The sequence below is a fragment of the Streptomyces sp. NPDC058579 genome (genome assembly GCF_042718575.1).
In the GTDB taxonomy this organism is placed as follows: domain Bacteria; phylum Actinomycetota; class Actinomycetes; order Streptomycetales; family Streptomycetaceae; genus Streptomyces.
In genome coordinates, this window is the sequence record NZ_JBHXPI010000033.1 from 1 (window position 1) to 56,561 (window position 56,561).

Consider the following 56,561-nt stretch of genomic DNA (forward strand, 5'->3'; position numbering starts at 1 on the left):
GGGGCGGCGGGGCGGGGGGCCGGGGGGGCGCCCGGCGCGCGGGGGGGGTGGCGGGGGGTTCACCCCCCCCCCCCCCCCGCCACCCCCTTCTGCAACCCCTCAGGGGTAAGATTCTCAGCACCGTGAGAACCCGCACGAGGGGTTGAGGGGTTGGGGATGGCTGCATCGAAGTCGGCGGACCAGGACGCCGTGGCGAAGGTGATCGAGGACTGGGCGCGCGAACGCCCGGACCTGGACACGAGCCCGCTCGAGGTACTGGCCCGGCTCCACCGCTCCTTCCTGCGCTACAGCACCCGGCTCACCACCTCCATCGAGCGGCACGGCCTGTCCGTGGCCGGCTTCGACGTGCTGACCGCCCTGCGACGGGCGGGCGAGCCCTACCGGCTCACCGCGGGCCAGCTCGCCGACTCCGGCCTCGTCTCCTCGGCCGGTGTGACCCTGCGGATCGACCGCCTGGAGAAGGACGGCCTGATCGTCCGCGAACGCGATGCCGACGACCGCAGAATCGTCTACTCCCGTCTCACCGACAAGGGCCTGGCGACGGTGGACTCCGTCTTCGCCGAGCACCTCGACAACGAGCGCCGGATGCTCGCGGGCCTGTCACCGGCCGAGTGCCGCCAGATCGCCCGCCTCCTGGGCAAGCTGGAGACGTCCATCCTGGCCTCGGACGAGCCCCGAGCCGAGTGACGCCGGGGCGCTCACCCCTGCCGACGTGGCGGTCCGCCCTGACCGTGCCGCCCCCGAAGCGGCGGTGCGCCACGCGGTGGTCACCGCGGTGTGGGCCTGCTCCGTGCGGGCCGCCGCCTCGCCGGTCAGGACGATCGGAGTCCCGACGTGAACCCGCAGCCCCGGCCGCCGCAGGGGCGCGGTGGCGAGGCCGGCGAGCTGTTTGGCCGTACCGCCCGAGACCACCCGGCGCGCGCCTGCCTGGCCGACCGGTACGACGGGCGCACCGGTACGGAGCGACAGCCGGGCGATGCCGCTGCGGAAGGCTTCCGGCGGCTCTTCGCCGGCGTCCCTGCGCGTGGGGAGGCCGCCCTCGCCGTAGATGAGGACGAGTCGCCCGGCGCACAGGGCCTCGGCGGCGAGGTCGAGAGCGTCGGCGGCGCGGGCGCTCTTGCGGTACACCGGGATGTGTCCCTCGCGGGCGAGCGCCCGGCCCAGCCAGGGGACGCGCCACAGGCCGGCCGTGGCGGCGACGACCGGCTCGATGCCGAGGCGGTGCAGCGCGGCGAGGACGATCGCCGGGTCGGCGAGCGAGGTGTGGTTCGCGACGACGATGCTGCCGGGGGCGAACTCCGCCTGGGGATCGGTGGTCACGGTGAGTCGGCCCACGGCGGGCACCAGGGTTCTGGCGAGGCGGCTGAGCACGGGTTCTCTCCCCGAGGTCGGAGGGCTGCGTCTGCCGCCATGCTCCCCGGCGGCCCGCGCGGCGGCCTGAGCCTCCGTACCCAGGTCCCGCCCCACGCCGTACTCAAGGGCCTCGGGTACGCCGACGGACACGCACCGGAATCCCGGTGCGCACCCGCCTCCTTCCCCCCGACCCGGGCCCCGGGCCCCGAGCCCCGTGTCCCGGGGCCCGGGTGCGTACCGAGGGTGCTGTCAGCACACCACGGTGCGCACGTACCTGCCGCCGGTCCCGTAGGAGTACCAGGCAGTGGTGTCGCCCGAGCCCATGGTCATGCACGAGCTGCTGGGGTTGCCGGTCGCGATGGCCTGTACGCGCATGGTCCTGCCGCAGGTGTTCTCGAGGAACACCCAGAAGCCCTGCTCGGTGTAGTTCACGGTGCGCTCGATGCAGGCGGGCGCCGTTCCGCCGGCGGTTGCCTCCAGGGTGCCGCCGGGGGTGCCGCCCGCGGAGGCGGCCTGGGCGGGGACGGCCGCGGAGCCGAGCACGACGACGGCGGCGGCGGTGGCGAGGGTGGCGATGAAGGTCTTACGCATGTGCGGTTTCACTCCGTCCTGTCGAGAAGCGTGAACTGGGTCAGCACCACGCGTAGTTGGACTCGTACACGCCGCCGAGGTTGCCGGAGTACATCCAGCCCGCGACGGTACGGCCGGAGACGTACACATCGCCGTGGTACCAGAGGTTCCCCGCGCTGTTCTCGTACTGGCAGTCGATGCTGAACTCGGTGTTGGCGGGCACGGTCAGGCGAGTGCCGCAGTCCGCGTTCGGACCCGGGCGCAGTGGCGAGGTCTTGCCGCCGACCGTGAACGAGTAGCCGGGGTCGTACGGGCCCCAGCTCGGCGACGTACAGGCGGCGGGCGCGGCGCCGGCCGTCGTGGGGGCCGCGACGGCCAGTGGTGCGGCGAGCAGGGCGGCGGCCAGAGCCGCGCCCGCGAGACGCTTCTTCACGAGGTTTCCCTTCTGGTGGAGGTGCCCGGATCTCCCGGGTGCGGGTCAGCTGTTGATGCGGTCGGTCACCGCGACGCTGCACTCGTCGGAGCCGATCCCCGGCCCCGTCGTGCAGATCCAGAGCGTGATCGTGCCTTCCTCACGCATGTCGTAATTGCAGGTCTTGCTCACCGCCGGCACGGTCACGCTGCAGGAACCCGACCGGCCGTAGTCCGTGTACCACTCGACCGAACTGGTGCGGCCCTCGTAGTGCTCGACCCAGATCTTGTCGCCGTAGCCGATGAATCCGCCCGTCGCGTAGCCATTGCTCACGACGGCGTCGGCGTGCGCCGAGGTCGAGGACCAGAGGACGGTCGCGGCGGCCCCGATCGCGGCCACGGCGAACCTGGAAGCTCTTCGCATCGAATCACCAACCTGGTTGAGATCGCTGGAGTGCTGTGCTGACTGTCGAGGTCGCCCTCGTTCCGGGCGGTCACCCCTTGTCCCGAGGGCCGCCCTGATCCCAGGGTGCGAGGGAGGCCGTCGGTAAACCTTCGGAAATGCTGGAATCCGCCTTGGCCCGCCGATCGGCGGCCCCCAGAGTGGCCGCAAGGGGGCAATCGGTGGAACACGAGGGGGAGTTGATGGCCACGTGCTTCGGGGTCCTCGGGCCGATCGAGGTACGGCGGAACGGCGTCCCCGTCGACGCGGGGCACGCGATGCAGCGGCGCGTCCTCGCGGCGCTCCTGGTCGACGCGGACCGGGTGGTGTCGTCCGACGCGCTCGTCGACCGGGTCTGGGGAGAGGCCGACGGGCCCCACGGCCGAACGAAACTGTACGGATACGTCTCCCGCCTGCGACACGTGCTGGCGGGCGACCCCGGCGGCCCGGGCGACCCGGGCGGCGGCCCCGCCGCCGGGGCCACGCCCCTCACCCGGGAGAGGGGCGGCGGCTACCGGCTGGCCGTCGAGCCCGCGTCGGTGGACGTCCACCGCTTCCGGGAGCTGTCCGGCCTGGCCCGGCAGGCGGGCACCGACGAACAGGCCGAGGCGGTGTGGCGCGAAGCCCTTGGCCTGTGGCGGGGCAGCGCGTTCGCCGGCGTCGACACCCCCTGGTTCAACGCGCAGCGCGACCGCCTCGACGGTGAACGGCTGACCGCCCAACTCGAGCTGGTCGACGTCCGATTACGCCTCGCCCAGCACAGTCGCCTGGTGAGCGAGCTGCTCGACCGCGCGACCGCGCACCCCCTCGACGCGCGTGTCGTCGGGCAGCTGATGCTCGCCCTGTATCGATGCGGACGGCAGGCGGAGGCACTGGACGGCTACGAACGCGCCCGCCGGCGACTCGCCGAAGAGCTGGGGATCGACCCGGGCGCCGAGCTGCGACGGCTGCACGCGCGAATCCTCGCGGCGGACCCCGAACTGGCACTGGCCCGCCCCGCCGCACCACTCACCGCTCCACCCCTCACGGCCCCGCCCTTCGCGACCGCGCAGCCGGCCGGCGCCGCGGCGGACGAGGCAGTGGTCTCCCCGCCCCACGCCACGGGACGGCAGCTCGTCCCCCGTCTCCTGCCCCCGGACCTGGCGCTCTTCGTCGGGCGGGAGCATGAACTGACCGATGCGCACCGGGCGTTCGACGCTGACACGGCAGGTCCGGCGACGCTGCTCGTCACCGGACCCGCCGGAGTCGGCAAGACGGCCTTCGCCGTCCGCACGGCACACGGACTCGCGTCGCGCTTTCCCGACGGTCAACTCCACGCCGATCTACGGGGCTTCGGCGACGAGCCGGCCGAGCCGTACACGGTCCTCGGCACCTTCCTGCGCGCCCTCGGCACGAGTGGCGGGAGCGTTCCCGGCGAACTCGCCGACCGCGTCCACCTCTACCGGACCCTGCTGGCCCAGCGCCGCGTACTCGTCGTCCTGGACAACGCGGCCGACGCGCAACAGCTGCGGGACCTCATGCCGAGCGGCGGGCAGTGCGCCGCCCTCATCACCAGCCGGACGACGCTGGCTGAGATGAGCGGCCGCCGCATCACCCTCGGCGTACTGAGCTCCACGACGGCACTCGCCCTGCTGCGCGAGATGCTGGGACCCGGGCGGACCGACGCGGAACCCGACGCGGCCCGCTCCATCGTCGAGACCTGCGGCGGGCTGCCCCTTGCCGTGTGGGTGGCCGGAGCCCGGCTGGCCGCGCGACCCCACTGGCCCCTGAGCAAGGTGGCGCGAGCCCTCGCCGACGAGCAGCGCAAGCTGGACGAGCTGGCCGTCGGCCACATCGCCGTACGGGCCAGTCTCGGACTCACGTACCAGGGGATGTCCGCGGCGGCCCAACGTGCGCTGCGGACCTTGGCACTGCTCCCCGGACCGGCCTTCGCCGCCTGGGCGCTCGCCGCACTCCTCGACATCCACCTGGACGAGGCGGAGGCCGTTCTCGACGACCTGGTCGAGGTGCACCTCGTCCAGACCGGAACGGTCGGCGCGACCGGAATCCGGTACCAACTCCACGACCTGATACGCCTGTTCGCCAGGGAGCAGGCCGAACGAGGTCTCCCGCCCCTCGACCGCACGGCCGCGTGCGGTCGGCTGCTCGGGGCGAGTCTGCACCTCACCGACCGCGCGGCGGACACCCTCAGCGTCGACTTCCAGGGCATTCCGCAGAAGGACCTGGTCTCCTGGCGGCTCTCCGACGTCGACGCCGATCCTCTGCTCGCCGACCCGCTGGCCTGGTTCGACGACGAACGTCAGTTTCTCGTCGGGGTCGTGGAACAGGCCCTGGACCGCGGTGAAACCGCACCCGCCGCCGGGCTCGCCACCGCCCTCACGGCGTTCTTCCAGGTCGGCAGCCACTTCGACGACTGGGGACGGCTCCAGAGCCGGGCGCTAAAGGTCTCGGAGAGCAACGGCGACGACCACAGCGCCTCGAAACTCCACCGGTGCCTCGGCGAGCTCACCACCATCCTGGACCGGTACCCGGAAGCCCTGCACCACTTCGAGCAGGCCCTGCTGCTCGCCGAGGGGCAGGCACCGGCCTATCGCGCCGGCGCGACGGCCGGCCTTGCGTACGTGCACCGGTTGCTCGGCGAGTACGCCTCCGCCGTCCACCACTTCGAAGCGGCCGTCCGGCTGGCCGAATCGGCGGGGAACGTCAACTGCCTGGTGTACGCGACCAACGGCCTCGGCGTGATCGACCTGGAGCAGGGGCGGGTGGACGCCGCCGTAGCCCGGTTCACGGAGTGCTTGCTGGTCAGCCGGCGCGCCGGCTACCTGCCGGGGGAGGCTCAGGCCTTGCGCTGCCTGGGCCAGAGCCACCGGGCGCGCGGCGCCTATCGGGACGCCGCCGACGCCTACCGGAAGGCGGCCGCGATCAGCGAGGAACTCGGCGACCGCCTCACCGCGACCCACGCCACCTGCTGGCTCGGCGACGTCCTCACCCGGCTCGGCGAACACGGCGAGGGCCGCCGGCTGCTCGCCAAGAGCCTGTGGACCTACCGCGAGTTCGGCAACCTCTGGGGCGAGGCCGCGACCCTGTACGCCCTCGCCGAGGCCCACCTCGCAGTCGGCCGCCCGAAGCACGCCCGCCGACGAGCCGAAGCCGCCATCAGGCTGTGGCGGGCCATCGGCTCAACCAACTGGCTCGCCACCGCCCTGGACACCCTGGCAAAGGCACAAAGCCTGTCAGGCGACCACACCGCCGCGCTCCGGGCTCGCGAGGAGGCCAGGGCGGTACGAGCGTGAACGCGGCCCGGCCACGGCCGCCGGGGGTGGGTGGTCAGGTGGTCCTTGACGGGCCGACCAAGGTCGCCCAAGCTTCTGTCGGTCCAATGTTCCGTTGACAGAAAGGCCTTTCATGTCCGCTGAGCGTCGCCCTGGTCGTACCGCTCGCAGGGCGGTCGCATCGACCGTGGCTCCGCCGGCCGCGGTCCACCCCGCCACCACCCCGGCAGCCGGACAGGACAACAAGGCCGCCGCACCCGCCACGTACGTCGAGCCGATCGACTGGACCCGGCTGGGCTCGTACTCCGCCACGGACCCGGCGGGTGGGCGGATGAAGCAGATCCTGCGGAACAGCAGCCGGTACCTGATCGGCCCGTGGTACGCGAACACGTACAAGACGTACGCGCCCGACGGGTATCTGCACCTCGGCGGCGCCGACGAGCGTTCCGTCCGCCTGCCCGCGATGACCGCCCTGTCGACAGCCACGGCGCTCAAGCTCGGTGTCTACGACCCCGTCACCCTGCCGGAGGACAAGGCGACGATCCGCGGATCGAACCTGATCCGCACGATCGCCGCACGCCACAGAGCGAACGACAGCGACACGGCCACCGCCTGGGGCGGCGGCTGGCAGACAGCGCTGTGGGCCTACTACGCCGGCACCGCCGCGTGGCTGATGTGGGACCAGCTCCCGACAGCGGACCGGGAGAAGGCCGTGAGGATGCTGGCCTTCGAGGCCGACCGCCTCTGCACAGGCGATGACCTCCACCTGGTCGGCACCAGTGGTATCCAACTCTTCATGACGCGACGGGATGGATCCGTCGTCACCCCCGGCGACACCAAGGCCGAGGAGAACAGCTGGAGCGCCGCCGTGCTGGGCCTGTCGGCCGCGATGATGCCCACCCATCCGAGCGCGCCTCGCTGGATCGAGCGGAACCACGAACTACTGCTCGCCGCCACAGCCGGCCCCGCCGACCTCGCCAGCACGACTCCGGTCAACGGCATCAACCCTTCGGAATGGCTGAGGGGCACGAACATCGACGACGACGGCACGCTGGAGAACCACGGCTTCCTGCACCCGCTCTACATGGTCGCGCTCGACCAGAGCATCTACCAGGGCGCCATCTGGGCGCTGGCCGGCACGTGCGCGCCCCGTGCGGGCCTGCACAACATCTCCCGTATCTACAGCGCCCTGGTGGACAAGGACTTCGGCGGCCGGACCATCTACACGCCCGGATCGGCCGACATCCACTACCCGGAGGGCAACGACTGGGGCACCCGATTCCCGCTCTACTTCGGCACCTTCGACCTGCTGGTCTCCCTGACCGGTCAGGACGCGGGCATCTCACCGAACGCGGCGACCTGGGAGGCACTGCACAACCAGGAGCAGCTCGACATGCAGGCCCGCTTCACCGACGGCCGCACCTACGCGAATCCCGGCGAGAACTCGTACCACGGAGCAGAACAGCGCATCGGCGTGCTTGCCGCACAGTCGTACCTCACCCTGTTCCTGTACCGAGGCAGCGCAGAGCAGAAGGTCTGCTGGCACGACACGGTGCCCGCTTGACCGACGAAAGTGTGAGTGGTTAAGTACTCACATGAAGTCAGAACGGCCCCGCCAGTTGTCCACCGCCGAGGAGCGCCGCGCGACCGTGCTGCGCACCGCCATCGGTGCCTTCGCCGCACGCGGCTACTTCGGCACCACCACGACCGAGGTCGCCAAGGCGGCCGGCATCTCGCAGGCGTACGTCTATCGGCTGTTCCCGAGCAAGGAGTCGCTGTTCGTCGCCGTGGTCGAGCACTGCTTCGTGCAGGTGCGGGCCAGTCTGGAGCTGGCGGCGGCGGACGCCCGCGGGAGCGACGCGGAAGCGGTGCTGTCGGCCATGGGGGAGTCCTACGCCAGGCTGATCAGCGACAACGACCTGATGCTGATCCAGCTCCAGGCGCAGGCGGCCGCGGCCTCGGAGCCGGCCGTTCGTGAGGTGGTTCGCCAGGGGTACGCCCGCATGGTGGAGTACGTGCGCGGAGCATCGGGCGGTAGCGATGAGCAGGTCCAGGAGTTCTTCGCCCGCGGCATGCTGTGTCACCTGATCGCCTCGACGGGTGCGGACCAGGTGGATGCCCCCTGGAGCCGGACCCTGTCGGCGGGGATCAGACACTACTGACCCCGACTCGATCGGGTGGTGGGTGCTGTCGGCGGGGCTCGATCGCCCCGCCTCTTCTTCGGCCTTGCTTGTGAGTGGTTAACCACACAATGGAGCCTGTCGTGCGGAAGCAATCCGGAACCACCGCCCGCCCCGGGGCCGCGCTCGCGGTCCTGGCCGGGGCCCAGTTCACCGTCATGCTCGCCACGTCGATCGTGAACGTGGCCCTGCCCCAGATCCGGTCCGGCGTCGGTCTGACGGAGAGCGGAACGACCTGGGTCGTCAATGCCTACGGTCTCGCCTTCGGGGCGCTGCTGCTGGCCGGAGGCCGCGCGGCGGACCTGCTGGGCCGTCGCCGGATCCTGCTCGCCGGCTTAGGGCTCTTCGGGGCAGCCTCCCTGGCGGCCGGCCTGTCGACCACGTCCACGGCTCTGATCACCGCTCGTGCCGCGCAGGGCGTCGGCGCCGCCGCGATCGCGCCGGCCGCGTTGGCGCTGGTGATGGATGTGTTCCCGCCCGGGCCTGGGCGGGGCAGAGCTCTGGGGGTGTGGGGTGCGGTCTCCGGAGCCGGTGGCGCGGCCGGAGTCCTCCTGGGCGGTGTCCTCACCCAGGCATGGGGCTGGCGCTGGATCTTCCACGCCGTCGCCATCGGAACGTTCCTCGTCCTGATCGCCACAGCGGCTTACGTGCCCCGGGCGCCCGGCACCGAGCGAGGGCGCTTCGACCTGCTCGGCACCGCGACGGTGTCGCTCGCGCTGACCGCCCTCGTGTGGGGCCTGACGAGCGCACGCCGCACCGGATGGACGGACACACAGGTACTCGGGGCCTTCGCTCTCGCGGCCGTACTCCTGGTGGTCTTCGTCCTGGTCGAGCGGCGGCACCCGAATCCGCTCCTGCCGCCTCGCCTGTTCCGCACGGGCCGGGTCGCGGCCGGAAACGTGCTCATGGCGTTGTTCGGGTCGGTGTGGATCGCCCTGTTCTTCTTTCTGCCGCTCTACCAGCAGCAGGTGCTCGGCTCCAGCCCGCTGGTGACCGGTCTGGGCCAACTGCCGCTCGCCGGTGCCAACATGCTCGGCTCCACGCTCGCACCGCGGATCTCCCGCCGTATCGGAGCCACGGCGACGGTGACGGCCGCCCTGCTCGCGGAGGCCGGCGGCATGCTGTGGCTGTCGCGGATCAGCGCCCACGGCAGCTACCTCACGGACGTACTCGGCCCGAGTGTTCTGATCGGCCTCGGCCTGAGCATCGCCTTCGTCCAACTCACCGCACTCTCCGTCGAAGGAGTCCCGCAGACGGACACGGGCCTGGCCGGCGGGCTGGTGAACACCACCCGCCAGGTCGGCGGAGCGATCGGCCTCGCCGTACTGACCACGCTCGCCGCCTCCGTCACCGCCGCGGCCCCCGGGCCGCACCTGGACGCCCTCACCAGCGGCTACCGCACCGCGTTCGCCATCGCGGCCGCGGTCATCACGGCCACCGCCCTCCTCACCCCGGTCCTAGCCCGCCGCGGCCGCCCCCGCGGACCGACAGCCGAATCGGCCCACCCGAAGCAGGCCGCGTCGTTCACCCGGACGTCCTGACCCCGACCGCACGACCCATCACCACGAGAGGAAGACCCACCATGTTCACCATCGACGAGACCGCACCCGTCGTCGCCCGCCTGTCCACCGTGATCGACGCCCCGCTGGAAACCGTGTGGGCACTGCACACCGGCATCGACACCTGGGCGAACTGGAACACGGACATCGACCAGGCCACGCTCAACGGCCCCCTCACGCCCGGCGCCTCCTTCACGTGGAAGACCCACGGCCTGGACATCACCTCCACGGTCCGCGAACTGATCCCGGGCGAGCGGATCGTGTGGGGCGGCCCCGCCAACGGCATCACCGGAATCCACGTGTGGACCTTCGCGCAGACGGGCGACCAGGTCACCGTCCGCACCGAGGAGTCGTGGAGCGGAGCCCCCGTCGACGCGGCGCCCGAGGAACTCGGCCGGGCCCTGCACCAGTCCCTGCAGAGCTGGCTAGCCGCCCTGAAGTCCCAGGCGGAGCAGAGCATGTAACGCGATCCCGCCTAAACCACCGACCACCGACCGCACCGCACTAACCACATCGGACCAACCACACCGCACACAGAGACGTGAGGACCCTGCCATGACCCGCAAGCCGTTCCTGACCGGTCACTACGAGCCCGCGGTCGACGAGATCTCCGCCGCCGACCTCACCGTCGAGGGCAGCCTGCCGCCCGAGCTGACCGGCCGGCTGATCCGCAACAGCCACAACCCCAAGCCAGGCGTCACCCCCACGCACTGGTTCAAGGGCAGCGGAATGGTCCACGGCATCCGCCTGCGCGACGGCCGCGCCGAGTGGTACCGCAACCGCTGGGTGCACACCCCCGCCCTGGACGGCGCCCCCTACATGACCGAACACGGCCCCGACCTGACCGCCAGCACCGCCGGCACCCACGTCATCGAGCACGCCGGACGCCTGCTGGCCCTGTGCGAGGCCAACCTGCCCTTCGAAATCGATAGGGACCTGGAATCCGTCGGCGTCCACGACTTCAACGGCAAGCTCCGCGGCGCCATGACCGCCCACCCCAAGACCGACCCCGTCACGGGCGAGCTGCACTTCTTCGGCTCCTCGCCGTTCCCGCCCCACCTGATGTACTACGTCGCCGACGCCAAGGGCCACATCACCCACAGCGCCGAGATACCCGGGGCCACCGCCTCCCTCAAGCACGACTTCGCCCTCACCCGCCGGTACATCGTCTTCATCGAAGGCACGGTCACCTTCGACCCGAACGAACACTCAGGCATCCCTTACGGCTGGAACGACGACCAGCCCGCCCGCATCGGCGTCATGCCCCGAGGCCCCGAAGGCGCCCGGCACATCCGCTGGTTCCCCATCGAGCCCGGCAACATGCTGCACGCCGCCAACGCCTACGAGGACAACCAGGGCCGCATAGTCCTGGAGGGACCCACCGTCGACCGCGAGGGCTTCCAGCTCTCCTGGAACTGGTGGGTCGGCGCCCCGGGACACGGCACCGAACCCAACACCCGCTCCTACACCCGACGCTGGGTCGTCGACCTGGCCGCCGGCATGGTAGACGAGCGAGTCATCGACGACCTCGCCGTCGAGTTCCCCACCCTCAACGACGACTACCTGGGCACGGAACACAGCTACCAGTACGCCGTCTCCTTCCCCGACCAGAACGGCTTCGGCGGCTACGGCGTCGTCAAGTACGACCGCACCACAGGCGCCCGCAGCATCCACCAGGTCGGCGACGCCCGGCTCCCCAGCGAAGCGGTCTTCGTCCCCGCCGCCGGCGCCACCCGCGAGGACGACGGCTACCTGCTCACGGTCACCTCCGACCTCAAGCAGGACGCCTCCCAACTCCTCGTCCTGGACGCCTCCGACCTCGCCCAGATCGCCGCCGTCCACCTGCCCCGCCGCGTCACCGCCGGCATCCACGGCTCCTGGATCCCCGACACCGCCCTGGACGCCGCCGGCAACTGACACACCGAATCCCGGATCCCGGGGAACGAACGCGAGCCGCCCCCCCCGCACCCCTCTGACGGCAAAGCCCCCGGGACCAGCCCCGCCACCGATGTCCAGATCGACATGACAGCGCCCGTGATCATCCGCAAGGACGGCGACAACCAACGTGCTGAGCCGATGGCGATTGAACGGAAGGCGTTGACGTTCTCCGAAGCATACGTACGTCCCCGGTGGCCGGGCTCGGTCAGTGCCACCCGTGGCACCGAGGCGATGTCCGCAGGGTGGATGGTCGGCAGCGCGGTATCGGCGTACGGCGCGCGTACGGTCTCGCGGCCACGGATGGAAGCCGCCCACATCAGGGAGTTCGAGGCGAACTGCGTCGGCCGCAGGATCGTCCAGGCCATGCCACTTGCCTTGAGCAGTTGCTCCACCGCCAGGTTCTCGCCGGCGGGGCCGAGGTGCGGGTGGGTCTGCACGGTGATCGACGACACCAGCACGACGTACTCCACACCCGCCTCCCGGGCTGCTTCGAGGATGTCGGCAAGCACCCCGGCGCTTCATGGCTCGCGCTCTCGGCCACCTCTCGCCGGGGGGCCTCCTGCTACGCCTCGCCGGTCCGGGGGAGGAGCTGCCAGGGCGCTAGGCGTTGCTCCACCCGGCCGTGCTGGAGTACGAGTCGAGCAGATCCACCACGAAGACCAGGGTCGAGCCCGCCGGGATCAACGGCGAGGGCGACTGATTGCCGTAGCCAAGACGTGGGGGAACGATGATCTCGCGCCGGCCGCCGACCTTCATCCCCCTCACTCCCCGGTCCCAGCCCTTGATGACCTTGCCGCCGCCCAGGGCGAACTTGAACGGCTGGCTCCGTTCCCAGGAGGCATCGAACTCCTTCCCGGACTCGAAGGTCACCCCGACGTAGTGGACCTTGACCACCATGCCCGGCTTAACCTCAGCCCCGTCCCCGACGACCAGGTCCCGGATGGTCAGCTCGGTAGGAGCATCACCCTTCGGAACGTCGACCTCGGGTTTCGTCAGTTCACTCATCGCAGCCTCATCACTCTCCGTCGAAAGCCCCCGCACGGACCAGCACAACACATGGACACCCCGTACAGCAGATTGGTCACGCTACCGAGAATGGCGATCCCTGGAGCACAACGAATCCAGTGGCCACACGCGATGATCTTGCACAAGGCTAGTGCTGTGACCGAGAGGGTTCACCGGGTTGGTGAAGCGCCTGGTGCTTATAGCTGATGAGCGATGCCGCTACTGGAAGCGGGAGACGAATCGGCGTTGCCAGGGTGTCTCGACGGCGCGCGGAGCGTAGTGCTCCCGGACGTAGGCGACGGCCTCACGGTTGGATACCCCGTCGAGCACGGCGAGGCATGCCAGTGCGGTGCCGGTTCGTCCGTGTCCACCCGCGCAGGCGATCTCGACGCGTTCGGCCTCTGCGCGTGCCCATGCCTCGCGCAGTGCGTCGGCGGTTGTGGCGCGGTCGGACGGCAGCCAGAAGTCGGGCCAGCGGAGCCAACGGCTTTCCCAGGCGACCGGCGGTGGCCGGTGGCCCAGCAGGTAGAGCGCGAAGGTGGGGTGCGGGCCCTGCGGGAGTGGCCGGCTCAGTCCCCGGCCACGGACGAGCCGGCCTGAGGGCAGTCGCAGCACGCCCGCCATCGTGGGTTCCCATGCAGCGGTCACGGTGCGAGCGTAGCCCCCGTTCGGTTGACGGTCAGACGGCTTTCATCTGTCGGCCGCCCCAGCGGAGTCCTTTCTCGCTGCGCCGCGAGCACGTCGGGGTGGCGGGCATTGGTGTTGCGCCGGCGCAGGTAGCGGTGCAGCTCGCGGGTCTGGACGGCGCAGAGCACTGCCGTGTGGCGTGGCGGGGTGCGCGATGGCGGCCTTCCCGTTCGTCGACGCGTCGGGTCCGCGGCTCGCGCTGATCGCGCTGGCCTTCGGCGGCACCACCGCCTTCCTCGTCGCCGGCGCGGTCATGCTCACGGCCGGGGCCTTCGCGCTGGCGGCCATCCGCCCGGAGCGCGACGCCCGACGGCTGGGGCTCGACGCCGGGCCACAGCCCTGAAGCACGTGGTAGAGGCTGCTGGTCAGGCCGCCACAGCGTGTCAGTGGGCTGAGGAGTCGAGCACGGCTGCGACGGCCTCGATCTCGACGAGTTGGTCCTTGTAGCCGAGCACGGTGACGCCCATCAAGGTGCTTGGGACGTCATGGTCGGCGAACGAGTCCCGGACCACCTCCCAGGCGGCCACCAGGTCCTCCCGCCGGGCAGATGCGACGAGAACCCTTGTACTGATGACGTCCTGGAGTGACGCACCCGAGGCAGCGAGAGCGGCCCGCATGTTCTCGACGGCTTTCACTGCCTGGCCCGCGTAGTCCCCGACTGCTGCCGTGGAGCCGTCAGCATTCAGCGGACACGCCCCTGCGAGGAAGATCAAGCGTGCCTCGGCGGGCGCCGTGGCCGCGTAGGCGTACTCGGCGACGTCGGACAGGGACGCGGAGCGGATCAAAGTGATGGCACGAGCCACGGTCGTCGGGGTCCTTTCCCATCGGGTGTTGAACTCGAACATCCTGCCAACGCCCCGGTGGTTCCCGCCTTCCCTTTTCTTCGCCGCCCCGACGGGCAGCGCCGTCACTCGTGCTCGACTGTCCTGCCTCCCTATTCGGTGCGCAAGGCCGTGGCGGTTCGGGCCCTGGCGGCCCATCCGGCGGGCAGGAGCGCACCCAGGACGGCGATGAGCAGGCCGCCGAGTGCGAGCGGGAGCAGTTCGACTCCGTGGTAGACCGCGATGACGGAACCGGGGAGGCGGAGCCCGACGCTGTCGCCCATCGCGGGGATGACCCAGCCGTGCAGGGCTACGCCGAGCGGCATGCCCAGAGTGCCCGCGACCAGTCCGGTCACGACGACCGAGGTGACGACCATCGCGATGGTCTGCCGGGGGGTCATGCCCAGCGCCTTGTGGACACCGAGCTCCCGGACGCGCTCGCGGGTGTCGAGCAGCACGCCGTTGAGCACGCCGAGCGCGGCGACGGCGACGATCATCAGTGTGAGGATCATGGACAGCGCGTTGAGGGTGACGACCATGTCGCCGCCGGCGTCGAGCCCGCCGGCCCGAGCGGTGATCCCCAGCGGTGCCAGGTCCTTGTTCAGCGCGTCGACGTAGTCGAGGACGCCGGTGCCTGACGTGACCGCGATGTGATGGCTCGTCTCCGTCAGTTCGGGATGTGCGGCCGTGAGGGTCGAGGCGTCGGTGAAGACCTGCATGCCGTCGTTGCGGGGGTCGAGGACCTCGCCGACGATCCGGACCGTGACCGGCGCGGCCAGCCCGTTCAGGGTGACGGTGTCGCCGACGCGGGTGCCGGTGGCGGCCAGGAAGGGGGTCGGGACCACGGCCTCGCCGGGCTTGTCGAGCCAGCGGCCCGAAACCATCGTGTAGCCACCCCAGGAAGCGTCGCCGGTGAACGCGATCACGTCGACGGTGCCGGTCAGGCCGGACACGGTCGCCCGTACCGTCGCCGCGCTGTAGTACTTGCCGGTTCCGGCGGCGGCCTCGATGGAGGCGGCGACCGCAGCGGGATCGCCCTTGGGCTGCTTGTCGGGGCCAGGGGCCTGGGGTCCGAAGTCCGGCAAGGGCGGGGGCACGACGACATCGGCGGCGGCGTGGGCCTTGGCCTTCATCACCTCGCCGAGCGAGGCGCTCATCCCCACGGTGAACGTCACGGCGATGGCGCCGAACAGGATCGCCGTGCCCATGGCCAGCGCGCGGGCCGGCCGTGCGAACGGCCGGGTCAGCCCCAGGGCGACCGGCTGTGGCAACGGCAGCCGGCCGGCCAGGCGGGCCGCCCATCGGCCGCGCCCCGCCGAAGCGGTGCGCCCGACGGCGAGCGCGTCGACCGTACGCAGTCGGCCGGCCCGCCACGCACTCGCCCACGCGGTCGCCGCCACCAGGCCGAGAACCCCGGCGATCACCGCCAGGTCGACCCAAGGGGCGATGGCCACGGACGAGGTGCCGTAGACCTCCTGGGTCTCGGCCAGTACGGGGACGGCGAGCAGGTGGCCGGCGAGGATGCCTAGGGCCGTGCCGACCGCGGCCGGGATCAGCGCTTGGCCGACGTAGGCCCGTACGACCTGGGCCGGGGTGAAGCCGATGGCTTTGAGGACGCCGATGCGGCGCGTTCCCGTGCCGACAGCCGACGCGACGACGTTGCCGACGACGAGCACCGACATGACCAGGCCGAGGGCCCCGAACGCGGTGAGGAACGGGACGTAGAGGCCGGTGTCGCGCTCGGCGGTCTTCTTGACGGTGAGCCACGACTGCTCGCCGACCGCCGCTCCCGGCGGCAGAGATTCCGTCACGGCCCTGCCGCCCGCGGTGATCTGCGCGGCGGTACCCGCGGCGGTGAAGCGGTAGAGCATCTGGTAGCCGCCGCTGCCGGTCGTGGTGAGCGCCGGCATCTGGGCCGGAACCACCCAGGCGTCAGCGGTCTGCGTGACCGAGCGGGCCACACCGACCACCGTCAGGGTCGGACCGCCGGACAGACTTGGGAAGGTGATCTTCATGCCCATGGTCGGGATGAGCGAGGAGTCGGCGGACAGCACGATCTCACCCGAGTGCGTGGGCCACCGTCCGTCGAGCAGTGCCACCTCGTCCACGTCCCGGCCGGGATCGCCCCGCCCGACCACGGTCATCGGCCACCCGGGGTTGGCCGAGTCCGGCCGCGGAGTGACCGTCGCCGTACGGAACGGCCCCGCTGCGCTGCTCACCCCTTCGGCGTCCTTCGACTTCGACAACTGCCCGGCACTCACCTCGCCCGCGTCGAACTGCACGGACAGATGCGCGCCTTGCTGCTTGGCGAAGGCGTCGTCGAAGGGAGCGCCGGAAACCACGAGCAGCGATCCGCCGAGGACGGAGGCGGCCACCGCCATCATCGTGGCGAGCCCGATGACCAGCGTCTGCACCCGGCGTCGTCCCACCCCGGAGCGCACCACCTTGCCGAGCGCGCTCATCGGACTGCCTCCGGGGAGACGGCCCGCGATCGGGCGTCCTCGGTGATCCGGCCGTCGGCGATCCGGACCGTACGGTTCGTGCAGGACCGGGCCAGAGCCAGGTCGTGGGTGACTACGACGATGGTCTGGCCCTCGGCGTGGAGTTCGGTGAGCAGCCTGCTGACGTCCTCTCCAGCAGCCGTGTCCAGGGCCCCGGTCGGTTCGTCGGCCAGAAGCAGCGCCGGCCGGTTCATCAACGCGCGGGCCACCGCGACGCGTTGCCGCTCGCCGCCGGACAGCCGTCCCGGGTAGGCGCGGGCGTGCCGGTCGATGCCGAGGATCTCCAGGAGTTCCGCCGCCCGACGGTCGGCCTCGCCACGTGCCACACCGGCAAGCCGCGCGGGCAGGACGACGTTGTCGGCGACGGTCAGATCGTCGAGCAGGTTGAAGAACTGGAAGACCATGCCGATCTTCGATCGCCGGTAGAGCGCCGATCCGGCCTCGCCCAGCCGGTCCACCCGCACCCCGTCCACGGTGACGGTCCCCGTGTCGGGCCGGTCAAGTCCCGCGATCAGATGGAGCAGCGTGGACTTGCCGCTGCCGGAAGGGCCGAGGATCGCGACGGCCTCGCCGGGCCGCACGGTCAGCGACACCTCGTTCAGAGCGGGCGGGCCGTCGTCGTATCGGCGGCTCACCTCGCGCAGTTCGATCACGGGCGTGGTCATGGGAGGGCTCCTTCGGTACGGGCAGTTGGCTGCGTGAACGCTAGGAGCGGGCCCGGCCCGCACGCGTCGCCCGCCCGAACCCCTTGCCGTACCGCGCCGGGATGAGCCCCGGAAACGTCATCCCTCCGATGTAGGCGGGTGATGTATGCGGTGCGGTACGAAATGACCACCGGGACGGACTCCGCGGGTGCGCGCGGCGGCGACAATGAACCGGTGACGGACGTACGTACGACGCTGGAGCGGTTGCGTGAAGCCGCCCGCCGGACGGTCAGCGACGCCAGGCTTCCGAGCGGTCCACCGCTGCGGCCCACCCGGCGCGCCTGGCAGTTCGACGCGTTGATGGCACTGGCACTCGGAATCGCCACTGTCTACTACGGCATCGACAACGTCGACAACGTCGTGGTCCGTGAGATCGCACCCGGCGTGGAGCACGTCATGCCGCGCCCGTCCGGTGTCGGCGGCCTGGCCCTCATGGTGACCCTCGCGGTCATCGCCTCGGGTGCCCTGGCGCTGCGTCGCCGCCACCCGCTCGCCGTGCTGTGCATCGTGACGGCCGCGACCCTGGCGACTCCGCACAGCGTCATGCGGCTGACCTTCTACGCGTTCGTCATCGCCGTCTACAGCGCCGCCGTGTACAGCCCGTACCGGGTGGCGACCCTGGCGGCGCTGCCGGTGTCGGTCGTCCTGGTCGGCACCTCGGGGAACTCGGTGACACCGATCGTCCCCAACGAGTACATCGCCCTGCTGATCCTGGCCCCGATGGCCGTGGCCGCCGTCGGCCTGCGTACCTGGAAGCTCCGGACCGACGAGGGCCGCACCCGGCTGTCCGCCCTGGAACGCGAACAGGCCGAGGCCCTGCGTCGGGCCGTGGAGCACGAGCGGGCCAGGATCGCCCGCGAACTGCACGACGTCGTCACCCACAACGTCAGCGTGATGATCATCCAGGCGGGCGCCGCCCGCAAGATCATGAAGACCTCCCCCGAGCAGGCCGGCGAGGCACTGCTCGCCGTCGAGGCGGGCGGGCGGGCGGCCATGACCGAGCTGCGCCATGTCATGGGCCTGCTCACCATGGCTGACGAGGGCGAGGGAGCCGACGGAGGTGCGGACCTGGCCGACACGGCGGGGGAGTTGGCCCCGCAACCCGGCTTGGACCAGCTGGAAGCGCTGGTCGGACGGGTCCGGGACGCCGGGTTGCCCGTCGACCTGACCGTGGCCGGTCCGCCCCGTCCTCTCCCGCCAGGACTCGAACTCGCCGCCTACCGTGTGGTCCAGGAAGCCCTGACCAACGCCGTGAAGCACGCGTCCGGCGCCACCGCCGCCGTGACCGTCGCATACGGGCCGGAGCGGCTCCTGGTGGAAGTCACCGACACCGGTGGACGCCCGGGCGCGGGCGCGGCCGCCGGAAACGGCCGGGGCCTGATCGGACTTCGCGAGCGCCTCGCCGTCTACGAAGGAACCCTGAACACCGGCCGCCGCCTGTCCGGCGGATACCGTGTGGAGGCGCTGATCCCCTTGGAGGCACCGTGACCGAGCATCCGCCGCGTGTACTCCTCGCCGACGACCAGACCCTGGTCCGCACCGGATTCCGGATGATCCTCAGCGCCGACGGCATCGACGTCGTCGCCGAGGCGACCAACGGAACCGAAGCCGTCGAAGCGGTCCGCCGCACCAGGCCCGACGTGGTCCTGATGGACATCCGGATGCCCGAGACGGACGGCCTGGAAGCCACCCGCCGCATCCTCACCGGAGCCCCCGGCGAACCCCGTGTCATCATCCTGACCACCTTCGACCTGGACCGGTACGTCTACGCGGCACTGTCCGCCGGGGCCAGCGGCTTCCTCCTCAAGGACGTCACCCCCGAGTACCTGGCCGCGGCCGTCCGCACGGTCCGTACCGGCGACGCTCTCCTGGCGCCGGCCATCACCCGCCGCCTCGTGCAGCGGTTCGCCCAGCGCGGCAGCGAAACCGCCGCCCTCCACCGCGACCTCGCCTCGCTCACCCCGCGCGAACTGGAGGTCCTCGGCCTGCTCGCACGAGGACTGAGCAACGCCGAACTAGCCACCCGCCTCCACCTGGCCGAGGCGACCGTCAAGACCCACGTCGCCCGCATCCTCGCCAAGCTCGGACTCCGCGACCGTGTCCAGGCCGTCATCGTCGCCTACGAGACAGGGCTGGTCAGCGCCGGAGATCGCGAGGCCGCCCAGCAGCCCACCGAGCAGACGTAGTTCAGTACGGTCATACAACGGTCGATCCCAGTCGTACGCGGCCTACTCCGCCCGCACCTCGAACGGCAACAACAACGCGAGCCCAGCCGGGACTTGCGGCAGGTCGTCGGCTCCGTACAGGCTTCGGCTTTCTACGCGACCGGCGTACTCGCCGCGGGCCAGTGCCGGCGATCGGGGATCAACCTGCGCAGGATCCACAAGCCGGCGCGCAGCTTCCAGTCGCCGGGGGAGCGGATTTCGGAGATGAGCGCGGCGGTGCTCTTGCCGATCGACCGCGACGCTTCCTCGGTCGAATCCGGGTTCAAGAGTCTGTCGCAGTTGAACCAGGCCAAGCCCCGTGCGACCCGGATCCCGTAATTGCTCAGCAGTTCGTCACTACGGGTGAACAGCCTGTCCAAAGAGCTGAGCCCACGAATGTACCTGGACGAAAGGTCGTCCTGGACCCCGTCGATACAGGACGCCAGCACGTCGTTCATGCGGTGGAAGTCCGCGATGTGGCTGCGGTCGCCCGTGGACGTCGTCGCCATGCGCCGCAATGCCTCCGGCAAGTCGTACGACATGTGCGCCATCATGGAGAAGAGCACGTCTTCCAGCGTGTAGGAGTGCCGGAAACTCGAAGCGGCGAAGACATCTCTCCATGGTTGAGGGATGGAGTCCGGCAGATCACTGGGCTTGACCTCGTCTGCGGAGCCACCGGATCGTCCTGCCAGCCATTCGTCAATACTGTCCATCGCGCTGAAGTAGGCCGCTGCGAGCGTCTCGCACAGCTCGGCGACCCATGGCGGGTCGTTGAACTCGGGGGTGCCTGTGTCCAAGCCCGTGGCGAGCGTCGTCGTGAGGCGGTAGTAGGTGTAGGCGAACGCGGCCCGGCGATCGTGTGTGGCGTCGTACTGCCTGACCCGGTCGGCAAGCAATTCGGCGACCAGGGCGACTTTTTCGGCGGGGGGCATGAACTCGGCGGTCATCGGGGGATGTTCCTGCCGCCCGCTAAGCCGGCGGGCTGATGAGGCGGGTCTCCTCGGTCGCCCTGCCCCAGTCGCACACCAATTCCGCGAAGAGGCTCTGGCGGTCGGGCGCCACCTGATAGTCCGCGGTCCAAGGGGTTCCGAGCAACGGCATGAGGTAGGTCGCGGCCATCCCTTCGTCGCGAATTTCCGCAGAGTAGGTGAAGGTCCGCGTGAGTAGGCCAGGCACAGGGCCGAGCCTCTCGTCCCCGTTTACAGTGACTCCGGTTCCGTTGCTGTGCAGCACGTACTGCTCTTCCAAGAGGTAGAGGGTCATGCCGAACTTGGAGATCCTGACCACATTGTCGGCCTGACCGAACTCGCCCTCGTTCGGCTTCGCCACGATCGTCGACTCCTGCCGTGGCGCACCGGTGAGGCGCTCGACGACGTGCATGGCGGTCGCGAGCAGCTTGTTCGTCAACCCGATGCGGCTGCGCATGAGACGACGCCAAGAGGTGACGCGGAAGGTGGCGATTCCGTGCCAGGTGCCGGTCCCGATGTCGAAGTAGTAGACGCGATTGGGCGCGTTCGTGCGCTGTCGAGAGATGCCCTCGGGCTCCATTGTCACGTTGCGTAGCATATCATCACGCTCTGTGAATGATGATTCTGGACGGCTCAGCCACCTATGCGGACCTCAAGAAGAAGCCGGCCGCCTCCAGGCCTCTGTTTCGCCGCCGGATCCGGCACGGCCTAGGCCGATTCGTTCAGATCATCCGACCGTTGGTTCGGGTGTGTCGTCGACTGACGCGCAGCGGCAGGAGCTGGCAAAAAAGGGGCCCCGGCCCACGAGCCGCACGACCATGTCATCGGCCGGTCCCGCGGCGGGCTGAGCGAAGATCCACCTCGCGGCCGACGCCCATTGCCGCAGCCGACCCGCCCCCGCTGACCAGCGAGAACGGTGGTGGGTGCCGCTTCTCGGATGGAGCCAGGAGGACGTCCACGGCCCCGCTCTGCCGGACCGGTGCAGCGGCCACCGTGGCGTGCGCGGCGCACGCCGGCATAGGAGCCTGGTGGTGTGGCGAAGCCAAGGAACGCGGCGACCGGCGCGTACCGGCGGAGCTGGCTGCGCGGGGCTCCGCCGCCCCGCTGGGTGCGGGTTCTGCCCGTGCTGCTGCTTGTCGGGGTCGGAGCGGCCTCCCTCACCGACTCCGTTCCGCTGGACATCGGCTTCCTGCTCGGCGCGGTGCCTCCGCTGGCCGTCCTGGCCTACGGAGCGTGGGCCACGGCCTGCCTCGGTGCCGCGACGATCGGGCTGCTGACCATTCCCCTCTTCCATCTGAACCGGCCCGGCAACACCGACCTCTTCACCCTCGGCTTCGTCGCGGCCCTGAGCGTGTTCGTCTCCTTCGTCCGCGGGCGCCGGGACGAGCAGCTCGACCTGGAACGTACCGTCGCCGAGACGGCCCAGCGGGCCATCGTCCCGGACGTACGGCCGCGGGTCGGGCCCGTGCGCTGCGCGAGCCTGTACCGCGCCGCCGAGCGTGGCACGTTGGTGGGAGGCGACTTCTTCGACGTTCGGCCCGGTCCCCACGGGGTGCGGGCGGTCCTCGGCGACGTGCAGGGGCACGGTCTGTCGGCCGTCGCGACGGTCGCCTCCGTCCTGGGAGCGTTCCGCGAGGCCGTGCTGGACGACGTGGACTCGGAGTCGATCGCGGCGCGGCTGGACCGAAGGCTCGTGGTCGACTCCGCGCGGACGGAGCACGCGGAACTCTTCGCCACGGCCGTCCTTCTGGACTTCGCGCCGTACGGGCGAGAGGTCCGTGTCCTGGCCTGCGGCCATCCGCCCCCGGTCCTGCTGCGCGGCGGAGCCGTGAGCACCCTGGAACTCGACCCCGGCCCGCCCCTGGGACTGGGCCTCGCCGATGTCATGTCCGGAACAGCCGGGACGGTTTCGCTTCTGCCCGGGGACCGGCTGCTCCTGGCGTCGGACGGTGTCCTGGAGGCACGGGACGCCTCCGGCGCCTTCTACCCGTTCGTCGAGCGCCTGGCCCGTATGACCGGTGTCGGCCTGGCCGAGTTGCCCGACGAGATCTGGGCCGACCTGAGCCGCTTCGCCCCCAAGATCCAGGACGACGTCACCCTCCTGATCCTCACCTTGGACACCTCCGGGCCGGGCTGACGGGACAGGGCCCGGGCGCTGCGGCCGGCCGCGAGCCGCTCGTGCGGTCGGCCCCGCCCTGGCCTGTATGGCGCACCGAGCTCTTCCTGTCGGGTGATTCCGGTGGCGCGCGTCCCGCGATCACGGGTGTCTGGACGAAGGGATGTCAGGCAGGAAGCGAAGCGGGAGACCATGGAGCGGAAGCACAAGCGCCTCGCGACGCCGTGGGCCGCCGGGGTGGCAGGGATGGTGTTCGCGATCCTGACGGCCACGGCGATCGTTCTGGTACGCATCGCCGTGCCGAGCGGCGTCAGCGCGGCAGAAGTGACCGTGGACGCAGGGCAGCGGAGCGCCGTGCGGACGGCGCTGGAGCTGATCCCCTTCGCCGGGATCGCGTTCCTGTGGTTCATGGGCGCTCTGCGCGAGCAGATGGGCGAGCGCGAGGACAAGTTCGTCTCCACGGTGTTCCTGGGCAGCGGTCTGGTCTTCGTCGCCACGCTGTTCGGCGCCGCGGCGGCGGCCTGGAGCGTGCTCGACGAGGGTGGACAGGGCTCCTCCTTCGGCCGCGATGTCGCCTACGCCCTACTGACCACCTACGCCATGCGGATGGCCGCGGTGTTCGTCATCACGGCCTCGACCATCGGCCACCGGCTCGGCGTCCTCCCGCGCCCGCTCACCGCCGTCGGCTACCTGGCGGGCCTGACGCTGCTCGTGGTGGGAGCGAACGTGCCCTGGTCGGAGCTGGTCTTCCCGGCCTGGGTGTTCGTTCTCAGCCTGAACAACCTGTGGGGCCGGCATCCCCCCGCGTCACGGTCCGCCGTCTCGACCTGATCGGGCCGCGCCGCTCACTCGGTCGCCCCGCTCCCGTGGCTGTGACTCTCCCGGCCGACGAGAGTGGGCGCAGGGGCTTCGACCGGGCCATTGGAGAGGAACCGATCCCGTGGTGAGCATTGCCGTCGATCTGAACCGCTGCCAGGGGTACGCGCAGTGCGCGTTCCTCGCACCCGAGATCTTCACCATGCACGGCGACGAGGCGTTGCTGTACGACCCGGACGCCGACGAGGCACTGCGCGACAAGCTGGCCCAGGCCGCCGCGGCCTGCCCCGTGCAGGCCATCCTCGTCGATGCCGTGGACGAGTCGGCCGAGGCGGTGCCCGGTGCTCGGTGACGGAGCCTTGGAGCAGCTCAAACGCGAGGGCCGCATCGTCGTCGTCGGCGCCTCGCTCGCAGGCCTACGGGCTGCGGAGACCATGCGCGCCAATGGCTTCGCGGGGTCTCTGACCATGATCGGCGACGAGGCCGGCGAACCTTACGACCGGCCCCCGCTGTCCAAGGGGGTGCTGCTGGGCAGGGCGCGCGCCGACCGCACCGCGCTGCCCCGGCTCCGATCCCTCGACGCGACCTGGCGGCTCGGCGTTCCCGCCACCGGCCTGGACATGGCCGCGAGGACGGTGCGGCTGGCCGACGGCGGCGAGGTGCCGTACGACCGGCTGCTGATCGCCACCGGTGTCCGGGCGCGGCCGTGGCCGCGCGAGGAGGAGGCGGAACTCGACGGCGTCTTCGTGCTGCGGACCCGCGACGACGGCGCCGCGCTCGCCCGGCGGCTCGACGCGGGACCCAAGCGGGTCCTCGTCATCGGGGGAGGGTTCGCCGGCTCGGAGGTCGCCTCCGCCTGCCGCGAACGCGGCCTCCCCGTCACCGTCGCCGAACGAGGCGCCGCGCCCCTGGTCGGCGCGCTCGGCGGGGTGATCGCCGCGGTGGCCGCCGACCTCCAGCGCGAGCACGGTGTGGACCTGCGGTGCGGGGTGATGGTGACCGCCCTGGAGGGCGACGCCTCGGGACGGGTCCGCGCCGCGCATCTGTCCGACGGCTCCACCGTCGAGACCGACGTGGTGGTCGTCTCGCTCGGCGCCCTCCGCAACACCGAATGGCTGAACGGTTCCGGGCTCGGCGCCGGGCCCCGCGGAATCGCCTGCGATGCCGGCTGCCGGGCTTTCGACATCCGCGGAATCGTCACCGACGACATCTACGCCGCGGGCGACGTCGCCCGCTGCCCCCATCCCCTGTTCGGGTACCAGTTCCTGTCGCTGGAGCACTGGGGCAACGCCGTCGCCCAGGCCGGGATCGCGGCGCACAACATGCTCAGCGAGAGCATCGACCGACGGCCGCACATGGACGTGCCGGCCTTCTGGTCCTCCCAGTTCGGCGTCAACATCAAGTCGGTCGGAGTGCCCTCGATGGCGACGGAGATCCTGATCGCGCAGGGCTCACTGGACAGCCGCCGGTTCGTCGGGGTCTACGGGTACCAGGGGCGCGTCATCGGTGCCGTCTCCTTCGACCACGGCCGGTGGCTGCCGTTCTACCGGGAACTCATCGAGCGCACCGCGCCGTTTCCGCCGCAGTTCCCGACGGTCGACCGGCACGCGGACGGACAACGGCCGATGAACGCGGACTTCCCCGACCCGTCGGTCCCCAGCCACGGCCCCACCGTGACCCTCAGCGGATACTCGCCGGCCGACCGCCGGATGACGTTCACCCCAGCGCACTGACCCGCACGGCCACAAGGACCTGCCATGACGCAAACCCTGCTGCACCAGATCCTGGACTACGCCAACCGGGCCGACCCGTACCCGATCTACGAGGAGCTGCGGAGGACACCGGTCCATCACGAGACCGACGGGCCGTACGTGATCAGCACGTACCACGAGATCCGCAGCCTTCTCCACGATCCCAGGATCAGCTCGGACGCCCGCAACCTGGCGTCCGGCAGCGCCGACCCGCTGTCGGAACCGGCCCCCGAGGAGAGCGCCCTGCCGCCGAGCTTCCTACGGCTCGACCCGCCGGAACACGACCGGATGCGACGCATGACGAACCGGCACTTCGGACCGCCGCACTCCCCCCACCGGGTCGACGGAATGCGCCCGGAGCTCCACGACATCGTCGCCGGCCTCATCGACCGTCTCGGTGACCCGGGGCGCATCGACCTGGTGGAGGAGTTCTCCTACCCGTTCCCGGTGACGGTGATCTGCAGGCTGCTCGGAGTACCCCGCGAGGACGAGGCACGCTTCCACACCTGGGCGGACACCCTCGCCGCCAGCCTGGACCCCGACCCGGAAGCCGATCCCGCCGAGCGCGACAAGGGTGCGGCGCACGAGGCCCGGATGCAGCTGGGCATGTACCTCGCCGGCCTGATCGAGGAGCGCCGCAAGAACCCCGGGGACGACATGCTCTCCCAGCTGGCGACGGCGAAGGGCCCGGACGGCCCGATGGCCACGATGGAACTGCTGAGCACGGCGGCGCTGCTCCTGATCGCGGGGCACGAGACCACGGTCAACCTCATCACCAACGGCATGCTGACCCTGCTGCGCCATCCCGACGTCCTCCAGCGGCTGCGCACCGAACCGCGACTGTCAGTGCCCATCGTCGAGGAACTGCTCCGCTTCGAGCCGCCGGTGCAACTGCTCCCGGGGCGCACCACCCTCGCCGACATCGAGGTCCGAGGCGTCACCATCCCGAAGGGCTCCAGCCTCTGGCTGGTCCTGGCGTCCGGCAACCGCGACCCGCAGCGCTTCGAGAACCCGGACCGCTTCGACCCGGATCGCCCGGACATCCAGCACCTCGGCCTGGGCAGCGGCATCCACAGTTGCTTCGGCGCACCACTCGCCCGATTGGAGGCCCAACTCGCCCTGTCGGAGCTGGCCCGGAGACTGGAGAACCCACGCCTGCTGGACGACCCGCCCCAGTACCGCCAGAACGCCGTACTGCGCGGGCCGCGCCATCTGCGGATCGCCTGCGACGGGATCAGACCGTAGAGCCCCGCACAGCCGACGCGGATCACGCATACCGAGCCGCAGCGCAGCGGGGGTGTGAACCCTGCGTTCCCCCTGCGCGCCCTGTCGGCCCCGGGTCCGCCTGTGTGCAAGCCCTGATGGGCCGTGCCGTGCAGGCCGCTTCTGCCGTGCCGCGCGTTCCACCGACCCCCGCCCTGGGCATAGTGGTGGGGTGATCACCAAAAGTGGCGAGGCCGGCGACGGCCGCGACGCCGGCAGGTCGGGCCCCGAAGGTGCCGGTGACGAAGAGGCACAGGTCATCGTGGTGGGGGCGGGTCCGGCGGGTTCCGCCGCCGCGGTGCACCTCGCGAGAGCGGGTGTGGACGTGCTGCTCCTGGAGAAGGGCGGATTCCCCCGGGAGAAGGTGTGTGGCGACGGGCTGACACCGCGCAGCGTGTACCAGTTGGTGCGGATGGGCATCGACATCGACGCACCCGGGTGGATGCGCAACAAGGGCATGCGCTGGGTCTGCGGCGGCCACCAGGCCGAGATCGACTGGCCGCGCCTGGGTGCCCTTCCCGATTTCGGACTCACCCGCAGTCGGCACGACTTCGACGACCTTCTCGCCGCTCACGCCCGCGCCACCGGAGCGCGCCTGCGTACCCACGTGAAGGTGACGGGCCCGCTGACCGACAGGGCAGGACACGTCATCGGCGTGTCCGCCTCCCGCGGACCGGGGCAGGAACCGGTCCGCTACAGGGCGCCGCTGGTGATCGCCGCCGACGGAGCCTCGGCGCGCACCACTCTCGGCCTGGGGTTCGAACGAGACGACAGGAGGCCCGTCGCAGCCGCGGCCCGACGGTACTACCGCAGTGAGACCCGTACGCATGACCCGTACCTGGAGCTCTGGGCCGACCTGCGCTGTCCTCGTAGCGGACGGGATCTGCCCGGATACGGATGGGTGTTCCCCCTGGGGGACGGGCGCGTCAACGTCGGCCTCGGTGTCCTGCCACAGCAGCGACGGCGCAGGCCGGTGGACCTGCGAGCGGCGCTGGACCACTGGCTGCCCCGCCTGCCCGCGGACTGGGGGCTGGGCGAAGAGACCGCCGACTCGCCTCTGCGCAGCGCGCCGCTGCCGATGGGACTGAACCGGCGGCCGCAGTACCGGCGGGGCGTGCTGCTCGTGGGCGACAGTGCCGGCATGGTCAGTCCGTGGAGCGGCGAGGGCATCGCCCAGGCCATGGAGGCCGCCGAGGTGGCGGCGGACATCATCGCCCTGGCACTGGCCCGCCCGGCCGGACCGCGCCGGGAACACGCGTTGCACCAGTACCCGGCCGAGATCCGGCGCAGATGGGCGCGCTACTACCGGCTGGGCAACCTCGCCGGGGATCTGGTCTTCTCGCGCTACGGCTTCCGCCCCGTCCTGCACCCCCGTGTGATGGCCTCACCCCACGTGCTGCGCACCTTGGCCCGCCTGCTCACCCATGTGACCGATGAGCCCGCACAGGACACCATCGACGCTGTCCTCCACGGGCTGCTGCGCCTCGTTCCCCTTCCACGGAGGTAGACCGCTCGCACCGACGCCTCCGGACTCCACCCGGCGCCGGCGACAAGCGTCCGGTGCCGGGCGTTCCGCGGGCTCAGACGCGGACGATGACGAGGGCGATGTCGTCGCGGGCTCCGCTGGCGACGCCGAGTCGCGCGAGCAGCGCGTCGGCCAGCTGATCAGGGTCGAGGCCGGCGAGGTCGCCCAGGGCGGTGGTGAGCCGGTCCAGGCCGGTGTCGATGTCCTCGTCGCGGCGTTCGATCAGTCCGTCGGTGTAGAGGACGAGGGTGTCACCCGGGCGGTAGGCGGTGCCGGCCTGCGGCCGGGGAACGTGCTCGGGTCTGGCTCCCAGCGGCGGGTCGGTGGCCTGGTCCAACAGCTCGCACGTGCCGTCCGTGTGCAGCAGCACCGGCGGCGGGTGCCCCGCGCTGGAGTAGACGAGCAGTTTGGAGCGGGTGTCCACGAGCACGCTGACCGCGGTCGCGGCGAGCGCGCCGTCCACGGAGCGGGCGTACATGCCCAGCACTTCCAGGGCCCCGGCCGGCCCGGCCACCGCCCGACTGGCCGCGGACAGCGCGCTGCGGAGCATGCCCATGACGGTGGCTGCCTCCAGCCCGTGCCCGACGACGTCGCCCACGGCGACGGTGAACCGCCCCTCGGCCAGGTCGACGGTGTCGTACCAGTCGCCGCACACGTTCAGCGAGCCGACCGCCGGTAGATAGCGCACCGCCACGTCGCTGTGCCGAGCCAGATCCGGGGAGTGCAGCATGGCCTCCTGCAAGGTGACGGCGACCTCCCGCTCCCGGGCGTGCGCAGCCCGCAGCTGCTCGTTCAGCCGCTGCAGCTCCCGCGCGCGGGCATACAGCTCGGCCTCCATCCCCTCCTCGCGCTCGGTCAGCCGCCGCCCCTCGCTCCGGCCCCGGGACCGGCGGGACCGCATGAACGCCGTCACGTCCTCCACGCGGTGGATGATCCACGCGACCCGCCCGTCCGCGTTCTTGACCGGGGTGTTCACGGGGGACCACCAGCGTTCCTCGAACACACCGGGCTGCGAGACGACGGGGATGTCGTACTTCTGCACCGCCATGGTGTCGGCCTCACCGGTGGCCAGCACCCGCCCCAGCGACGCCCCGAGGTTCTTCACCCCGTCCGCGCCCGGGTCGGCGGGATTGTCGGGGAACGCGTCGAACACGTGCTGCCCGAGCAGTTCCTCCCGCGTGCGGCCGGTCGCCCGCAGGTACGCCTCGTTGACATCCACGATCACCAGATCCGGTGCCAGCACCAGATACGGGCTGGGCGTCGCGGCGAACAACGCACCGTGGTCGAGCTCCGGCCTCACAGACCTTCCGATCCTCGTCCCGAGAGGAGCCCCCTCCGACCAGCGTACGCAGCGCTCCGGCCGACCGCGCCTCAGCAGGCCCGGCCGGCGGGGCCGGCCGCCGTCACCCGGCCACTCCACTGCGATGGCCGGGTGGGTGGGGCGGGCGTTGCATGGAAGGCAGCGCGGTCCACCCGTCTCGTCGAAGGGGCGTTCACACGGTGGTTGGTGAAGATCATCCGGACAGCCGGTCCGTCCCCGAGGGGCTGGAGGGCGCCGTACTGGACGCGCTCTTCTCCCAGTCGCCCATGGGCCTGCACGTGTACGACCAGGAGCTGCGTCTGGTACGGGTGAACACGGCGGCCCGGCTGATGCCGGAGTTCCCGCTCGACCGGTTGCTCGGCCGTACGCTGCCGGAGATCCTGCGGTCCTTCGAGATCACCGACCCCGCGTCTGTGGAACGGGCCGCCCGCCGGGTGCTGGAGACCGGCGTGCCCGAGCTCGATATGACCATCCGGTTCCGCGACCGACGTGTCCCCCCGGTCGAAACCGTCTCCTCGGCGTCACTGTTCCGCCTGCAGCGGGCCGACGGCACCGTGCTGGGGCTGGCCGCCGCGCTGACCGACATCACCGCCCGGGTGCGGGCCGAAGCGGAGGTGCGCCTGCAGAACGAAGCGGCCGCACGGATCGGAACCACGCTCGACATCTTCCGTACGGCGGCCGAGTTCTGCGAGGTCGTCTCACCGGCTCTGGCCGACACCGTGACCGTCGACGTCTACGACGTGGTCCTGGGCGGCCGGGCTCCCGTCGCGGACGCTCTGGCCCGGGATCAGACCGTTCGACGCGTGGGATACCGCTCGGTCGCAGGACCGGACAAGCAGGGCGTCCCCGCCGTGGGCGAGGTGGACGTGTACCCACCCGGCACGCCGTACCGAACCGTCCTGGACACCCTGACCCCCAAGCTGATCCGACGACTGCGCCCGGACGCCCCCTGGCTCGATCCCCGACATCGGCGGTATTCCCGGATCCTGAGCGCGCGGGCGCATTCCATGCTGCTGGTTCCGATCCGAGCGCGGGGTGTGGTGCTCGGCCTGGCGTGCTTCTACCGTTGGCGCGAACCGGCCCCGTTCGACGACCGGCACCTGAGGCTCGCGCAGCAGCTCACCACACTCGCGGGCCAGTGCCTGGACAACGCTCGCCTCTACGGGCGTGAGCGCTCGGCCGCCCGCATCCTGTCCGGTGGTTTCGCCCAGGCGCAGGCATCCGTCGTGACAGCCGTCGAACTCGCCCGCACCCACCTGCCGGCCGGCACGGGCGGCGGCTGGTCCGACGTCATCTCCCTCTCCGGGGCCAGGGTCGCCCTCGTGGCCGGGGACACCACGTCCGGGACTTCGCGTCCGGCGGCGATGAGCGAGCTTCGCGCGGCGATCGAGGCGCTGGCCGACCTCGACCTGCCGCCGGACGACATCCTCCAGCGTCTTCACGACCTCGCCAGTCGCCCGAGCACCCCGCCGGACACGGCTGCACCCGATACCGGTGACGGAACGCCCGCCACCTGCCTCTGCCTCGTCTACGATCCGGTCACCCGCCTGTGCACCGTGGCGAGCGCGGGACACCCGGCACCGGTTCTGGTCCATCCGGGCGGCGCCGTCGAACTCCTGGATGTCGCGGCCGGACCACCTCTCGGGCAGGGCCTCGCGGAGTACGCGCTCACGGAACGCGTCCTGCCCGAGGGGAGCACCCTGCTGATCTGCAACACCGCTCTGCTGACCGCGGCCGGCGGCCGGGAGTCGCTGTTGAATCGGTTGACCGACCTGTTCGCCGAACCGCAGCCCTCCCTTCAGGACGCGTGCGACAGGTGTGCCGACGCCCTCGCGCCAGAGCAGCCGCTTCGCGACGCCTATGTGTTGCTGGCCCGCACCCGCACGTTGGGCGACTCCCAGACGAAGGCGTGGACGTTTCCCAACAGTCCGGAGAGCGCCGGGCAGGCGCGCAGGAGAGCCGTGGCCCAACTCGCTGAGTGGGGACTGGCCCAGGACGTCATCGACGACACTGCCCTCGTCGTCAGCGAGCTGGTCACCAACTCCGTGCGCTACGCGAAGGGGCCGATCCAGTTGCGCCTCATCCACGACGGCACGCTCGTGTGCGAGGTCACCGACGACAGCAGTGCCAGTCCGCACCTTCGCCGCGCCCTGGACACGGACGAGAACGGCCGGGGCCTGTTCATCACCGCCCACCTCACCCAGCGCTGGGGCGTGAGGCCCTCAGGACGAGGCAAGACGCTCTGGGCGGCCTGGAACCTCGCAACGACTCCGGCCCTCGCTCACGCCCCCGCTGCCGAGGCGTGACCGGGGGCCGGCCCGGGAACGCCCAGGGCGGAAACAAGTGGGAGGTCGTCAGGACCATCCGTCCTTACGCGGGGCGAGCGAGAGGCGCCTGGCGGGCGAAAGTGCAGGTCAGGCGCCTCTTTTCGTGCCTCTAGAAGAACCCGAGCTTCCTGGGGGAGCAGCTGACCAGCAGGTTCTTCGGCCACGGCCGAGGTGAGCTGCCGCGTCCCGGAACGCGTGCCGCGGTCCACGTCGGCCGGCTCCTGACAGGTCGCCCTTGCGGCGGCGAGCCGGTTGATCGCCGACGTATGGCTGTTGGTGATCTCGGTGGGAGCTCCTGCCGTGGCGTCTCAACGGGGGCCGCGGAGGCAACGGTCGGCGGACGCGGAGAGTGTCACCGCGGCCGACTGTTGTCCGCGCCCCCGGGCCTCGGCGTCCTGGCCCGACCGAACGGGCCGGGACCTTGCCCGCATGTGCTTCAGAGAATGCGCCAGGCGACGGCGTAGGGCTGGGCGAACAGAGTGATCCGGTGAGCGCTCACGACGACCTCGGTCTCCCCGGCGGGGATGTCTCGCCAGTGGACCTGCTCGACGTTGTTGACGCGGTCGAAGCCGGAACCCGTGCCCATGTTGCCGTGGCGTTCCTGACCGTCCGCGCGGACGATCAGGTCGAGGTCGTTCTGCAGGGCCGCCCCCGGGGGGTCGGTCCAGACGAGGGTCACCTTCAGCGTGCGGACCGCTCCCTCCGGAATGGTGATGACGAAGGTGCGCTCCTCTCCCTGGTCCAGTTCCTTGGCGTCGGTGAAGCCCGCCCGGCCGGCGTCGGTCGGCAGGACGACGGCACGCTTGAGGTTGACGAGGCCGAAGCCGGAGTTGTTGTTCGGCGACGGGCCCGCCTCGGTGGGGACGTACTGACCGGCCAGTTCGTCGGCGCCGTTGATCAGCATGGCCTTGATGAGCGCGGCGCTGGGCTTCGGGGTGCCGTTCTTCACAAGCGTCTCGCGGAGCACCGCCACACAGCCGGCCACCAGCGGGGTGGCCATGCTGGTACCGCTGATGAAGGAGAACGCGGGGTCCGTGGAGACACCGAAGGTCGTGATCGCCGGCGCCACCCGCGAGCGGGCGGACAGGATCGACGTGCCCGGGGCGACGACATCGGGCTTGAAGCGTCCCTCCTGGGACGGGCCCCGGCTGCTGAAGGCCGCCATCCCGCGGGGGTTGTCCGCCATCTTGTCGCCGTTGATCGGCGGGACCGGCCACCGGATCTGTCCGCCCGTCAGCTGATCGTACGTCTTGGAGATCTCGGGCCGGTGGCCCTCGCTGGCTCCCACGGTGATGACGTTCTTGGCCGCGGTCTCCCCGCTGACGGACCTCATGTTGATGCGTCCGTCCCCGTCCCGGTCAGTGCCGTCGTTGCCCGCGGCGAAGAGGATGACGAAGTCCTTGTTGTCCCAGACCATCCGATCGGCCTCTTTCGCGGCCTGGTTGTAGGGCAGCCCCGGGGTTACCGGGCCCCACGAATTGGTGTGGATCCGTGCCCCGTCCTCCAGGAAGGGCGGTTCGAACAGATTGCGGAGGTTGTTCGGGATGCCGCCGAGTTCGCCGTTCTCGTCCATCACGGACTGCAGGACCAGTCTCGCCTCCGGAGCCGTTCCGGTGACGGGTTCGCCCATCGCCGCCGACGTACTGTCGCCGAGGACCGAGCCCGCCACATGGGTGCCGTGCCCGTCGGGGTCGTCCGTCCGCGGGGGGCTCGTACGGCCCAGGGCGACCAGCCGCTTGACCCGGCCGGTGAAGGCGGGGTGCACATTGGTGTTCAAGCCCTTGTCGAAGCCGGTGTCGGCGACGCACACGATCTGGCCCTCGCCCCGGAACTTCGTGCCGTTGAGCGACACGTGGGCGTTGAGCAGGGTGCCCGAGACGGTGTTGTACAGGACCCGCTCGGGGACCTCCTCGATCTCCTTCACCTCGTCGAGCGAGGCGAGGGCGGACAGGTCCTCGTCGCGGATCGTGATGCGGACCTTCTCGCCGTCGGGCTGTACGTCGCCATGGCTGGCTCCGGCCGCCGCCGCGATCCGGTCCCGCAGTCCGTCCTCGCTCATTTCGACGTCCTCGTGCAGGACGATGTCGACGAGGCGGGGTCGCGGACCCGCACCGACCAGAGGCTCGGCCAGTTCGGCGACGCCCGTGCGCAGCCGGGTCGACCGGAGAGACTGGCCGATCTTGAAGCCCTTGAGGTACACGTCCGCCCAGGCCACGAACGGCAGTGCGCGTACGGCGTCCAGATCGCTCGGCCGGTAGCCGCACAGATAGGTGTCGTCCGGAACGTATTCCTGGATCACCACGCCGAGCTCCGAGAGTTGTTCCTTCTCTTCGGCTGTGGGTGGGTGTGTCGTCTGCACGAGCAGATAGTTGGACGCGGAGGCGTCCTCGGACACCAGCGATGCGGCGACCATCTCATCGGACTGGACCAGTGGGTCCACCGTCACGCCGTTGATGGTGATACGGGCCATGCCGAACTCCCGGAGGGTGTGGGGGGATGCTGACGGGCGCGCACCGGGCAGCCGTGGCGCGCCCCGGCGCTGGCCGCGCCGACGCCCACATGGCCGAAGCCCGTCTGGACCGATGGCACGCCGGGCTGCGTGGTTGTTCCGTTCGGCGATCACGCTAGGCGGGCGACCGTCCCCCTGCACTCCGAGCCCGCCCGGAGGCCCCCATCCGGGCTCGGCATTGCTCCGGCAGGGCGCTCGACAACAGCGCCGGCCTGGGCCTCCACGTCTGTGCGGGGCGCGCGGAGGCGTGGTCTGTGGTGTCCTGGGGCCGGAGGGCAGAACCATTCCCTGCCCAAGGGGAGCACCGTGAGGGTGGCACACCACGTGCTCTTTCGCACCCTCGGGAAGATCGACGAGTCTGCAGAGCAGACCGTGACGACTGTGTCGCAGAGTTCCGGCCGGCCGGCAATCGTTGACTCGTATGGCCACTGCGATGCCGGCGCGGGCCGTCCCCGTACCCGTGGGCGTTCGACCAGAACGCGTGGGCTCGTGAGCCTGAGGAGGAGTGGCGGAGTGCCCGGCAAAGGGCGCCTGCCGGGTGAAAGCCAGGGCCAGGCGCCCTTCATTGTGCCTCTAGAAGAACCCGAGCTTCTTCGGCGAGTAGCTCACCAGCAGGTTCTTCGTCTGCTGGTAGTGATCCAGCATCATCTTGTGGGTCTCGCGGCCGATGCCCGACTGCTTGTAGCCGCCGAAGGCGGCGTGGGCCGGGTAGGCGTGGTAGCAGTTCGTCCAGACGCGGCCCGCCTGGATCGCGCGGCCCGCGCGGTAGGCCGTGTTCGTGTCGCGGGTCCAGACGCCCGCGCCGAGGCCGTAGAGGGTGTCGTTCGCCGTGCGGATCGCGTCGTCGAAGTCCGTGAAGGAGGTGACCGCGACGACCGGGCCGAAGATCTCCTCCTGGAAGATCCGCATGCGGTTGTCGCCTTCGAAGATCGTCGGCTGGACGTAGTAGCCGCCTGCCAACTCGCCTTCGTACTCGATGCGCTGACCGCCCGTGAGGATCTTCGCGCCCTCCTGCTGGCCGATGTCCAGGTACGACAGGATCTTCCGCAGCTGGTCGTCGGAGGCCTGCGCGCCGATCATCGTGTCGGTGTCCAGCGGGTGGCCCGGGACGATCAGCTCCGTGCGGGCGATCGCCGCCTCCAGGAACTCGCTGTAGTGGCCGCGCTGGATCAGGGCCCTGGACGGGCAGGTGCAGACCTCGCCCTGGTTCAGGGCGAACATGGTGAAGCCCTCCAGCGCCTTGTCCCGGAAGTCGTCGTCCGACGCCCAGACGTCGTCGAAGAAGATGTTCGGGGACTTGCCGCCCAGCTCCAGCGTGACCGGCTTGATGTTCTCGGAGGCGTACTGCATGATCAGCCGCCCCGTCGTCGTCTCGCCCGTGAACGCGATCTTCGCCACGCGCGGCGAGGACGCCAGCGGCTTGCCCGCCTCGGGTCCGAAGCCGTTGACGATGTTGACCACGCCCGGCGGCAGCAGATCGGCGACCAGGCTCATCCAGAAGTGCACGGACACCGGGGTCTGTTCGGCCGGTTTGAGGATCACCGTGTTGCCCGCCGCGAGCGCCGGCGCCAGCTTCCAGACCGCCATGAGGATCGGGAAGTTCCACGGGATGATCAGCCCGACGACCCCCAGCGGCTCGTGGAAGTGGTACGCCACCGTGTCGTCGTCGATCTCGCTCAGCGCGCCCTCCTGGCCGCGCAACGCCCCCGCGAAGTAGCGGAAGTGGTCGATCGCCAGCGGGATGTCGGCCGCCAGCGTCTCGCGGACCGGCTTGCCGTTCTCCCAGCTCTCCGCGACGGCAAGCTCCGCCAGCTTCGCCTCCATCCGGTCGGCGATCCTGAGGAGGACGTTCGACCGCTCGTTCGGCGCTGTACGACCCCACGCCGGAGCCGCCGCGTGCGCCGCGTCGAGGGCCCGCTCCACGTCCTCCGCGGTGCCGCGGGCGACCTCGGTGAAGGGGCGGCCGTCGACCGGGCTCGGGTTCTCGAAGTACTGGCCCCGCGCCGGGGCCACGTACTCACCGCCGATCCAGTGGTCGTAGCGCGGCAGGTACGACATGAGCGCGCCCTCGGTACCGGGTGCGGCGTAACGGGTCATGGACATGGCCTCCCTCGGACGACGCCGGCCGTCCCTGACCGGCGCTCATCGCCGAGTGTGCGGAGCCCTACGTTGCAACCCCGTTGCGCCCGCGGACAGTTCCTCGTCCAGGGCGCGCAGGCGGGCCAGTACCGGAGGCCTGCCCGAGGCGGGCACCACCTCCGCAAGGGCCCGCCACATCTCCACGTCGTCCTCGCCCCACGCGCTGTACGTCCAGTCCGCGAGCAGCGCCGCGTCTCCCCGCTCCACCAGCGACGCCCGCAGTCGGCCCGCGAGCCGCTCCCGCAGTCGTACGACTTCGGGGGCGCGGGACGCCGGCAACAGCGGCCCCGCGTAGTCGGCGAGCGCCGCCGACACCGCACCCGAGCCCAGGCGCCGGTCCACCGTCGCGAAGTCCGCGTCGACCTCGGCCGCCAACCGGTACGGGCGCGAGCGCAGCGACTCCGGCCCCAGGAGCCCGCGCAACCGGGACAGCTCCGCCCGCAGCGTGACCGGGGTGACCGACTCGTCCTCGTACAGGAGCGTGAGGAGTTCGTCGCCGCCCACACCCTCCGGGCGATGGGCCAGCACCACCAGGATCTCGCTGTGGCGCCGGCTCAGCCGCAGCCGGCGGCCCGCCACGGTCAGGAGCGCCTCGTCCCGGCCGAGCGCGGTCAGCCGCATCCGGTCGGTGGTGCGCGGCGGCGCCAGCAGGGCCAGCTGCGACTCCGCCGCCCGCGCCACGGCCTGCACGAACGCCAGACTGTGCGGGTGCGCAAGGCCGTCCCCGCCCGTGATGTCGACGGCGCCGAGCAGGCGCCCGGTGCGCGGATCGTGTACGGGAGCGGCGGCACAGGTCCACGCCTGCACCGGCCGCTGGAAGTGCTCGGCGCTGAACACCTGCACCGGGCGGTCCACCGCGATCGCGGTCCCCGGAGCGTTCGTCCCGGCCACCGACTCCGACCAGCGGGCCCCGGCGACGAAGTTCATCGCCCGCGCCCGCCGCAGCGTCCCCGGATGGCCCTCCACCCACAGCATGCGGCCCGCCGCGTCGCAGACCGCCAGGAGGTGTTCGCCGTCCGCCGCGTACGTACCCATCAGCTCCCGGATCACCGGCATCGCCGCGGACAGCGGATGCCCCGCGCGGTGCTCGGCGAGCTCGTCGTCCGCCAGCTCCACACAGGCCGCGCCGTCCGGACTCACCCTGGCCCGCGCCGAGCGCCGCCACGACTCCGCGACCAGCGGGCGCACCGACGGGAGGGGGACCTGACCGCCGTTGCTGCCGCTGCCGCTGGTGAACACTTCGTGCGCCCGCCGCAGCGCCCCGGCGTCCGGCTCCGCCGCCAGCCACGCATCGCTCAACTCGGCCTCCACGTCGAGGTCCCACGACGGTCCCGTCCCGTGGTCCGTCCCCGCCGTCCGTCCGTCGTCATCGTCATCCGCGATGACGTTGTCGACAAGCGTCCCGACACCCCGGCATATGCGCCCTGTCCGAACACCGCCCTGGGGCCCCGCCCCGGCCTCACGTAGAGTAGGGCTCGGGCCGTGACTGGCGCTTGAGGTGGATCACCACCGGGGAGCGGCCCCGCGGACCCCGCGCACCCGCGCGGATCCGACGCTGCCGTGCGCCTGGGCGATCACCCTGTCCTCGACGACGCCCAGGAGTGGCCCATGTCCACCAGTACCGCCTCCCTCATGGACGGCACCGCCCTCGCCCGCCGCACGGTCGAGGAGACCGCGGCCCGCGCCGCCGAGATCACCCGCCGCACCGGCGTCACGCCGTGCCTCGCCACGGTGCTCGTCGGCGCGGACCCCGCCTCCGTGACGTACGTGAAGATGAAGCAGAACCGCTGCGCGAAGGCCGGAATCCGTTCCAAGCACGTCGAGTTGCCCGCCGAGACGACGACCGAGGAACTCGTCGCCGCGATCACCGCGCTCTCCCAGGACCCCGACGTCCACGGCATCCTGCTCCAGCACCCGGTCGGCCCGCACATCGACGAGCGGGCCGCCTTCGAGGCGATCGACCCGGCCAAGGACGTCGACGGAGTCACCATGGCCTCGTTCGCCGCCATGGGCTTCGGGCTGCCCGGGTTCGTCTCCTGCACGCCCGGCGGCATCATGCGGCTGCTCGACGCGTACGAGGTCGATCCGCGCGGCAAGCGCGCCGTCGTCGTCGGCCGCTCAGCGATCCTCGGCAAGCCCGCCGGCCTGCTGCTCCTCGGCCGCGACGCCACCGTCACGTACTGCCACTCGCGCACCACCGAACTGTCCGAGGTCGTCCGCGAGGCGGACATCCTCGTCGCGGCCGTCGGCAAGCCCCGGTTCATCCGGGGTGAGGACATCAAGCCCGGCGCCGTCGTGATCGACGCAGGCTACAACCCGGGCAACGTCGGAGACGTCGACTTCGACACCGCCGCAGAGCGGGCCTCCCTCATCACCCCCGTACCTGGCGGTGTCGGCCCGATGACGATCGCCGTGCTCCTCGCCCAGACGGTCGAGGGAGCCGAGCGTCAGCTCGGTCTGTAGTCGGGGCCGCCGTCGAGGCCGGCGGTCGCCTCATAGCACGGGCGAGGGGTTCCGAACGGCCTGTACGGGAAAGGGAAGTGTCACGGTTCTGTACGGGCCGTGCTTCAACTCGGCGTCGAACCAACCCTGTTGAGGCATTGCGGGTGACCCTGGTCACCATGTCCCCGCTCTCCGGCGAGAATTCGCCGTCGTTCGCTTCGCCGTCGTTGGCCCGGTACTTCATCGTGCCGATCCTCGTCCTGGTCGCGGCCGTCGCCTTCGCGGTCCGCCAGGAGAGCCAGAGCCGGTGGGACGCGACCGCCCGGGAGCGGGCCGTCGCGACCGTCGGCGCGTCCGCCGAGGGCGCCCCGGCCGCCGGTGACCAGCTCGCCGCGCAGGGCGGAACGGCCGGGACAGCCGCCGGCGTCCCGTACCACCGCCTCAAGCCGGGGGAGTGCTTCGACATCGACCGGGCCGCCCCCGGCTCCGTCGTACGGCGCGGTTGCGACCGGCCGCACGACGCCCAGCTCGTCACCGTGGTCCGCCTGACCGGCGAGCACCGCACCGACAGGCAGATCCGGGACGCGGCGGCGGCCCTGTGCCGCGAGCCGCTCCGCCGCAAGGCCTCCGCCCAGCCGCGCGGCACCCGCTGGACCACCTTCGTCCAGTACCCGTACCGCTCCGGCTACCTCCTCGGCGCCGACACCGTGGCCTGCAGCCTCACCGCGTACGCCGCCCCCGGTACGGCCGCCCGGCCGCTGACCGCACGGCTGCGCTGACCAGCCGACTGTGCTGATCACCCGCCTGCGCTGACCACTCGCCGTCGCTGACCACCCGCCCCGGAGGCGCCGTAGTTCCTCCCGTGCCGTCAGCCCTCCCGCGCCGCCAGGCTCGCGAGCGCGGCGGCGGGGTCCTGGTCGGCGGGACCCGCCGGGACCCAGGAGCCGCGCTCCTTGCGGAAGGGCCACCAGCGGCCGTCCTCGCCGACCCGCAGCTGCGCGTCCGCGCCGACCACGGTCCAGCGCGCCGCCCCGGACTGCCGCAGAACCGGCCTCTCGGCCGTCTCCCAAGCCTCCGAGAGCACCGACTTCGCGCGGGCCAGCGCCTCGTGACCCGGTGTCCACTCCTCGTCCAGTACGGAGAGGGCGGCAGCGCCCCCGAAGCGCCACGCGCGCGTGGCCGGGCCAAGGTCCGTCCGGCGCCGCCCCGCCCCCTCCGCGAGCTGCGCCTCGACCCAGGACGGGGGAGCCCCCGTTGCCGCCATCCGCACGGCGTCCTGAGCGGGCGTCAAGACCGGTTCCGGCCGTGGGCGCTCGTGGCCCGGCGCGAGCGCCTCGGCCAGCAGCCGGTGGGCACGGGCGGCCGCGTCCGCCGCGAGGAACTCCAGCGCCGCCGGGTCGAGCCCCGGCGCCGGCTCGGTCTCGGTGTCCAGCGAGGGCGGCTCGCCCGGGACTGACGGAAGCGCCGGAGGCGCGGGCAGCGGCGGCAGGATGTCCCGCGCGGCGAACGCCTCCTCGGCCGATACGCCCTTGGCCGAAACGTCCTCGGCCGACTGCTGGGTGCTCGGTGCCGTGGCCGTCGCCGCCCGCGCAGCGCTGCGCTCCTGCAACGCGTCCACGAGCGCCCGCTCACCGCGCCCCCGCATCAGCAGCAGCACGAACGGGTCCTCGTCCAGCAGCCGAGCCACCTGGTAGCAGAGGGCGGTCGTGTGCGGGCAGTGGTCCCACGCCTCGCAGCCGCACTCGGGGTCCAGGTCGCCGATGCCCGGCAGGAGTTCGAGCCCGGCCGCCGCCGCGTCCTCCACCAGGTGGGGCGGCATCTCGTGGTCGAGCAGCGCCGCGATGTGCCCCGCGCTCTCCACCGCCAGGTCGAGCAGCCGGTCCCAGTCGCTCTCCGAGAGCTCCTGGAGCAGGACATCGCTGCGGTACGAAGAACCGTCACGGTCCTTGACGACCGCCGTGATCCGGCCCGGCCGCACCGACACCGCGCCCACCGCGCCCGCGCGCGCCTGGCGCCGCCCCTGCTTGAGCTGCTGGCCGTCGAGCGCCGTGTCCTCCAGGGCCTTGAGCCAGGCGCGGCCCCACCAGGTGCGGGCGAAGGCCGAGCCCGGGGCGGGCGGCAGCGCGGCGAACGTCCGCTCGTCGCCGGGACGGTGGTGGCGGCCGTGGGTGTCACCGCGGTCGGGCTCGTGGTCGTGCTCACCGCCGAATCCGTAGTCGCTCATCGACCGTCCTCCCCGATTCCGATTCCGCGCCCAGTTCTGTCCCCGTCCCCGCTCCCGCTTCCGCTTCCGCTTCCGCGCAGGCTCACGAGGTCCGCCAGCTCGGAGTCGGTCAGTTCGGTCAGCGCCGCCTCGCCCGAGCCGAGCACGGAGTCGGCCAGCGCCCGCTTGCGCAGCAGCATGTCCGCGATCCGGTCCTCGACCGTGCCCTCGGCGATCAGCCGGTGGACCTGCACAGGCTGGGTCTGCCCGATCCGGTACGCACGGTCGGTGGCCTGGGCCTCAACGGCCGGGTTCCACCAGCGGTCGTAGTGCACGACGTGTCCGGCCCGGGTCAGGTTGAGGCCCGTGCCCGCCGCCTTCAGCGACAGTAGGAAGACCGGCACCTCGCCGTTCTGGAAGCGCTCGACCATCGCCTCGCGCTCGGCGACCGGGGTGCCGCCGTGCAGGAACTGCGTGCGCACGCCCCGCGCCGCCAGATGGCTCTCCAACAGCCGTGCCATCTGGACGTACTGGGTGAAGACCAGCACGCTCGCGTCCTCGGCGAGGATCGTGTCGAGCAGCTCGTCGAGCAGTTCCAGCTTGCCGGAACGGCCCTCGATCCTGGGCCGCTCCTCCTTGAGGTACTGCGCCGGGTGGTTGCAGATCTGCTTGAGCCCCGTCAGCAGCTTCACGACAAGACCGCGCCGCTCCATCCCGTCCGCCTCGGCGATCGCCGCGAGGGTCTCGCGCACCACCGCCTCGTAGAGGCCCGCCTGCTCCTCGGTCAGGGAGACGGCGCGGTCGGTCTCGGTCTTCGGCGGCAGCTCGGGCGCGATGCCCGGGTCGGACTTGCGGCGGCGGAGCAGGAACGGGCGGACAACCGCGGCCAGACGCTCCGCGGCCGCCGGATCCTCGCCGCCCTCGACGGCCGAGGCGTAGCGGGACCGGAACGTGCCGAGCCGGCCGAGGAGACCGGGGGTCGTCCAGTCGAGGATGGCCCACAGCTCGGAGAGGTTGTTCTCGACCGGGGTGCCCGAGAGGGCGACGCGCGCCTTGGCGCCGAGGGTGCGGAGCTGCCTGGCGGTGGCCGAGTACGGGTTCTTGACGTGCTGGGCTTCGTCGGCGACGACCATCCCCCACGTCAGGTCGGCCAGCCGGTCGGTGTCGAGCCGCATCGTGCCGTACGTCGTGAGGACGAACTCGCCGTCGGCCAGACCCTCCAGGCTGCGCGACGGGCCGTGGAAGCGGCGTACGGGAGTGCCGGGCGCGAACTTCTCGATCTCCCGCTGCCAGTTGCCCATCAGCGAGGTCGGGCAGACGACGAGGGTGGGACCGGCGGCCGACGGGTCGCTCTGCCGGTGCAGATGGAGCGCGATCAGCGTGATGGTCTTGCCCAGACCCATGTCGTCGGCGAGGCAGCCGCCGAGCCCGAGCGACGTCATCCGGTGCAGCCAGTTGAGCCCGCGCAGCTGGTAGTCGCGGAGCGTCGCGGCGAGCGCGGCGGGCTGGGGAACCTCCTGCGGGCCGCCCTCCGGGTCGGCGAGCCGGGCGCGCACCTGCTCCAGCCAGCCCGACGCCCGGACCTCGACGCGCGTGCCGTCCACGTCCGTGGTTCCGGTGAGTACGGCTCCGAGCGCGTCGACCGGGGTGACCTTGCGGTCCTGGGACGCGCGGGCGCGGCGGACCTCGGCGGGGTCGACGAGGACCCACTGGTCGCGCAGCCGGACTACCGGGCGCGCGGCCTCGGCCAGCTGGTCCAGTTCGGCGCGGGTGAGGTCCTGGTCGCCGATGGCGAAGCGCCAGTTGAAGGCGAGGAGGGCGTCGGCGGAGAGGAAGGAGGGGAGCGCGGAGGACCGCCGTCCGGGGTCCCCGTCCGATGCGGTGTCGATGTCCTCGGTGTCAGTGCCTTCCGTATCGGTGCCTCGGATGGGCTCGGCGGTTTCGCCGCCCGCCGGGCCGATCACCGCGTGGGCGCTGAGCCGGTGGGCCAGGTCGCGCGGCCAGTGGATCTGGACGCCCGTCGCGGCGAGCGCCCGGGCCGCCGGGCCGAGCAGGTCCGTGACCTCGTCGTCGGCCAGCTCGACCGCGTCCGGGACGGCCGCCGAGAGCAGCGGCGTCAGCGGGGCCCAGGCGCGCGCGGCGCGGCGCAGCGCGAGCAGGGCGTCCATCCGGGCGCGGGGCCCGAAGGCCGCGGCCGTCGGGCCAGAGCCGGCCCAGACCTCCGCCGCGTCCGCGACCAGCGTCGGGTCGGCGACGCTGTGCATCTGGAGCACGGCACGGAAGGCCGGGGCCTCCCGCTCGCTCAACCCGGGCAGTTCCAGACGCAGGGAGAGCCGTACGCCCGCGTCGTGACCGGCCGCCACGTCCGCCGCCCAGGCCCGCTGCGCGGGCAATACCTGAGGCTCGTCGGCCGCGAAGGCGGGCCCGCCGGCGGCCAGTGGGGCGGCCGGGGTGCGCGGCAGCCCGTCCACGACCGCGTCCACGAAGGCGCGCAGCAGCCCCTCCGGCTCGGGGAGGAGGACGGGCTCGTCAGCGGAGAGCGGTACGGCATGGGCGGCCGGCGGCATCGACGCGGCCAGGGACCGGAGGTCGGCCAACTCCTCGGCGCCCAGCGGCCCCGCCCGCCAGGCGTCGCGGTCGGTGGCCGTGAGGCCGGGCAGCAGGAGCCCCTTCGCCGCCAGGTGCAGGGCGAAGAGGGAGGCGGCGCCCCAGAACGCGGCCGCGGGCGAGGCCACGTCCGAGAACCGGGCGCGGGTGAGGAGCGGCAGGGCGTCCCGTACGGGTACGAGCACGGCCGGAACCTCCCGCGGGCGCACGTCGTCGGCCACCACGGTCAGCCGGTCGGCCGTCGCCGGGAGGTGCTCGGAGGCGGGGGACCAGAAGGCGATGCGCCCGGCGCGCGGCGGGTCGGCGGGCAGGAAGACGGCGGAACAACGGGCGAGTTCATCGAGTCTCAGGGACGGCGACAACACATTCCTCAAATTTGACTACTGGGCCGAGCGGCCGAGGGTACAGGAGCGCCCGGCCCTGCCGTGAGCGGAATCGCGGTGACCTGGCTCACATGCCGATCGCCGGCCGGCACGACGCCACTCCGAGGGTGGAGCCAGCCCTACCCCTCCCCCCGGGGAATCCCCCCGGGATCTCGGGGGGTGACGTCATGGCTGCGGAGGATCACCGATCCGTAGGTTCGAGGGAGTCCGGGCGGTACGCGCCCGGGACCCCGCCCACGGACCCCGGAGACCGCCATGCCCCAGGCCACCGCAACGCTCACGGAGCCCGATCGGAGCGCCGCCACCGCGAGTCCCGCCGACCCGCGTACCGCCACCCCGTCCACCGCCACCCCGCCCACGGCAGCCCGGCGCGGCGGCGGCAGCGAGTTCGGGCCGCTGCTGCGCACCATCAAGGAACAGGGCCTCCTGGAGCGGAGGACCGGTTGGTACGCGCGCGGTATGGCGGTCAACTTCCTGGGCCTCGCCGCCGTAGCCGCCGGTCTGGTCCTGCTCGGCCCCTCCTGGTGGGCCCTCCTCCTCGCCGTACCGCTCGCGCTGCTCTCCGCGCGCGTGGCCTTCGTCGGTCATGACGCGGGCCACGCCCAGATATGCGCGGACCGGCGCTGGAACCGGGTCATCCAGCTCGTCCACGCCAACCTCCTGCTCGGGATGAGCCAGGAGTGGTGGAACGACAAGCACAACCGCCACCACGCCAACCCCAACCACCTCGACAAGGACCCGGACGTCACGGCCGACATCCTCGTCTTCGCCCAGCACCAGACCACCGACCGCACCGGCTTCCGCCGCTGGCTCACCCGCCACCAGGCCTGGCTCTTCTTCCCGCTGACCACCCTGGAGGGCATCGCGCTCAAGGTGTACGGGTTCCAGGCGCTGTTCTCCAAGGACGGGCCCTTCCGGACCCGGCGCGAGCGACTCGTCGAAGGCGCCCTCCTCCTCGCCCACGTCACCGGCTACGCCGCTCTCCTGCTGGCCACCCTCACGCCCGTCCAGGCCCTCCTCTTCGCCCTGATCCACCAGATGCTCCTCGGCCTCCACCTCGGGATGGCCTTCGCCCCCAACCACAAGGGCATGGAGATGCCCGACGCCCACCCCGACGGCGACAGCTGGGGCCACCTGCGCCGCCAGGTGCTCACCTCGCGCAACATCAGGGGCGGATTCCTGACCGACTGGTTCCTCGGCGGGCTGAACTACCAGATCGAGCACCACCTCTTCCCGAGCATGCCGCGCCCGCATCTTCGACTCGCCCAGCCCGCCGTGCGTGCGCACTGCCGTACGGTGGGTATCTCCTACACAGAGACCGGTTTCGTCGAGTCCTACCGACAGGCGCTCGGACATCTGCACGAGGTCGGCGAGCCGCTGCGCTCGGCAGCGTGAGAAGGAGGCGTCGCACATGTCGACACGGACGAAGGTCGTCATCGGGGGAGTGGCCGTCGGCCTCCTCCTGATGCCCCTCATCGGGTTCTGGCTGTCCCTGCTGGTGGTGCTCGGCGTACCCGCCGTGGCCTACCTGGCCCTCGACCCCAGTCAGCGGCGCCGGCTCCGCCGGATCTCCCGCAAGGAGATCAACCGCTGACACGCTTTTCGTTCCCGAAGGCGACCCGCGACAGCATCACGCTGCTCGCGGGTCTCGGCGTCGAGGGGGTCTGATCCGGGCGGGCGATCAGGAGGGGCGTACGGCCATCGTGTCCAGGGCCTCCAGGAGCGCGGGCAGTTTGGGGCCCCGGGCCACCGGGAGGACCTCGTGCGGTTCGTCGTCCAGGAGGACGAAGGCCATGTCGTCGGTCCGGGCCACCAGCGACCAGCCCGGCCCGTCGGCCCGGAGCATCCGCGCCTCACCGGTGGCGAAGGCGGAGCGCACCCGGCCCACCGGCGGCGCGTCCTCCAGATACCCGCGCAGCTCGGCGAGCGCCCGCCGGACACCGTCGTAGGGGTCGCTTACGGGAGCGGTCCCGACGGCGGCCGGGGAGGCCGCTGAACCGCCGTCGCGGCCCGATGCGGACTCCGCGGCCGTACTCGATTCCTGGCCCTGACCCTGGTCCGCGCCCTCGTCCAGCTGCGCCCGCCAGTCCGCCCACTGCAGCGCGACCTCGTCGGCACCGAGCCGACGCTGCGCCGGGCCCCAGCCCTCGCCGTCCGGCGGGGACAGGGGAGCGCGGTCGCCCTCCTCGTGCTCCGGGTCGTGCGGGGCCGGAAGGCTGGGCGCGGCCGTGGCCACGTCGAGCGGCCAGCCGGGGAGCGCCGCCACGACCGTACGCTCGTCGGGGGAGAGGTCGTACTCCATCCCGCAGTCCCAGGAGGCGATCGCCACGGCGACCAGCGACACGTCGTCGATGATCACCGTCCACCGGGCGCCCGCGCCGTCCTGGCCGAGGACGAGGCCGTACCCCCCGGCGTACGGTTCGAGGCCGAGCGCCGCGCACGCCGCCGGGTAGTCGTCGCCGAGCACGCTCGGGAACTGCGCGGGCGTCAGCAGCACGGCGGTCAGCACATACAGCGCGTCGTCGTCGGCGGTAGCCACGGCAGCCTCCCCATCTGGTCGTCGGCGCACCTTAACCAGTGGGTAACCCGCGCGTCGAGAGTCTTCGGAAGGAAAGTGGCGCGGCCCGTTCCGTCCGAGGTCAGGCGGGCGGAAGGCCGAGCAGATGCCGGGCCACGGTCTCCGGCGACTCGTCCCGCTCGCGGGCGAGCGCGATCACCGCCCGGCATGCGAGCTCGTTGATGCCGAACGTGAGGGCCTCGGGCGACACCCACGTCACCGCGTCGTCGATCCGGTCCTGGTCGTCCTCCACGCACCCCGTGACGTAGGTCGCCGCCGCCTCGAAGATGTTGTGCTGCCGTCGCACCTCGCGGCGCTCGCGCCGTTCGCCCGGTGCCCGGCGCGCGGAGGGGAGGAGGGAGTTCAGTAGCGCTCGCACACGGGCCATGGCATGCCGCCTTTCCCGGACACGGCTGCCCGGCATCTCCACCGTAGACAGGGAGGTGCCGGGACAGAAGGGCGCGGAGTGCGGGTGACGTGATCAGGTCAGGCTCAGGTCCCGTTCAGGCTCGGTTCAGGTCAGGCTCAGGCTCGGCTCCCGCGCGGTTCGCGCCCCGCTCATGTCTGGTTCGCGCCCGGCCGACCTCCTGCGCTTCGCGCGCGCTCACTGGTCCTCGCGTACGGCGACCACCAGATAACGGTCGTCCTCGTCCACGTAGCTGACCATCCGCCAGTCCGAACCCGACAGAAGGGGGCGGAGGTTGTGCTCGGCCCGCAGATCGTCCTCGGTGATCCGGCGCCCGTGGCGGGCGGCGAGCGCGGCCCGGCCCACGGGGTGGAAGAGGGCGAGCTGTCCGCCGGGGCGTACGACCCGGGCGAGTTCGCGCAGGTTCGCGGCCGGATCCGCCAGGTGGGAGACGAGCCCGGCGCCGAACACCGCGTCGAGCGCCCCCGTGCGCAGCGGCAGCCTGGCGACATCGGTCAGGAGCAGGGCGCCGGCCTCGTCCCGCCCGGCGCGGACCGCCGCGGCGAGCATCTCGGGTGTCAGGTCCGCGCCGACGACGGTCCCTGTCGGGCCGACGGCCGCGCGCAGCGCGGGCAGCGCCCGGCCGGTTCCGCACCCCGCGTCGAGCACGGCGGCGCCGGGGCGCAGGCCGAGCGCGGCGACGGCCGCGGCGTACGCGGGGGCGTCGTCGGGGAAGCGGGCGTCCCAGCCGGCGGCGCGGGGGCCGAAGAACTCCTGGACATGGGTGGGGTCGTCGCTCATGCGTGCATGATGCCTCAGTCCCTGGGGTGAACGTCCTGTGTCCATGTTCGAGCGCGGCACGATCGTTCTGGAACATCTCTGCGTCATATTCCATCAGCTTTCGAAATGCGCCCCTGATGCGCCCCCTTGTCCGGACTAGCGTCCCTGAGTCATGGGACACCTGGACCACGCCGCCTTCGGCTGGCTGACACCTGTGCTGTCGTACGCGATGGCCTGCATAGGCGCCGCCCTCGGGCTGCGCTGCACCGTACGAGCGCTCGACGCGACCGGCCGCTCGCGCCGCAACTGGCTCCTCACCGCCGCGTCCGCCATCGGCACCGGCATCTGGACGATGCACTTCGTCGCGATGCTCGGCTTCGGCGTCACGGGAACGGACATCCGCTACAACGTTCCGCTGACCGTCCTCAGCCTGCTCATCGCCATGGCCGTCGTCGGAGTCGGCGTCTTCGCGGTCGGCTACGGCCGCGACCGGGGCCGCTCCCTGCTGATCGGCGGACTGACGACCGGCATCGGCGTCGCGAGCATGCATTACATGGGCATGGCCGCCCTGCGCCTGCACGGGCAGGTGACGTACGACCCGATGCTCGTCGGGCTCTCCGTCGCCATCGCCGTCGTCGCCGCGACGGCCGCGCTGTGGGCCGCGCTCAACATCCACGCGCCGGCCGCCGTTGCGCTCGCCTCCTTGGTCATGGGCGTGGCCGTCAGCAGCATGCACTACACCGGGATGTTCGCGGTCGAGGTGGAGGTGGCGCCCTCCTCGGCGGAGCTTCCCGGGGCCACCGCCATGCAGTTCATCTTCCCGCTCGCCGTGGGCCTCGGCTCCTACCTCTTCATCACCTCGGCCTTCGTGGCGCTCTCCCCGACCGCCAGGGAGCGTGCCGCGTACGCCTCCGCCGAGCTGCTCACCGAACCGGACGAGCGGGCGGTGGACGTGGCCCCGCCCGGCTTCCGAGCGGCGGCCGGCCGGGTGCCGGACGACGGCCGCCCGCAGCCGACGACCGCCGGGACCTCGTACGGCTCGTCATCCGGCGCCACTCCGTCGTACGCCTATCCGGCGGGGCCCGTGGACGCCGGTCCGCCCGGGACATAGGGCTCGGTCCCACGCCGCGGGAGTCCGCCGGAGATCGCCGCAGACCGCCGGAGACGGCCGGTTAGACCGCCCGCGACCGTCCCGGGCGGCGCGTACGGCCCGATGGACCTGATGGATCCGACGCCATCCGACTCACCCCACGCACCCGACGCACATCGCACCACGACAGACGCAGCCGGAACGAGGAGGCCATGCGAACTCCCCGCAAGACCCAGGACGCCGGGACGACGCCGCCGCAGCAGCAGGCGGCGCGGGGGCGGCGCGCGCACGCGGGGCCGCCCGCCGACGAACCGTCCGAGCGCGCCCCCGAAGCCCCGCCCGGGGCGGCCGACCCGTTCGGCCCGGGCGCCCCGACCGTCGGCCCGGCCCCGTCCCCTCCACGGCGGCGCGGACTGCGCCCGCGTACCGTCCGCGCGAAGATCGTCTCGCTGCTGATGGTTCCCGTGGTCTCGCTGCTGGCCCTCTGGGGGTTCGCCACGGTCACCACCGCCCAGGACATCGCCCGGCTGCGCCAGCTCCAGCGGGTCGACGCCGAGATCCGTGAACCCGTCGCCGCCGCCGTCACCGCGCTGCAGGCCGAACGCCGGGCCGCCGTCCGGCAGGTCGCCTCGCCCGGCACGGGGCGCGCCACGGAGCTCAAGGACCAGGCGCGGCGCACCGACGCCGCCGTCGCCCGGCTCCGCCTCGACGAGCGGCACACCGTCGGCGCCACGGGCGACCTCCCTCGCGAGGTCGCCGACCGGGTCGGCCGCTTCGTCACCGAGGTCGAGGGTCTGGCAGCGCTGCGCACCACCGCCGCGACCGGGAAGGCCGACTGGGACGAGGTGTACACGGAGTACACGGCCACGATCACGGCCGCCTTCGCGGTCGGCGGCGCCCTGGCCGGAATCCAGGACGCCGAAGTCGGTGCCCACGCGCGCGTGCTCCTCGAATTCGGCCGTGTCGGCGAGATGCTCGCCCGTGAGGACGCCCTGCTCGGCTCCGCGTACCTCGGGGGCGAACTGAGCGCGGAGAGGCTCCGGCTGTTCACCGGCGCCGTCGCGACCCGGCGCACCCTCACCGAGTCCGCCACAGCCGATCTGCGCGGTCCCGAGCGGGCCGCCTGGGAGAAGCTCGCCGACGAGCGCGGCTACCTGCAGCTCACCGCCGCCGAGGACCGGATCGGCGCCGCCACCCCGGGCCGCAAGGCGGTCCAGGCCGTGCCCGCCGCCACCTGGGACGACGCGATGGCCGTGGTACGCGGCGGCCTGACGACCATCGAGACCGACGCCCGGCACGCGGCGGCCGACCGCGCGGCCCCCTTCGGCGGGGGCGTGTTCACCGCCGGTGGCGCCGCCGTCCTGCTCGGCCTCGCCGCCGTGGCCGCCTCCCTCGTGATCTCCGTACGCATCGGCCGCGGCCTGGTCATCGAGCTGATCAGCCTCCGCAACACGGCCCTCGGCATCGCCCGGCGAAAGCTTCCTTCCGCCATGCGGCGGCTGCGGGCCGGCGAGGAGATCGACGTACAGGCCGAGGCGCCGCCCGGGCCCGCCCCGCAGGACGAGATCGGCCAGGTCGGCGAGGCGCTCATCACCGTCCACCGCGCCGCCCTCTCCGCCGCGGTGGAGCGTGCCGAGCTCGCCAGCGGCATCTCCGGCGTCTTCGTCAACCTCGCCCGCCGCAGCCAGGTCCTGGTCCACCGGCAGCTCAACCTGCTCGACAGCATGGAGCGCCGCGCCGACGACCCCTCCGAGCTCGGCGACCTCTTCCGGCTCGACCACCTGACCACCCGTATGCGCCGCCACGCCGAGAGCCTGATCATCCTGTCCGGCGCCGCGCCCGGACGCGCCTGGCGGATGCCCGTTCCGCTGACCAACGTCGTACGCGCTGCCGTCTCCGAGATCGAGGACTACGCGCGCGTGGAGATGCGCCAGCTCCCGGAGACGTCCGTCGTCGGCGGCGCGGTCGCCGACCTCACCCACCTGCTGGCCGAACTCATCGAGAACGCCGCGCAGTTCTCGCCGCCCCACACCAAGGTGCGGATCAGCGGCGAACCCGTCGGCAACGGCTACGCCCTGGAGATCGAGGACCGGGGCCTCGGCATGGGCAAGGAGAGCCTCGCCGAGGCCAACACGAGGATCGAGCAGTCCGAGGCGCTCGACCTGTTCGACAGCGACCGGCTCGGCCTCTTCGTCGTCAGCCGGCTCTCCTCCCGGCACGACATCAAGGTCCACCTGCGCACCTCGCCGTACGGCGGTACGACGGCCGTCGTCCTGCTGCCCATGGATGTGCTGCAGGGCGCGCTCCCGCCCGGGAAGGGCGCCCCGAACGGCCGGACGCCCGAGGCGGCCTTCGGGGACGGACCGTACGGGCACACCGTCCACAGGGAGCGGCCGGGCGGCGCGGACGCCGCGTTCCCGCGCCACCAGCACCCCCAGCAGTCCGTCACCGCGGGCTCCGTACCCACCCAGTCCCTGCCCCCGTCCCACCCCCAGTCCGCGCCGCCGCCCCCGCCGCAGCCGCTGCCCCGCCCGCCCCGCATCCCCGCCCTGCCGGGGCAGCCGGACGGGGCGGAGCTGGGAGCGGATCACAGCGCGCCCGAGCAGACCCCGGCCGGGGTGACCAGCCTCCGCGGGCGCGGCCGCCCTTCCCCGCAGGGCCCGCACACCGCACCGCCCCCGCAGACCCGCTCGGCGCCCCGGACTCCGCCCGTCCCGGCCCAGACGGGTGCTCCCGCCGACGACTTCGGCGACCTGCCCCGACGGGTCCGTCAGGCCAGCCTCGTACCGCAACTGCGCGAGGCTCCACCGACCGACCTCCCGCCCACGCCGACCGTCCAGGGCGCGGGCGAACGCACCCCCGAACAGGTCAGGGACCGGATGACCGCCTACCGCGACGGCTGGACGCGGGGCGGCGGCGCGGCCCCCGGCACCAGACGCCCCCTCGGAACCGGCTCCGGCCGCGACCACGCCCCTGACCACGGACGCGACTTCGGCCCCGACCACCCCCTCGACCCCGGCAACGAAGGAGACCACGCATGATCGACCACGAGAGGATGTCCCACCACCGCTCCGGTGAACTCGACTGGCTCCTCGACGACCTCGTCGTCAGAGTCCGCGAAGTCCGGCACACGGTCGTGCTCTCGAACGACGGCCTCGCCGTCGGCTCCTCCAGCGGGCTCAGCCGCGAGGACGCCGAGCACCTGGCCGCCATCGCCTCCGGCTTCAACAGCCTCGCCAAGGGCGCCGGCCGCCAGTTCCACACCGGCGGAGTCCGTCAGACGATGGTCGAGATGGACGACGGATTCCTGTTCGTCGCGGCCGCCGGCGACGGCTCCTGCCTCGCCGTCCTCAGCTCCGCGAGCGCCGACATCGGACTGATCGCGTACGAGATGGCCCGCCTCGTGAAGCGGGTCGGCGAGCACCTGCACACCCCGCCGCGGCTCACCGCGACCCCGCCGGCCGCCGGCTGACCGGAGACACCCCATGAACGTGGACAGCACCGGCGACGGCCAGCCCGCGCCGGGCAGTCAGTGGTACGACGCGGACGCCGGTCCGCTCGTCCGGCCGTACGCCATGACCGGTGGCCGTACGAAGCCGGGGCCCAGCAACGTACGGTTCGACCTCATCGCACTCGTCGTCGTCGACGACAACCCGCCCGGCGGGGCCGAGGAATCGCTCCTCGGCCCGGAACACCGGGCCCTGCTCACCCAGTGCCGCGCGGAGACGCAGTCGGTGGCCGAACTCGCCGCCGACGCCGACCTGCCCATCGGAGTCGTCCGGGTCCTCCTCGGCGACCTCCTCGAAGCGGGCTTCGTCAAGGTCAGCCGACCCGTACCGCCCGCGCAGCTGCCCGACGAACGGATCCTGAGGGAAGTCATCGATGGCCTACGAGCGCTCTGAGAGCACGGGTGCGGGCGGTGGCGTGGACTCCACGGCCCTCGCGTTGAAGATCCTGGTCGCCGGCGGGTTCGGCGTCGGCAAGACGACCCTGGTCGGCGCGGTCAGCGAGATCCGGCCTCTGCGGACGGAGGAACAGCTCAGCCGGGCGGGGGAGTCGGTCGACGACACCGGGGGCGTGGACCAGAAGACGACCACGACGGTCGCCATGGACTTCGGCCGGATCACGATCCGGTCAGGGCTCTCCCTGTACCTCTTCGGCACGCCCGGACAGGACCGGTTCTGGTTCCTCTGGGACGAGCTGTCCCAGGGGGCGCTCGGGGCCGTCGTCCTCGCCGACACACGACGTCTGGAGGACTGCTTCCCGGCGGTCGACTACTTCGAGCACCGCAAGATCCCGTTCGTCGTCGCCGTCAACTGCTTCGTGGGCGCGCGGAACTACGGGGCGCACGAGGTCTCCCGGGCGCTCGACCTGGACCGGGGCACGCCGGTGGTGCTGTGCGACGCCCGGGACCGGGACTCGGGCAAGGAGGTGCTGATCCGGCTGGTCGAGTACGCGGGCCGGATGCACACGGCACGGCTGCTGGACTCGGTCGGGTGACGGCACACCCCGTGATGCCGGTGCCGCGCTTCTACGGGTGCACGGCCCCGGCGTCACACGGCGTACGGGCTCAGTCGGCGACGCCGCTCTGGGCGGTCACCCTCTCGATCCGTACGCGTACGAGGAGTTCCCCAGGGACCCCGTTGCGCGCGCCGAACTCCTCGGCGCGGCCCTCGCCCATGTACCGGCCTCCGATGCGCGCGGCCGAGCGGCGCAGCTCCGCCGGGTCCTCGCTGATCTCGGCACGGCCGCGGAGCGAGACGTACGCGAACGGCGGCCGGTCGTCGTCGACACACAGCGCCACGCGCGCGTCGCGGGCCAGATTGCGCCCCTTCACGGTGTCCTTGCCGGTGTTGAAGACGATGTCGTCGCCGTCGAGGACGAACCAGATCGGGACGACGTGCGGACTGCCGTCGTCGCGGACGGTGGCCAGCTTGCCGGTGCGGGTTCCCTCGGAGACGAAGGCCCGCCACTGTTCCTCGGTCATCTTTGCCATGTCCCCATGCTCCGTCATCGGCCGCTCTTCGTGGCACTCCGTATTGCCCCATGGGACACCAGGGGGCCGGGGGTGCTTGCCCTGTCCACGACAGTGCGTAAGGCTTGCCGCGACACGCGGACCGCGGGGACTTCGGGTCGACGGGGACGCAACACACAGGGGGAAGGACCGACGCATGGCGCTGGACACGGAACTTGACTGGCTCCTGGACGACTTGACCCGAAGGGTCGAGTACATACGGCACGCGCTCGTGCTGTCCAACGACGGGTTGGTCACCGGCGCGAGCAGCGGCCTGGCCCGGGAGGACGCCGAGCACCTGGCCGCTGTCTCCTCCGGGCTGCACAGCCTCGCGCGCGGCTCGGGCCGGCACTTCCAGGCCGGGCGCGCCCGGCAGACGATGGTCGAGTTCGACGAGGCCCTGCTCTTCGTCACGGCGGCGGGCGAGGGTAGTTGCCTGTGCGTCCTGAGCGGCGCGGAGGCCGATGTCGGCCACGTCGCGTACGAGATGACGCTGCTGGTCAACCGGGTCGGCGAGCACCTCGGCGTGGCGGCACGTCAGCCGGGCGGCGCCGACCTCTGAGTTATCCACAGGGCGAGCGGGACTGAGCTTCTCCGCGCTACGGTCGTCACCGAGAGTAATCACCACTCACGGGGGAGACCGTCATGGCAGGAGAAGAGGACACCCGCACGCTGGCACCGACGCGAGCGGCGCAGGAACTGGAGCTGAGGCGCGACGAATTCCAGCTCGCCGTGCAATTGGGCCTGGTGAGGACCGTGCCGGGCGCCGTGCCCGGCATGCCCAGGGCCTCGGGCGCCGCGCCGGCGGCCTCCGGAGCGCGGGGCGGGCGGCGCAGGGTCGCGCAGGGCGAGATCGACCGGCTCAAAGCCGCACCGGACTTCCCGTCCGGGCTGCGCGAGCGGGTCCGGACGGTCGGTACGACGGAGGCGGCCGTACTGCTCTCCGTACCGCCGGAGCGCTTCACCCGGCTCGCCAGGACGGGGCACCTGAGCCCGGTGCGGTTCTACCTCAACCGCTACCGCGCGGTGGTCTGGCTCTATCTCGCGGCCGAAGTGGGCGAGTTCGCCCTCACCCAGTCGACCCTGCTGACCGGGAGGCTGCCGGGCGAGATCCGGGAGCGTGCCGACGGAGGCGAGGACTGCAGGCCGCGCAACTGGCGTGCCCGGCGACTCGGGCTGCTCCTGCGGGCGACCGAGGACCCCTGGGTCCGGGCGGCGGCCATCGCCTCGCTCCTGGACCCCGCCCAACTGGCCGAGGTGGTCGACGACCCGTACGAACGCACCCATCTCGACCGGCTTCGCCCGGAACCGCCCTCGGGACTGCCGGAGTCGGCGGCCTCCCGCGAGATCGCGGAGCGGCTGACGGTGGCGGACGACCCGGACGAGATCCTCTGGCACCGCATGAGCCTCGCCATCGCCCTGGACGAGGCGCGCGAGTACCGCCCGGCCCCGCGCCCGGAGGGCGCCGTGGGCGCTGTCGGGGCGGTGGTCGAGGGGCTGCAATCCGTCGACGGGCCGGGTGTCGGCTTGGCCCGGCCGCCCCGTGCCGCGACGCTCGTCCGTCCGCCCGCGCGTCGCACCCGGCGCGGACTCCTCGACCGGCTGCGGCGCCGCAGGACGGTGGCCGGGGCAGAGGCGGAGGTGACGACGCAGGGCTAGAGGGGCGAACTCGGTTCGGGTGTCACCATGTACTACGGCCACCCGACGTGCGGTTCCGCTGCCGGGAGGTAGAGGATGGTCGCATGCTGCTGGCCCGACTTGCGGATGCGTCCCATCAGGTCTCCGCGGTCTCCGCCCGCTCGCGGAAGATCGCGGTCCTGGCCGATCTCTTCTCGGAGGCCGCGCCCGAGGAGAGCCCGCTCGTCATCGCCTACCTCTCCGGCCGGCTCCCGCAGGGCCGGATCGGCGTCGGCTGGAGCGTCCTGAAGAACGTGATCCCGCCCGCGGTGCCGCCTGCCGGGCGGCCCCTGCTCACCCTCGACGGCACGGACGCCGCCATGACCGAGCTCGCGGCCGTCTCCGGGGCCGGGTCGCAGGCCGAGCGCGCCCGGCTGGTCCATGAGCTGATGGCCGCCGCCACCGTGGAGGAGCAGGAGTTCCTGATCCGGCTGCTCTCCGGTGAGGTACGTCAGGGCGCCCTCGACGCGATCGCGCTCGAAGGCGTCGCGCGGGCCGCCACCGTGCCCTCCGCCGAGCTTCGCCGGGCTGTGATGCTCGAGGGTTCCCTGCCGCGCGTCGCGCGGGCCGTGCTCGCAGAGGGGCCCGCCGCCCTCGACACCTTCGCGCTGCGCGTCGGCAGCCCTGTCCTGCCCATGCTCGCCCACACCGCCGGCTCGGTCACCGAGGCCGTCGCCGGCCTCGGCGCCTGTGCCGTCGAGGAGAAGCTCGACGGCATCCGGATCCAGGTGCACCGGAGAGGAGAGGACGTGCGGGTGTTCACCCGCTCCCTGGACGACATCACCGGCCGGCTGCCCGAAGTCGTCGCCGTGGCACGGGAGACGCCCGGCGACCCGTTCATCCTCGACGGCGAGGTCATCGCGCTCGACCCCGCCACAGGCCGGCCGATGGCGTTCCAGGACATCGCCTCCCGGGTCGGCTCCCGAGTCGACGTCGAGGGCGCCAGCGCCGCGGTGCCCCTCTCACCCGTCTTCTTCGACGTGCTCGCGGCGGACGGCGAGGTCCTCATCGACCGGCCGG

At 71.9% G+C, this 56,561-nt stretch carries 50 protein-coding genes and 1 pseudogene (1 of these 51 running past the window's edge); 29 read left to right on the forward strand and 22 right to left on the reverse strand.

The features are described from left to right. Positions 1-156: 156 nt before the first annotated feature. A complete protein-coding gene (locus ACFWRO_RS27795; protein WP_384514379.1) occupies positions 157-687 on the forward strand; it encodes a MarR family winged helix-turn-helix transcriptional regulator in 531 nt (176 codons plus the stop codon). On the opposite strand, the gene ACFWRO_RS27800 is transcribed toward ACFWRO_RS27795, so the two are convergent. The 4 genes from ACFWRO_RS27800 to ACFWRO_RS27815 all read right to left on the reverse strand — a co-directional run bounded on the left by ACFWRO_RS27800 (position 601) and on the right by ACFWRO_RS27815 (position 2,758). Further along, positions 601-1,371, reverse strand: a complete 771-nt coding sequence (locus ACFWRO_RS27800; protein WP_384514577.1) for a lysophospholipid acyltransferase family protein — start codon at positions 1,369-1,371, stop codon at positions 601-603. The two genes, ACFWRO_RS27795 and ACFWRO_RS27800, sit on opposite strands and share 87 nt — an antisense overlap. A gap of 231 nt (positions 1,372-1,602) precedes the next feature. Beyond that, positions 1,603-1,944, reverse strand: coding sequence for a hypothetical protein (locus ACFWRO_RS27805; RefSeq protein WP_384514382.1), 342 nt, complete (start codon positions 1,942-1,944; stop codon positions 1,603-1,605). Positions 1,945-1,984: 40 nt separating this feature from the next. Next, on the reverse strand, positions 1,985-2,356 hold the full coding sequence (locus tag ACFWRO_RS27810; RefSeq protein WP_384514385.1) for an SH3 domain-containing protein: 372 nt from the start codon (positions 2,354-2,356) through the stop codon (positions 1,985-1,987). 45 nt (positions 2,357-2,401) lie between these two features. Beyond that, positions 2,402-2,758: a hypothetical protein gene (locus ACFWRO_RS27815; RefSeq protein WP_384514388.1), complete on the reverse strand. Its 357-nt coding sequence runs from the start codon at positions 2,756-2,758 to the stop codon at positions 2,402-2,404. Positions 2,759-2,958: 200 nt separating this feature from the next. Here ACFWRO_RS27815 and ACFWRO_RS27820 point away from each other — a divergent pair, with 200 nt between their 5' ends. The 6 genes from ACFWRO_RS27820 (at position 2,959) to ACFWRO_RS27845 (ending at position 11,704) form a co-directional block, all read left to right on the forward strand. After that, entirely contained in the window at positions 2,959-6,069 is a 3,111-nt protein-coding gene (locus ACFWRO_RS27820) for a BTAD domain-containing putative transcriptional regulator (protein ID WP_384514390.1), read from the forward strand. Positions 6,070-6,235: 166 nt separating this feature from the next. Next, a complete protein-coding gene (locus ACFWRO_RS27825) occupies positions 6,236-7,612 on the forward strand; it encodes a hypothetical protein (RefSeq protein WP_384514393.1) in 1,377 nt (458 codons plus the stop codon). 31 nt (positions 7,613-7,643) lie between these two features. After that, the gene (locus tag ACFWRO_RS27830; RefSeq protein WP_384514397.1) at positions 7,644-8,210 is read left to right on the forward strand and encodes a TetR/AcrR family transcriptional regulator; all 567 of its coding nucleotides are present in this window, start codon (positions 7,644-7,646) and stop codon (positions 8,208-8,210) included. Positions 8,211-8,311: 101 nt separating this feature from the next. Beyond that, positions 8,312-9,769 carry a DHA2 family efflux MFS transporter permease subunit gene (locus ACFWRO_RS27835; RefSeq protein ID WP_384514400.1) on the forward strand — a complete coding sequence of 486 codons (1,458 nt, stop codon included), beginning with the start codon at positions 8,312-8,314 and terminating at the stop codon, positions 9,767-9,769. Positions 9,770-9,810: 41 nt separating this feature from the next. Beyond that, on the forward strand, positions 9,811-10,251 hold the full coding sequence (locus tag ACFWRO_RS27840; protein WP_384514403.1) for an SRPBCC family protein: 441 nt from the start codon (positions 9,811-9,813) through the stop codon (positions 10,249-10,251). Positions 10,252-10,342: 91 nt separating this feature from the next. Continuing rightward, entirely contained in the window at positions 10,343-11,704 is a 1,362-nt protein-coding gene (locus ACFWRO_RS27845; RefSeq protein WP_384514406.1) for a carotenoid oxygenase family protein, read from the forward strand. A gap of 194 nt (positions 11,705-11,898) precedes the next feature. Here the strand turns inward: ACFWRO_RS27845 and ACFWRO_RS27850 are convergent. From ACFWRO_RS27850 to ACFWRO_RS27860, 3 genes and pseudogenes are all read right to left on the reverse strand, one after another. Further along, positions 11,899-12,228, reverse strand: a pseudogene (locus tag ACFWRO_RS27850) (SDR family oxidoreductase); the annotation flags it as partial. 97 nt (positions 12,229-12,325) lie between these two features. Continuing rightward, positions 12,326-12,730 carry an FKBP-type peptidyl-prolyl cis-trans isomerase gene (locus tag ACFWRO_RS27855; RefSeq protein ID WP_384514409.1) on the reverse strand — a complete coding sequence of 135 codons (405 nt, stop codon included), beginning with the start codon at positions 12,728-12,730 and terminating at the stop codon, positions 12,326-12,328. Between the two features lie 219 nt (positions 12,731-12,949). Then, positions 12,950-13,378 (reverse strand): protein-tyrosine phosphatase family protein, encoded by a 429-nt coding sequence (locus ACFWRO_RS27860; protein WP_384514412.1) that lies wholly within the window; start codon positions 13,376-13,378, stop codon positions 12,950-12,952. A 193-nt stretch (positions 13,379-13,571) separates the two neighbouring features. Between ACFWRO_RS27860 and ACFWRO_RS27865 the strand changes: the two genes are divergently transcribed. Beyond that, on the forward strand, positions 13,572-13,760 hold the full coding sequence (locus ACFWRO_RS27865; RefSeq protein WP_384514415.1) for a hypothetical protein: 189 nt from the start codon (positions 13,572-13,574) through the stop codon (positions 13,758-13,760). Positions 13,761-13,800: 40 nt separating this feature from the next. Here the strand turns inward: ACFWRO_RS27865 and ACFWRO_RS27870 are convergent, their stop codons facing one another. The 3 genes from ACFWRO_RS27870 to ACFWRO_RS27880 all read right to left on the reverse strand — a co-directional run bounded on the left by ACFWRO_RS27870 (position 13,801) and on the right by ACFWRO_RS27880 (position 17,404). Then, positions 13,801-14,220 (reverse strand): RidA family protein, encoded by a 420-nt coding sequence (locus ACFWRO_RS27870; RefSeq protein ID WP_384514417.1) that lies wholly within the window; start codon positions 14,218-14,220, stop codon positions 13,801-13,803. A 131-nt stretch (positions 14,221-14,351) separates the two neighbouring features. Further along, positions 14,352-16,700, reverse strand: a complete 2,349-nt coding sequence (locus ACFWRO_RS27875; protein ID WP_384514420.1) for an ABC transporter permease — start codon at positions 16,698-16,700, stop codon at positions 14,352-14,354. Further along, positions 16,697-17,404: an ABC transporter ATP-binding protein gene (locus tag ACFWRO_RS27880; RefSeq protein WP_384514423.1), complete on the reverse strand. Its 708-nt coding sequence runs from the start codon at positions 17,402-17,404 to the stop codon at positions 16,697-16,699. Before ACFWRO_RS27880 ends, ACFWRO_RS27875 begins: the two co-directional genes overlap by 4 nt. A 162-nt stretch (positions 17,405-17,566) precedes the next feature. On the opposite strand from ACFWRO_RS27880, the gene ACFWRO_RS27885 reads away from it, so the two are divergent. Beyond that, a complete protein-coding gene (locus tag ACFWRO_RS27885) occupies positions 17,567-18,931 on the forward strand; it encodes a sensor histidine kinase (protein ID WP_384514426.1) in 1,365 nt (454 codons plus the stop codon). Further along, entirely contained in the window at positions 18,928-19,629 is a 702-nt protein-coding gene (locus ACFWRO_RS27890; RefSeq protein ID WP_384514429.1) for a response regulator, read from the forward strand. The genes ACFWRO_RS27885 and ACFWRO_RS27890 overlap by 4 nt, the downstream gene beginning before the upstream one ends. Before the next feature lie 131 nt (positions 19,630-19,760). Here ACFWRO_RS27890 and ACFWRO_RS27895 read toward each other — a convergent pair whose 3' ends face one another. Both ACFWRO_RS27895 and ACFWRO_RS27900 read right to left on the reverse strand, forming a co-directional pair. After that, positions 19,761-20,594: a DUF5995 family protein gene (locus ACFWRO_RS27895; protein ID WP_384514432.1), complete on the reverse strand. Its 834-nt coding sequence runs from the start codon at positions 20,592-20,594 to the stop codon at positions 19,761-19,763. A 22-nt stretch (positions 20,595-20,616) separates the two neighbouring features. Next, on the reverse strand, positions 20,617-21,201 hold the full coding sequence (locus ACFWRO_RS27900) for a hypothetical protein (protein ID WP_384514435.1): 585 nt from the start codon (positions 21,199-21,201) through the stop codon (positions 20,617-20,619). A 447-nt stretch (positions 21,202-21,648) separates the two neighbouring features. On the opposite strand from ACFWRO_RS27900, the gene ACFWRO_RS27905 reads away from it, so the two are divergent. From ACFWRO_RS27905 to ACFWRO_RS27930, 6 genes are all read left to right on the forward strand, one after another. After that, positions 21,649-22,752, forward strand: coding sequence for a PP2C family protein-serine/threonine phosphatase (locus tag ACFWRO_RS27905; RefSeq protein WP_384514438.1), 1,104 nt, complete (start codon positions 21,649-21,651; stop codon positions 22,750-22,752). A 171-nt stretch (positions 22,753-22,923) separates the two neighbouring features. Then, positions 22,924-23,562, forward strand: a complete 639-nt coding sequence (locus tag ACFWRO_RS27910; RefSeq protein ID WP_384514441.1) for a hypothetical protein — start codon at positions 22,924-22,926, stop codon at positions 23,560-23,562. 112 nt (positions 23,563-23,674) lie between these two features. Next, positions 23,675-23,899 (forward strand): ferredoxin, encoded by a 225-nt coding sequence (locus ACFWRO_RS27915; protein ID WP_384514579.1) that lies wholly within the window; start codon positions 23,675-23,677, stop codon positions 23,897-23,899. Next, on the forward strand, positions 23,856-25,280 hold the full coding sequence (locus ACFWRO_RS27920) for an NAD(P)/FAD-dependent oxidoreductase (protein WP_384514444.1): 1,425 nt from the start codon (positions 23,856-23,858) through the stop codon (positions 25,278-25,280). Before ACFWRO_RS27915 ends, ACFWRO_RS27920 begins: the two co-directional genes overlap by 44 nt. A 24-nt stretch (positions 25,281-25,304) precedes the next feature. Beyond that, positions 25,305-26,543: a cytochrome P450 gene (locus tag ACFWRO_RS27925; RefSeq protein ID WP_384514447.1), complete on the forward strand. Its 1,239-nt coding sequence runs from the start codon at positions 25,305-25,307 to the stop codon at positions 26,541-26,543. 190 nt (positions 26,544-26,733) lie between these two features. Beyond that, entirely contained in the window at positions 26,734-28,068 is a 1,335-nt protein-coding gene (locus ACFWRO_RS27930; RefSeq protein WP_384514450.1) for a geranylgeranyl reductase family protein, read from the forward strand. A 73-nt stretch (positions 28,069-28,141) separates the two neighbouring features. On the opposite strand, the gene ACFWRO_RS27935 is transcribed toward ACFWRO_RS27930, so the two are convergent. Beyond that, a complete protein-coding gene (locus ACFWRO_RS27935; protein ID WP_384514453.1) occupies positions 28,142-29,386 on the reverse strand; it encodes a PP2C family protein-serine/threonine phosphatase in 1,245 nt (414 codons plus the stop codon). 200 nt (positions 29,387-29,586) lie between these two features. On the opposite strand from ACFWRO_RS27935, the gene ACFWRO_RS27940 reads away from it, so the two are divergent. Then, a complete protein-coding gene (locus tag ACFWRO_RS27940) occupies positions 29,587-31,713 on the forward strand; it encodes a SpoIIE family protein phosphatase (RefSeq protein WP_384514456.1) in 2,127 nt (708 codons plus the stop codon). A 457-nt stretch (positions 31,714-32,170) separates the two neighbouring features. On the opposite strand, the gene ACFWRO_RS27945 is transcribed toward ACFWRO_RS27940, so the two are convergent. The 3 genes from ACFWRO_RS27945 to ACFWRO_RS27955 form a co-directional block, all read right to left on the reverse strand. Further along, positions 32,171-34,204 carry a S8 family serine peptidase gene (locus tag ACFWRO_RS27945; RefSeq protein ID WP_384514459.1) on the reverse strand — a complete coding sequence of 678 codons (2,034 nt, stop codon included), beginning with the start codon at positions 34,202-34,204 and terminating at the stop codon, positions 32,171-32,173. Between the two features lie 612 nt (positions 34,205-34,816). Further along, a complete protein-coding gene (locus ACFWRO_RS27950) occupies positions 34,817-36,340 on the reverse strand; it encodes an aldehyde dehydrogenase family protein (protein ID WP_384514462.1) in 1,524 nt (507 codons plus the stop codon). 45 nt (positions 36,341-36,385) lie between these two features. Then, positions 36,386-37,681, reverse strand: a complete 1,296-nt coding sequence (locus ACFWRO_RS27955) for a GAF domain-containing protein (RefSeq protein ID WP_384514465.1) — start codon at positions 37,679-37,681, stop codon at positions 36,386-36,388. A gap of 309 nt (positions 37,682-37,990) precedes the next feature. Between ACFWRO_RS27955 and ACFWRO_RS27960 the strand changes: the two genes are divergently transcribed. Both ACFWRO_RS27960 and ACFWRO_RS27965 read left to right on the forward strand, forming a co-directional pair. Continuing rightward, a complete protein-coding gene (locus ACFWRO_RS27960; protein ID WP_384514467.1) occupies positions 37,991-38,845 on the forward strand; it encodes a bifunctional 5,10-methylenetetrahydrofolate dehydrogenase/5,10-methenyltetrahydrofolate cyclohydrolase in 855 nt (284 codons plus the stop codon). A gap of 158 nt (positions 38,846-39,003) precedes the next feature. Next, positions 39,004-39,603 (forward strand): hypothetical protein, encoded by a 600-nt coding sequence (locus ACFWRO_RS27965; protein ID WP_384514470.1) that lies wholly within the window; start codon positions 39,004-39,006, stop codon positions 39,601-39,603. An 89-nt stretch (positions 39,604-39,692) separates the two neighbouring features. Here the strand turns inward: ACFWRO_RS27965 and ACFWRO_RS27970 are convergent, their stop codons facing one another. Next, complete coding sequence (locus tag ACFWRO_RS27970; protein WP_384514473.1) at positions 39,693-41,048, reverse strand: SWF or SNF family helicase; 1,356 nt, start codon at positions 41,046-41,048, stop codon at positions 39,693-39,695. Then, complete coding sequence (locus tag ACFWRO_RS27975; RefSeq protein ID WP_384514476.1) at positions 41,045-43,996, reverse strand: SNF2-related protein; 2,952 nt, start codon at positions 43,994-43,996, stop codon at positions 41,045-41,047. Before ACFWRO_RS27975 ends, ACFWRO_RS27970 begins: the two co-directional genes overlap by 4 nt. Before the next feature lie 276 nt (positions 43,997-44,272). Here ACFWRO_RS27975 and ACFWRO_RS27980 point away from each other — a divergent pair, with 276 nt between their 5' ends. Further along, a complete protein-coding gene (locus ACFWRO_RS27980; RefSeq protein ID WP_384514479.1) occupies positions 44,273-45,412 on the forward strand; it encodes a fatty acid desaturase family protein in 1,140 nt (379 codons plus the stop codon). A gap of 16 nt (positions 45,413-45,428) precedes the next feature. After that, complete coding sequence (locus ACFWRO_RS27985; RefSeq protein ID WP_362009004.1) at positions 45,429-45,611, forward strand: hypothetical protein; 183 nt, start codon at positions 45,429-45,431, stop codon at positions 45,609-45,611. Between the two features lie 87 nt (positions 45,612-45,698). Here the strand turns inward: ACFWRO_RS27985 and ACFWRO_RS27990 are convergent, their stop codons facing one another. From ACFWRO_RS27990 to ACFWRO_RS28000, 3 genes are all read right to left on the reverse strand, one after another. Next, complete coding sequence (locus ACFWRO_RS27990; protein ID WP_384514482.1) at positions 45,699-46,556, reverse strand: hypothetical protein; 858 nt, start codon at positions 46,554-46,556, stop codon at positions 45,699-45,701. A 100-nt stretch (positions 46,557-46,656) separates the two neighbouring features. Next, a complete protein-coding gene (locus ACFWRO_RS27995; protein WP_384514484.1) occupies positions 46,657-46,962 on the reverse strand; it encodes a hypothetical protein in 306 nt (101 codons plus the stop codon). Positions 46,963-47,178: 216 nt separating this feature from the next. Then, the gene (locus ACFWRO_RS28000) at positions 47,179-47,781 is read right to left on the reverse strand and encodes a class I SAM-dependent methyltransferase (RefSeq protein ID WP_384514487.1); all 603 of its coding nucleotides are present in this window, start codon (positions 47,779-47,781) and stop codon (positions 47,179-47,181) included. Positions 47,782-47,932: 151 nt separating this feature from the next. Between ACFWRO_RS28000 and ACFWRO_RS28005 the strand changes: the two genes are divergently transcribed. The 5 genes from ACFWRO_RS28005 (at position 47,933) to ACFWRO_RS28025 (ending at position 53,350) form a co-directional block, all read left to right on the forward strand. Beyond that, positions 47,933-48,871 (forward strand): MHYT domain-containing protein, encoded by a 939-nt coding sequence (locus ACFWRO_RS28005; RefSeq protein ID WP_384514490.1) that lies wholly within the window; start codon positions 47,933-47,935, stop codon positions 48,869-48,871. A 191-nt stretch (positions 48,872-49,062) separates the two neighbouring features. Beyond that, positions 49,063-51,891 carry a nitrate- and nitrite sensing domain-containing protein gene (locus ACFWRO_RS28010; RefSeq protein WP_384514493.1) on the forward strand — a complete coding sequence of 943 codons (2,829 nt, stop codon included), beginning with the start codon at positions 49,063-49,065 and terminating at the stop codon, positions 51,889-51,891. Then, on the forward strand, positions 51,888-52,322 hold the full coding sequence (locus tag ACFWRO_RS28015; protein WP_362008988.1) for a roadblock/LC7 domain-containing protein: 435 nt from the start codon (positions 51,888-51,890) through the stop codon (positions 52,320-52,322). Before ACFWRO_RS28010 ends, ACFWRO_RS28015 begins: the two co-directional genes overlap by 4 nt. Positions 52,323-52,335: 13 nt before the next feature. Continuing rightward, positions 52,336-52,752 (forward strand): DUF742 domain-containing protein, encoded by a 417-nt coding sequence (locus tag ACFWRO_RS28020; RefSeq protein ID WP_384514495.1) that lies wholly within the window; start codon positions 52,336-52,338, stop codon positions 52,750-52,752. Continuing rightward, the gene (locus ACFWRO_RS28025; RefSeq protein WP_384514498.1) at positions 52,733-53,350 is read left to right on the forward strand and encodes an ATP/GTP-binding protein; all 618 of its coding nucleotides are present in this window, start codon (positions 52,733-52,735) and stop codon (positions 53,348-53,350) included. Before ACFWRO_RS28020 ends, ACFWRO_RS28025 begins: the two co-directional genes overlap by 20 nt. Before the next feature lie 70 nt (positions 53,351-53,420). Here ACFWRO_RS28025 and ACFWRO_RS28030 read toward each other — a convergent pair whose 3' ends face one another. Next, positions 53,421-53,846, reverse strand: coding sequence for a PPOX class F420-dependent oxidoreductase (locus ACFWRO_RS28030; protein WP_384514501.1), 426 nt, complete (start codon positions 53,844-53,846; stop codon positions 53,421-53,423). 175 nt (positions 53,847-54,021) lie between these two features. On the opposite strand from ACFWRO_RS28030, the gene ACFWRO_RS28035 reads away from it, so the two are divergent. The 3 genes from ACFWRO_RS28035 to ACFWRO_RS28045 form a co-directional block, all read left to right on the forward strand. Continuing rightward, positions 54,022-54,426 carry a roadblock/LC7 domain-containing protein gene (locus tag ACFWRO_RS28035; RefSeq protein ID WP_384514503.1) on the forward strand — a complete coding sequence of 135 codons (405 nt, stop codon included), beginning with the start codon at positions 54,022-54,024 and terminating at the stop codon, positions 54,424-54,426. A gap of 83 nt (positions 54,427-54,509) precedes the next feature. Continuing rightward, on the forward strand, positions 54,510-55,523 hold the full coding sequence (locus tag ACFWRO_RS28040; RefSeq protein ID WP_384514505.1) for a DUF6397 family protein: 1,014 nt from the start codon (positions 54,510-54,512) through the stop codon (positions 55,521-55,523). An 83-nt stretch (positions 55,524-55,606) separates the two neighbouring features. Next, a protein-coding gene (locus tag ACFWRO_RS28045; RefSeq protein ID WP_384514508.1) for an ATP-dependent DNA ligase crosses the window boundary here: on the forward strand, positions 55,607-56,561 show its 5' portion. Its footprint extends 593 nt past the window's final position; 955 of the gene's 1,548 nt are visible here — the first part of the coding sequence; its start codon is at positions 55,607-55,609; the stop codon falls past the right edge of the window.

Coding starts and splice junctions, on each gene's coding strand:
- ACFWRO_RS27965 (WP_384514470.1), top strand. CDS start 39,004: ATGTCCCCGCTCTCCGGCGAGAATTCGCCGTCGTTCGCTTCGCCGTCG.
- ACFWRO_RS27895 (WP_384514432.1), bottom strand. CDS start 20,594: ATGACCGCCGAGTTCATGCCCCCCGCCGAAAAAGTCGCCCTGGTCGCC.
- ACFWRO_RS28000 (WP_384514487.1), bottom strand. CDS start 47,781: ATGAGCGACGACCCCACCCATGTCCAGGAGTTCTTCGGCCCCCGCGCC.
- ACFWRO_RS28035 (WP_384514503.1), top strand. CDS start 54,022: ATGGCGCTGGACACGGAACTTGACTGGCTCCTGGACGACTTGACCCGA.
- ACFWRO_RS27805 (WP_384514382.1), bottom strand. CDS start 1,944: ATGCGTAAGACCTTCATCGCCACCCTCGCCACCGCCGCCGCCGTCGTC.
- ACFWRO_RS27855 (WP_384514409.1), bottom strand. CDS start 12,730: ATGAGTGAACTGACGAAACCCGAGGTCGACGTTCCGAAGGGTGATGCT.
- ACFWRO_RS28010 (WP_384514493.1), top strand. CDS start 49,063: ATGCGAACTCCCCGCAAGACCCAGGACGCCGGGACGACGCCGCCGCAG.
- ACFWRO_RS28025 (WP_384514498.1), top strand. CDS start 52,733: ATGGCCTACGAGCGCTCTGAGAGCACGGGTGCGGGCGGTGGCGTGGAC.
- ACFWRO_RS27815 (WP_384514388.1), bottom strand. CDS start 2,758: ATGCGAAGAGCTTCCAGGTTCGCCGTGGCCGCGATCGGGGCCGCCGCG.
- ACFWRO_RS28015 (WP_362008988.1), top strand. CDS start 51,888: ATGATCGACCACGAGAGGATGTCCCACCACCGCTCCGGTGAACTCGAC.
- ACFWRO_RS27910 (WP_384514441.1), top strand. CDS start 22,924: ATGGAGCGGAAGCACAAGCGCCTCGCGACGCCGTGGGCCGCCGGGGTG.
- ACFWRO_RS27985 (WP_362009004.1), top strand. CDS start 45,429: ATGTCGACACGGACGAAGGTCGTCATCGGGGGAGTGGCCGTCGGCCTC.
- ACFWRO_RS27865 (WP_384514415.1), top strand. CDS start 13,572: ATGGCGGCCTTCCCGTTCGTCGACGCGTCGGGTCCGCGGCTCGCGCTG.
- ACFWRO_RS27795 (WP_384514379.1), top strand. CDS start 157: ATGGCTGCATCGAAGTCGGCGGACCAGGACGCCGTGGCGAAGGTGATC.
- ACFWRO_RS27925 (WP_384514447.1), top strand. CDS start 25,305: ATGACGCAAACCCTGCTGCACCAGATCCTGGACTACGCCAACCGGGCC.
- ACFWRO_RS27840 (WP_384514403.1), top strand. CDS start 9,811: ATGTTCACCATCGACGAGACCGCACCCGTCGTCGCCCGCCTGTCCACC.
- ACFWRO_RS27945 (WP_384514459.1), bottom strand. CDS start 34,204: ATGGCCCGTATCACCATCAACGGCGTGACGGTGGACCCACTGGTCCAG.
- ACFWRO_RS28040 (WP_384514505.1), top strand. CDS start 54,510: ATGGCAGGAGAAGAGGACACCCGCACGCTGGCACCGACGCGAGCGGCG.
- ACFWRO_RS27950 (WP_384514462.1), bottom strand. CDS start 36,340: ATGACCCGTTACGCCGCACCCGGTACCGAGGGCGCGCTCATGTCGTAC.
- ACFWRO_RS27995 (WP_384514484.1), bottom strand. CDS start 46,962: ATGGCCCGTGTGCGAGCGCTACTGAACTCCCTCCTCCCCTCCGCGCGC.
- ACFWRO_RS27980 (WP_384514479.1), top strand. CDS start 44,273: ATGCCCCAGGCCACCGCAACGCTCACGGAGCCCGATCGGAGCGCCGCC.
- ACFWRO_RS27880 (WP_384514423.1), bottom strand. CDS start 17,404: ATGACCACGCCCGTGATCGAACTGCGCGAGGTGAGCCGCCGATACGAC.
- ACFWRO_RS27970 (WP_384514473.1), bottom strand. CDS start 41,048: ATGAGCGACTACGGATTCGGCGGTGAGCACGACCACGAGCCCGACCGC.
- ACFWRO_RS27920 (WP_384514444.1), top strand. CDS start 23,856: ATGCCGTGGACGAGTCGGCCGAGGCGGTGCCCGGTGCTCGGTGACGGA.
- ACFWRO_RS28005 (WP_384514490.1), top strand. CDS start 47,933: ATGGGACACCTGGACCACGCCGCCTTCGGCTGGCTGACACCTGTGCTG.
- ACFWRO_RS27885 (WP_384514426.1), top strand. CDS start 17,567: ATGACCACCGGGACGGACTCCGCGGGTGCGCGCGGCGGCGACAATGAA.
- ACFWRO_RS28020 (WP_384514495.1), top strand. CDS start 52,336: ATGAACGTGGACAGCACCGGCGACGGCCAGCCCGCGCCGGGCAGTCAG.
- ACFWRO_RS27830 (WP_384514397.1), top strand. CDS start 7,644: ATGAAGTCAGAACGGCCCCGCCAGTTGTCCACCGCCGAGGAGCGCCGC.
- ACFWRO_RS27875 (WP_384514420.1), bottom strand. CDS start 16,700: ATGAGCGCGCTCGGCAAGGTGGTGCGCTCCGGGGTGGGACGACGCCGG.
- ACFWRO_RS27845 (WP_384514406.1), top strand. CDS start 10,343: ATGACCCGCAAGCCGTTCCTGACCGGTCACTACGAGCCCGCGGTCGAC.
- ACFWRO_RS28030 (WP_384514501.1), bottom strand. CDS start 53,846: ATGGCAAAGATGACCGAGGAACAGTGGCGGGCCTTCGTCTCCGAGGGA.
- ACFWRO_RS27960 (WP_384514467.1), top strand. CDS start 37,991: ATGTCCACCAGTACCGCCTCCCTCATGGACGGCACCGCCCTCGCCCGC.